Here is a 41,822-nt window from a genome sequence, read left to right on the forward strand (position 1 = left end):
TTTGCGTAATTCAATAAGGTAGAAAAATATAGTAAAGCAAATGTTTCGTAATATGATAAAGTATGGCATTAATTCAGATGTAACCATCTGATATAATAAAACCCAACCGTTATTTGGGTTCATAGGATAATACCTATCACACCGATGCGTTTATCCATGGAAAGATCCTTTCCGATTCAATCACAGAAAAAAGAAGTGAGAAATTTACGGACAGGCCCGCATCGGCAGGTGGCAGAAAAAGGAGGGGGGGGTGGGCTTCGCTTGGCCCCGTGATCCGGGGGCGTCGGGTCCGGCCTCTGATTCTGGCCGAACACTGTTCTGCATGAGAAGTCAGCCCTATGGTTCAGATTCCATCCTTCCCGCAGGCCGTACTTTCAGGAGCTATGCTCCCGGGTTAGACTTTCAGTTTCATACCTTTTGCCTTGAGCACCATTAACAATGGTGACCGGTCGGTATATTCCGTATGCAGAAGCTGATGCGCCATGTGAGAATTGGGTTCATGGAGATACTTCGCATAGAGTGCTTTGACCGACGGGTTGTCCTGGGACCTGCGGAATTTCATCTTCGTATCCTGGACGTATACCGATTCCTGCCGCTGCATAATATAGTCATTGGCAGCGGCAAAAGACATTTTTGTAAAATTCCATGTGTAAAGGGTGGCCCCGGCGGCCATACCGGCGATTTTGATAAACTGTCGCCGTGTTACATTCACGATGTTTTTCATGGCATTCCCTCCTTAAACCGCTTTTCTCATATTGAATCTTCGATTGATTCGGGCAACGATGTGCTTGAACAGTGATGCCTCCCGGACATCCGGCAATAACGGTTGTCCGCCGCCGTTCACGCATCCGCCCGGGCATGTCATGACTTCGATAAAGTGGTACCTGGATTTTCCTTTCTTGATCTCTTCCAGAATGGGGATGGTATTGAACAGCCCGCTGACAACGCAAACATTCAGATCGCCGAATTTTGGAACCGGTATGGTGGCCTCCTTTACCCCATTGCGGGAACGTACCGCCTTGATATCTACACTTTCCAGTGCCTGCCCGGAAACGGCCTCGTAAGCAAAACGCAGTGCGGCTTCCATAACCCCGCCGCTGCAACCGAAAATGGTAGCTGCGCCCGTGGATTCGCCCAGTTCTGTGTCTGGCTCAACATCGGGAAGACTGTTGAAATCAATGCCGGACTTTTTGATCATATAGGCCAACTCCCGCGTAGTGATTGTGGCATCGATGTCCCGATAGCCGCTGTCAGCTATTTCAGGTCTGAGCCCCTCAAATTTTTTGGCGATGCAGGGCATGATCGAAACCGTATAGATTTTTTTCGGCTCCGTATGGATAATTTCGGCTCCGTACGTTTTGCAAAGGGTACCGAGCATCCCGACCGGTGATTTGCATGTGGACAGGTTCGGAATCAATTCGGGATAAAAAGTTTCAACAAACTTGATCCAGCCGGGGCAGCATGACGTAAACTGCGGCAGGGGCTTTTTGACCTTTCCGGTCAGCCGTCCCAGCAACTCGCTTCCTTCCTCCATAATGGTAACGTCTGCTGTCCATTGGTTGTCCCATATATGATCAAAGCCGAGTTTTTTAAGCGCAGCAAACATTTTGCCGCCCGAATACGTGCCGGTGGGATGACCAAAGGCCTCCGCCAACCCATAGCGCACGGCGGGCGCCGGCATGGATACCACTACTTTGTCCGGATCTTTCAACGCTGAAAAAATTTCCTCTACAAAGGAAACGCCTTCATAAATCGCTCCGTAGGGGCAGTTGATCAGACATTGGCCGCAATTGACACAGGCGGCCGGATTTACAACCGTGCGGGGCCCGTCGTCGCCGTCTATGCATTGAATAGCACCGGTAGGACATTGGGATTCACATTCCCCGCAGCCCTCGCATTTGGTCTGATCAACCTGGACAAAAAACGCGTTTTCGTATTCTCCCCAGGATGGCGCATTCATCGACGTTTGCACATTTTCAATTTTTCTCATGGTTGACTCCTTTAAATTCAAAGTGGTTTCAGAATTTAACTCCAAACACGACGCTGATGCATCACCTCCTTTTTGACTGAAACAGTTTTTTCCGAACAGAGATTTTTCTCCGTTCGGCTTACTGTATTCTGCAAGAAATGGGTTGCCTGAATATATAACTTTACATGGATATTTTTCGAATTCAAAATGACGAGGATTGCAGCTGCTGGTATCGGCAAAGCACAACCTTAACAAGGTCTTTTTTCGGCACGGATATTTTCAACCGGGTACGGGATATTATCGGATTCTTTCGAGATTCAATTTTCTGACCTTTTTAAAATTGACGTCTTAAAATAGCAATGACGTTAAATGAAGTCAATATAAAAACATCTTATTTAAGTTTAATATAATGATGACAATAAATAACTTATAATAACTTATAATACGTATGGTAAATAAGAACGTTCTTGTCTCATCGTTCCATAGTGAAGCTTTCACCTGCCCGAGCCTGCTTTATTTTTGTAGCGTCTCCTGAAATTCATCTGCCTGACAGCGGAATGCCGGTGCCATGAAAGCAAAATCCATCGAGCGGGAGCGGTCGGTCTCTGGTTCATTCTGCCAAGGCAGAGCGCTGCGCTGTCCGGGGAAAAGAAACCGGGAATGGACGGGACGGAGCCTGCGACAATGTGTCCGAAATTATGATCAAGCCCCTCTTTTACTGCTTTGGGGATAACGGCCTGAACCGTTGAGGATAAAAATGCAATGAGGATGAACGGATGAAAAAATAGATCTTGTTTTTATTTGTTCATATGGTGTACTTCAGGTTAATTAAATTTTATAATAATTTTAAAAAAAGAAAATAAAAACCAATGGCAACCAAAAGCGACATATAAAATGGAAAGTTTTCTTGTCGGCACTGATATCGCGTTTTCTTATGATGGCAAGCCGTCGATTTTCAGCAAAATTTCCTTCGGCCTTCAGAAAGGCAATCTGTGTGCTCTGATGGGGGGAAACGGTTCCGGAAAAACCACGCTGTTGAATTGTATTTCCGGCACCCTTTCAGTGACATCCGGCAATATCCACCTCAACGGCACACCAATACAAAGCCTGTCAGGGCGTCAGCGCGCCCGGCTTCTGGGGACGGTGCCACAGGAGACTTCCGTCATATTTCCCTACAGGGTCAGGGATGTTGTCATGATGGGCCGGGCCCCCTATATCGGAACGTTTTCCATGCCCGGAAAGCAGGACAGGTATTATATCGAAAAAGCAATGGATGAGACCGGAATCCGCGCGCTCGAAGACGAGCTGTTTTCAGGTATCAGCGGGGGAGAAAGGCAGCTGGTTCTGATCGCACGTGCCCTGGCGCAGAACACGCCGGCCCTGCTCCTGGATGAACCCACCAGCCACCTGGACTTCAAAAATCAAATCAAAATTCTCTGCATTCTCAAACAACTCGTGAAGCAGAACCATCTTCTGGCGGTGATGGCCACCCATGACCCCAATCATGTTCTGCAGTTTGCCGATACCGTCATGATTCTGCACGACGGGGGATTTTACCGTCAGGGAAGTCCGCATGAGGTCATCAGCCGGGAAAGTATCAAGGCTGTTTATGAAGTGGATGTGGATGAGATTCGAAGCAACGATCGTATTCGCGGTGTGTTATTCCAGGCGGAGGCTGCCTGAGCATGAAGACGGTATTCAGAAACCTGCTGATAATATTGATCGTTTTGGCTGCCGTTGCGACCGGCGTGGGCTTTTTTCATTCCCGTTCTCCGGTTCGGCAGGGCAGCACTCATATCATCTATGATCAGACCGGTCGCAAAGTCCAGATACCCATGAGGGTGAATCGTGTGGTGACGTCCATGTATCCGATCGCCACACAGATCGTTTTCATGCTCGGGGCTCAGGATTGTCTGGCCGGCATATCGGATTATGATGTCAACGGGGTCATGAAACGGATTTATCCGGCCATTGAACGTATCCCGCGGCCAACCCGATCGGCCGGACAGGAAATCGGGGTTGAAGAAATTCTCAAACTCAAACCCGATCTCGTATTTACTCATTTCAGAAGTAACGTTGATGCACTTTCAGCGCTTGGTATCCCGTCGGTGTGCCTCAGACTGGAAAGCCCGGATGCGCTTATTGAAGGAATATTGCTGACCGGTAAGATCATGAACCGGGAAGACCGAGCCCGACAGATCGTTCAATATTACCGGCAGAAATTATCGGAAATCCGGAAACGGACCGAAACCATCCAGCAGAAAAAGACGGTTTATTTTGCCGGGCCTTCCATGCTTACCACGGCCTCCGGGGAACATTATCAGAATTTTTTGATTGAAAGCGCATCGGGAATCAACACGGCAGGGGAAAGTCGGGGCGGATGGGCCTCCATCTCCATTGAGCAATTGTTGAAATGGAATCCGGATCTCATTTTTATTGGAAATTATGGAACGGCCCGTGTCGGCAGCTTTACGGGCGATTCCCGGCTTAGCGATGTTGCGGCGGTTAGACGCGGAAACGTGTTCATGTCGCGGTTCTATATCGGCTCATGGGATGTGCCCACCCCGGAATCCATTCTCGGGATCATGTGGCTGGCGGGAAAGCTTTATCCCGAACACATCCGGTTCAACATGGCAGAAGAAATGACATATTTTTACTCGACGTTTTATGGCTATACGCCGTCTTCAGATGAAATTGAAGCTGTTCTGGCCGAATGATAATTAAAGAGTACACGCAATTTGTTCAGTAATGAAAACAACCAGAAATTACACGACGTACCTGATTTTATTCAATCTGTTCGTATTCACGGGTTCCGTGTTTATCGGACGCTACCCCATATCCGTTCCTGACATACTTTCCGTAATCGGTCATGTCTTCGACTCGGATGTCGCAGAATCCCATCAATTGATTCATACCGTCATATTCAAGGTCAGAATTCCGCGGATAATGATCGCCATGGTGATCGGTGCCGGGCTGGGTATTACGGGTGCCACGTTTCAGGGAGTTTTCAAAAATCCGCTGGTATCCCCCTATATTCTGGGCGTGTCTTCCGGCGGTGGCTTTGGTGCGGCCCTGGCCATTTTACTTTGCAACGATGTAATCTGGATACAGCTGTCTGCATTTGTATTCGGAATGATTGCCGTGGGACTGTCTTTGCTGACCGCACGCCTGGGATTCCGTATGTCGACCTATACCCTGGTGCTTTCAGGGATCGTGGTGGGATCATTTTTTTCGGCGATGATATCACTCCTCAAGTATGTGGCCGATACCTATACGAAATTGCCGGCGATTGTGTTCTGGCTCATGGGCAGTCTGGCAGCGGTAAACGTCCGGGACATGTTGATTACGGCTCCGGTAACGCTGATCTGCATCGGAGTGCTCATCATGTTGCGATGGCGTATCAATATCCTTTCGCTCGGTTCAGGTCAGGCCCGGGAGCTGGGGCTGAACACCACGGCACTGTATGTTACGATCATTACCTGTTCGACAATGATTGCCTCATCCATTGTGGCGGTCGCCGGAATCATCGGTTGGGTGGGGCTGGTCGTACCCCATTTATGCCGGATGATTGTGGGTGCGGATCATACCCGTCTGCTGCCGGCCTCGGCGCTGATGGGATCGGCCTATATGCTGATCGTCGATGATGTGGCACGCGCCTCCGTCGGTCAGGAAATTCCACTCGGTATTGTTACGGCGGTGATCGGCGCGCCGTTTTTTGCATATCTTTTAAGGCGAAATCAAGGAGGCAAAGGTTGAAATATCCGCTTACTACACTCTATCCGTCCTATATCGAAGGAATCCCGTTATTCCATTATCGCCCCGGCACCCGGGTGCTGGTTGTCGGGACCCATGGTTGCAATCTGGACTGCAAATATTGCATGAGTCAGCACCTGCTGAACGAGCCTGCGTATTATTTTGATTTAAGCCCGAAACAAATTATTAAAAAAGCCGTTACCGCAGGCTGTCGCCTGATCAGCTTTACGGCAAACGAGCCGGCGGTCAGCTTTGATTATTTCAAGGATATTGCCGAAGCTGCCGCCGATGCGGGTATTGCTGTGGGCTGTTCGTCCAACGGCCTGTTTTCCGATGCCCAGCTTAGCGAACTGGTTCAGTTCCTGTCCTTTGCCAACATCAGTATCAAGGGGCCCGACAAAAAATTTTATCAGGAAATTTGCGGTGGCGGCAGTCCGGAACGCGTATTTGACTGCATTCGACTGCTCCGGGAAAACGGGATTCACGTGGAGGCTACCACTCCGTATCTGCCGAGGATTGCTGAAGCGGGTATGGCCCACATTGCCCGAACCCTGGGCAGTATCGATGACAGCATTCCCTGGCTTGTATTCAGACTGATGCCTGAATACAAGCTGTCTGAAACCGCCAGACCCAAAGTTTCGGACCTGGTGCGTTTTAAAATCCGCTTACAGGAATACCTGAATCATATCTATCTGTTGAATTTTCCGGCAACACTCTGGATCGATACGTGCTGCCGCCAATGCGGACACAAATTGCTGACCCGGATGAGCAAGGGATTCGGGGCCGTTCTGGTGGATGTGGCACTGGCTGATGGACTATGCCCGGAATGCGGCGCATCTGCAGACATCATCGGAAACGCAGCGGTGGACACCGATCAAACCGTCGAGACCCCGGATCCGCGAACCGGGTACATTGAAGCAGACGGCTGGAAGGCTACTGTTGCCATGAGCAGCGGGTGTCTGGCCGGCAATGAGGACCGACGGCCCGGAATCGAGTCCCTGCAGCAGCGGCCTTATCCGGGTGATATGGATATGGCGGCCGATAACTGGGTGACGGACACGGCGCTATCCGTATTGGACATGTACCATCCGGATCTGATGGTAATGACCTATGCCCAGGCTGCATTGACCGGACGTCATCAATGCGAAGAAGAACAGTTTAAAAATATCGCCGTCAACCTGTTTGCGGAAATTGAACGATTCAAAAAGGCATCGGGTTATGAGGTCATGGTGGTGGGCATGGGGGATCTGGTCCGGACCCGGGGTGTCATCAACCTGGAAAAGCATATCGAAGGTGTTGCATCTGCTGAAGAAGGCATAGCCTGCCTGTATCATACCGGATCAGACGATGCCGATCAGGTAGCCCGCCTGACGGGAGTCCGTGAGGTGATTTCAAGTCATGATCTGGAAAAACGAATCGGCGTTCAATGGGATATAAAAGAATCCGGCCGGTATTTTGTGATTCCCGAAGCCGGGTACCGGTTTCTCGCCCTGAGTTCCGCCAGTCGCTACAGCTACCGAACTGACGGAATGCATTCGAATATTCCGATATGGGCCACGCTCGACATCCCGGACGCTATTACGGGTATCAGACAATGTATTTTCAATCATGTCATGAGCGGGAAAAAAATTGCACTGATGCTTTTAGACGGTATCGGTTTTAAGGATTTTGAACTCAAGGCCGCTTCCATCGCTAATACCGTTGGCGGCATTCCCTGTGCCTGCACGCCCCATCAGATGGCAATTATTTCCACCGGCAGGCCCGTATTTGAACCGTTTTTCGCTTACCCGAGATGGCGAATATCCCGACGGGTCAACCCGTTCTCACTGAGCACGTCCTACCTGCCGGATTGTCTGACCCGCGATATCACCCGCGCCGGGAAAATAGCCGTCAGCGTCGGGAATAAGAGCATTCTTACCCATTCAATGTTTCCCGGTGACCTGAGTATAGAATGCCACTGCATGGCCCTGCACAACTTTGGCTCACTGGCGGTGGTATGATGTATCAACGGCTCCGAATACTGCTGCCGGCAATTTTTTCTGCCGTCATTATTGCATGTCCGGTTGATGCCAGAACCGTCTGCGACATGATCGGCCGTCAGGTTCATGTGCCAAAGACCATGGAGCGGATTGCATGCCCCTATCGGGTGGCCGATGACATGATATTTGCACTGGGAGCTGCGGATAAGCTGATTGCCATATCGACCCGTCATCCCAATTCGATTAAAAAAAGTTTTTGTGAGGGAATCGATCACACCGGTTATGCGCAACCGGAATCCAGCATTGAAGAATTTTTGAGGCTTCGGCCGGATGGCGTGTTCATGCGTCCGGGGCCCCTGGTCTCGCGGCTCGAGGAAGTCGGCATTCCGGTATTTTGTCTCAAAGTGGAGGACCCGGACTCTATGATCCGGGGATTGATGATGATGGCTGATATCCTGGGCCGAAAGGATCATGCCAATCGAATTGCTGCCTATTACCGCGAGAAACTGATCTATATCAAGGAGTGCACTGCGTCGATTGTTCAAAAAAAGACCGTATATATGGCCGGATACCAATCCGTCTTTGCCACTATCGGCGGGGATTTTTACCAGGATCATCTGATACGGGCCGGCGGCGGCGTCAACGTGGCCCATGAACTTACGGGCGGATGGGTTTCGGTATCCCGGGAACATCTGGTGGCCTGGAATCCGGATTTCATTCTTCTGGCGCCTTACAGTCATATCAATGCCCGGGATGTCATGGATGAGGCCATAGAATGCGTCAACGCCGTTCGCAAGGAGCAGATCCATACTTTTCCAAGCTACCTGGACGCATGGGATCTGCCGACTCCCGAGTCTATTCTGGGAATCATGTGGCTGGCCAATATCCTGTATCCCGATAACATTCGGTTTGACATGGAACGGGAAGCTGAATATTTTTATAGTCAATTTTACGGTCGTTATCCAAAACCGGTTGAATGGAAGACCGGTCATCCCGGGATTGATTCACGAAAAGATTTTCCTTGATTGAGATCGAATGCCTGTAATCTTTTTAAGGCGAATTCGTGGCCTTTTTGGGTTCCCATCAACACCCCATTGATGCATCTGAAATCAGGAAGATTGTATTTGTAAATTTCTCCTGAAAACGTGGTCATTCTTCCCCCGGCTTCGTGAATAATAACATCCGCGGCCGCTATGTCCCAGAACTTTGGGACCGATTTCATTTTGTCTGATTTTGGAAGTATCGGGTATATTTCTCCTTGATTATTCAGAATAAACAAAGCTTTTACTACGGCTGACTCTATTGGCTTTCTTTTAAACCGGTGATGAGGATCGATCGCATCCAGAGCCCTTTGATAATCCGGACGGTGGATTGAGTTACGACTGCAAAGAATCGTGTGAATAGAATCTTTTTTCCCTGAATCAACCTTTAGTCCATTCAGATAAGTTCCTTCCCCTTTGACCGCCCATGCAATCAAATTTTGAGCGGGTGCATAAAGCACCCCTACTACCGGACGTCCATTTTCAACCAGGGCGATTGAAATGCCGAAGCATCCTGTTTTCTTTTTATATCCCATTGTTCCGTCAATCGGGTCAATTATCCATATTCGTTCTGCGTCGTACCAGAATTTGTCCGGTTCGGTTTCCTCGGTTAGCAGCTGATCTTCGGGCCATACCTGCCGAAAGTAATTGCTGACCATAAGATCGATTTTGGTATCGACTTCCGTGAAAATGCCAGCTTCAGGCGGCAAATTATTGCCTTTTTCGAATACCTCGTAATCAAGGTCGTAATAATGGAGCATCACAGATCCTGCCATATGAGCCACGGATACCGCACCATTTAATTCTTTCCTGTATCTTTTTGAAATCAGTTCATACATGGTTGAGATACCATTCCGGGTTTTAATTAAATAGAATAGAAATTTTCGGGCATGCTCATAACTGCGGCCATAACGTCGTGTATGGCTTCAGTTATTGATCAAGCCCGAATTTTGCTTCGTCATGCGGCGCTGCACGGCTCTCGTCCATGCTCATAAAAATGTGAACAAACCGAGCTTGTGGATTCACCGCGCGTCTTTCCGCGTGACCGGATTCCTGCCATACCAGTTTTTTATAGCATTATCCGATCATCAAGGGAAGCGGTGGATGAAACGTATCCAGTCATTTATTCTCAACATCAGCGAGAGAACATTCATATTGAACAAAATTTATCGGTCCATGTGCATTTAGGACTTGCCAAGCCTGAATATATAATATATTGAACGTCATAATGTGAGAGATGTGAAACATTCCCCGTTTTAAGCGATATTCATCATCTGATTTATTTCCCTTTTAGAGTACTATTTATCATTTATGTATATTTCTGTACTATTCAGGCGGACTATAAAAATGTGAAGGTCCGATAAAGGGGGGTCACATATAACCTTATGAGACTCTTTCTGGCTTTGTGTTTGAAATCAGAGGCCAGTGGGGTTTTAGGCAAGCAACCCATAACTAATACAGAAGAAGATTAATGGAAGAAACAAAAAGAAAACAGATTGAAGCCAAATTGTACCAGATGATTGCACAGGCCGATCAGGCAAAAAACGAAAAATCATCCGTCAACAGAAAATCCTTCGGTGTAACCGTCATACGCCGCCGCAAGGGAAATCCGGATTTACATATCGCCAGAGAAAACGTCTGAAATCCATCGGACCTCAGACCGACAGCGAATGCTGTAAACGCCTTCTCGACTGAAATATAAAATTCAAGGCCGCAGGCGGTAGCCATCTTATATCCCTTTTTTTGAATCCCATTTATTATTTATGTATACCCCTGTACAAAACAGACGGGCTATTAAAATATGAAGGTCTGATAAAGGGATCACCTATAACCTTATGAGACTCTTTCTGGCTTTATGTTTAAAATCGGAGGCCAGTGGGGTTTTAGGCAGGCAACCCATAACTAATACAGAAGAAGATTAATGGAAGAAGCAAAAAGAAAACAGATTGAAGCCAAATTGTACCAGATGATTGTACAGGCCGATCAGGCAAAAAACGAAAAATCACCCGTCAACAGAAAATCCTTCGGTGTAACCGTCATACGCCGCCGCAAGGGAAATCCGGATTTACATATCGCCAGAGAAAACGTCTGAAATCCATCGGACCTCAGACCGGCAGGGAATGTTGAAATCGGCTTCTTGACAGAAATATCCTACCGGAAATACTCATCGGTGTATCCGGAAATGGTTGTTTTTTGAATGTCAGGCTGAGATGTTGATTTTCAACAACTTAATGTATTACCTGAAGGTAAAAAACTCATCTCATTTCCGGATGGACGATTATTCATCAGATTTTATACAATCATCCGCAACGGTTATATAAGTATTATTTACGCTTTCATAGACCCTTACAATTTTTGACATCCGACAGAACCTCAGGATATCATGGATAAATTGCAGCCAGGACATGCGCATGATAAATGCAAGATGCGTAACGATGATTGCGGAATGCCGCAGGGGAAGCGCCCCATGCCTGCCCCGTTTTATCGAATTATTCTGATATGGCTGACCACCTTCCGATAGAGCAGGTAATACCTGACATACGCCGGGCGCTTGAAACCGGGCGTTGTGCGGTGGTTCAGGCACCACCCGGCGCCGGGAAAACGACTCTCGTGCCCCTGGCGCTTCTTGAGGCGCCCTGGCTGAACGGACAGAACATCGTAATGCTCGAACCCCGTCGGCTGGCCGTAAGGGCTTCGGCAAACCGTATGGCAGATTTGCTGAAAGAATCCGTAGGGCACACCGTGGGGTATCATATCCGGATGGAACGAAGGGCCGGGCCCCAGACACGGATCGAGGTGGTCACCGAGGGAATATTGACCCGCCGCATTCAGGCAGACCCGTCTCTGAAGGGAACGGGCCTTGTCATCTTTGACGAGTTTCATGAGCGAAATTTGAACAGTGATCTGGGGCTGGCCCTGTGCCTGGAGATCCGGGAGGCGCTGCGCGATGACCTGAGGATTCTGGTGATGTCCGCCACCCTGGATGCCGCTCCGGTGTCCGAACTCATGGGAAATGCGCCGATGATCGAATCCGTTGGCAAAAGCTGGCCGGTTGACACCCGATATCTTCCAATGAGAAGGGACAGCCGGGATGCCGGTGCGGTTGAACGGGCGTGTGCCGGTGCGATCAGGCAGGCGCTTTCCGAAGCAGCGGGCGATATGCTCGTGTTTCTTCCGGGAGCAGGGGAAATCCGGCGAGTGAGATCGCTCTTGTGCAATGCCGTACCCATGGACCATGTCTCTGTTCTGCCGCTTTACGGAAATCTTTCAGCAAAGGAGCAGGATGCGGCCATTGCCCCGTCTGTTCCGGGCCACCGCAAGGTGGTTCTGGCCACCTCCATTGCCGAGACGTCTCTGACCATCGACGGTATCCGGATCGTAATCGATTCCGGGCTCATGAGGATTCCACGGTTTTTTCCGGGTACGGGCATGAGCCGTCTTGAGACGGTACCCGTATCAAGGGCCTCGGCAGATCAGCGAAAGGGCAGGGCGGGACGAACGGCTCCCGGCATCTGCTACCGGCTCTGGCCGCAGGAAAGCCACCCCATGCTCAGGGCATTCAACTCTCCGGAAATATTGAGCACTGATCTGGCACGGCTTGCCCTTGAGCTTACCGTGTGGGGCGTATCAAATCCGGCAGATCTCAAGTGGCTGGACCCGCCGCCGGAAGGGGCCTTTGCTCAGGCCCGGGCCCTGTTAAAGAGCTTGGGTGCGCTCTCCCCTGACGGGGCCATCACCTCCCACGGAAAAAAACTGGCAGCGCTCGGAATTCACCCGCGATTCGGCCACATGATCCTGAAGGCAAAACAGACGGGGGCCGGTGCACTGGCCTGCCGCATTGCAGCGCTGATGGGTGAGCGTGATGTCCTGTCCTTTGCAGACGGTTTGCGCAATGCCGATATTCGGCTTCGCCTCGAGATGATAGACGCCGTGATCCATAAAAAGGCGCCTGACATGCAGGGCGTTTCAGTCAACCGTGCGGGCATCTTGGCAATCATAAAAAACGAGCGAAAACTGGAAAACGATCTTGGCATACGGCCGGAAAAAATCGATATCGGCCAGGCAGGTGAACTTCTTGCCCTTGCCTTTCCGGAACGGATCGCCATGGCAAGGCCCGGACAAAACGGCGAGTACCGAATGGCATCGGGTTCCGGTGCATTTTTCGACGAAACCGGGTCCTTTTCTTCAGAAAAATTTATAGTGGCTGCCGATCTGGACGGTAACCGGAAAAATGCCAGGATCTATCTTGCCGCTGCATACACGGAAAAAGCGCTTGAGAGGGATTTTGGCCATCTGCTTGAAACTCGGGAAACGGTGGCATGGGACAAAGCGGCGGGGGCTGTTGTGGCAATAAAAGAGCGGATATACGGGCAGCTGGTATTAAAAGAAGCGCCCCTGGCAGATCCCGATCCGGAGGCGATCGCCGCTGAGATGATGCGCGGCATCCGGCAGCGGGGCATCAATTGCCTTCCCTGGAACAAAAAGCTTCGACACTGGCAGGCAAGGGTGGTATTTTTAAAGAAAAACGGCGGTTTTCTGGATCTACCCGACCTGACGGATACCGCGCTTTGCCTTTCTCTGGAATCCTGGCTGCGGCCCTTTCTTTCCGGTATTTCATCAGCCAGCCATCTTAAACAGATAGACCTGAAATACGCGCTCCAGTCCATGCTCACCTGGGAGCAGCAGCAGCTGATCGAACAGCAGGCCCCGACGCATCTGACAGTTCCCAGCGGATCGAGGATTCCCCTGGATTACGGAGAACTCTCAGCCGGGCCTGTCGGGTCTCCGATTCTTGCTGTCCGCCTGCAGGAAATGTTCGGATTGGAGCAGACGCCCCGAATCGCAGGGGGAAGGATTCCGGTCACGCTTCACCTCCTGTCACCGGCCGGCCGGCCCGTACAGGTGACCTGCGATCTGAAAAGTTTCTGGAAAAATACATACCCGGATGTAAAAAAGGACCTGAAAGGGCGTTATCCCAAACACTACTGGCCCGATGATCCTTATACTGCCGAACCGACAAACAGAACCCGGCCCGGAGGGCGATAAAACAAATACTGGATCTGATGAACAAAGACCTCATGAACTGGAACGTTTATTTGTTACGATGCGCGGACAATTCCCTGTACTGCGGAATTACAAAGGATCTGGATGTCCGTATTGCAACGCATAATGCCGGTAAAGGCGCAAAATATACAAAATCGCGACTGCCGGTTGAACTGGTATGTGCCTGCAGTGATCTGTCCAGAAGCGAAGCACTCAAACTGGAGCATTCCATCAAACAACTGCCGGCCAATCAGAAGATTGAAGCACTGGCTCATGGCAAAAAACACCCCCCTCGGTAACCCTCAACTGATAAGGACTCACTCAGAAACAACAAAGGAGGCATGCATGTTCAACTTTATACTGACCATCGTTTCTGTTTTATGTTTTGCGGTCCCGGGTGCGGCTCAAAACCGGTTTGAGACCGATGTCTTTGATACATCCACCGGTGAACTTCGCATCACGTTTGTCGGACACGGCACGCTGCTTCTGACCGTGAATGGAAAGGTCATCCATGTGGATCCATATGGCAGCCTTGCGGATTATTCCGGATTTCCGAAGGCGGATATCATCCTGATCACTCACGAACACCGCGATCATCTGGACCCGCAGGCCATCAAAACGGTGCGGACCGAACGTACCGACATTGTCCTGACGCAAACCTGTTCCCGGCAGATTTCGGGCGGCATTATCATGAAAAACGGCGATGTTCGGACGGTTCAGGGCATACGGATCGAAGCCGTACCGGCGTACAATTTGATCCACCGGCGCGATAACGGACAGCTCTTTCATCCTGAGGGAGAGGGAAACGGCTACATCCTCAGCTTCGGGGACAAACGGGTATATATCGCCGGTGATACCGAAAATATTCCGGAAATGAGGGCGCTTCGCGGGATTGACGTGGCCTTTCTGCCGATGAACCTTCCATATACCATGACCCCTGAGATGGTGGCCGATGCCGCAAGGGCTTTCAAACCGGCCATCCTGTACCCGTATCATTATGGTGACACGGACCCGTCAACGCTCGTGAAACTTCTGAAGGATTCCAGAGAGATCGAAGTCCGCATCCGCCAGATGCAATAAACAGACTGGAATCAGTCGTGAGTCGTGAGTCGTGAGTCGTGGGTTGTGAGTCATCAGTCGTGGGTCGTGAGTCATCTGACCTTCGACTTCTGATTTCTGCCCTCTGACTTCTGACTTCTGACTTCTGATTTCTGATTTCTGACCTCTGACCTCTGACCCTTAACCCTTAACTATTTTTTTATCGCTTCAAGGAACGCCGCCCCGTACTGTTCGGCTTTGCGCTCGCCAATGCCGGTAATTTCAAGGAGTTGATCCCGGCTCTCCGGGCGGCGGACCGCCATTTCTTTCAGGGTTTTGTCGTGGAAAATAACATAGGGCGGCACACTGAGCTGCTTTGAAATTTCGAGTCTAAGACTTCGCAGTTTTTCGAACAGGTTACGATCCCTCTGGTTTTCCAGATCAGACACCGGGCGTACGGATGATTTTCCGGCTTTTTTCTCCCCGACCGGTTTGATCGGCCGGGGATCCCTTCTAAACTCAACGGTCTGTCCGCCCTTTAAAACGCCCCAGCTTTTTTCGGTGAGACGGAAACCGGAAATATCCGTCATGTTGACGGACAGCATTCCGGCTGCCAGAAGCTGACGAAATACCGATCGCCATTGGCTGATTGAAAGCTCTTTGCCGACACCAAATGTTTTGAGGGCGTCATGGTTCAGAACCTGAACCCGTTGCGTAAAATTTCCTGTCAGAACATCGGTCAGATGCGCGGCTCCAAAAAGCTGTCCAGTCCGATACACGCAGGAGAGCGCTTTTTGTGCCGCCACGGTTCCATCCCAGGTGTCCGCCGGTTGAATGCAGTTGTCGCAGTTGTTACAGCCTGCCGGATAGTTTTCTCCAAAATAGCCCAGCAGCATGCGCCGTCTGCACTCAACGGATTCACAGTAGCCGAGCAATGCCTCGAGTTTTCTGCCCTGGATGCGTTTGAATGCTTCATCTCCGTCGGAACTGTCCAGCAGCTTTCTCATGGACACCACATCGGACAGGGCGTAAACCATCCATGCATCGGCAGGCTGGCCATCCCTGCCGGCCCGTCCGGTTTCCTGATAATAGGCTTCCATGCTTGACGGCAGATCCAGATGGGCGACAAATCTCACATCCGGTTTGTCGATTCCCATGCCAAACGCAATCGTGGCGACAATGACAACGGCATCATCCCGGAGAAACCGGCGCTGATTCTCACTGCGTATCCGCGGATCCAGACCGGCGTGATAGGGCAGAGCGTCAATGCCCTTCTGCCGGAGCCATTCGGCTGTCCCGTCGGTGCGGTTACGTGTCCGGACGTATACGATACCCGACTGGTCCGGATGCTCATGGTGAATGAAATCATACAGCTGTTTTTTCCCGTTGGTTTTCAGTTGAATCCGGTAGCAGATGTTAGGCCGGTCAAAACTGGAAATAAACGATCGCGCTTCAACCAGATCGAGCCGTTGAACAATGTCGTTGCGTGTGATGGGATCGGCGGTTGCGGTAAGGGCGATTCGCGGTACCCCCGGAAATTTTCGGGTCATCTCTGCGATCCGGAGGTATTCGGGTCTGAAATCGTGACCCCACTGAGATACACAGTGCGCTTCGTCGATTGCAAACAGCGCGATCGGAATTTTTTCCAGAAACCGCTGAAATCGTTCGGTATGAAGGCGTTCGGGCGCAACATACAGGATATCGGTCCGGCCGGCCATCACCATGGCCTCGACCTGCCTGACGGCATCTGCATCCAGGCTTGAATTCAGAACTGCCGCCCGGATGCCGTTTTGCAGCAGAGATTCCACCTGGTTCTGCATCAGCGCGATCAGAGGGGAAATAACCAGTCCGACGCCTTTGCTGATGATGGACGGAATCTGATAACAGATGGACTTTCCGCTGCCGGTCGGCATCAGCACAAACGCGTCCTGCCCGTTGATGACATGGTTTATGATATCAAGCTGGTGATCGCGGAAGGTTTCATAGCCGAAATATTTTCGCAGAATGGTAAACGGTGTCGGTGGGTCTGCTGACAAAGAAAATAACCTCTTATTTACGATAAAGGGTAAATGTGATATTCATCTGCTATATTTAAAGTTATGCCTTAGACATATCGCTGTAACACTAAGATTTTAAAATACTTTCAGCATCCGGTTATAACCGCCTTCAGTCGTCTGACCCCCTCTTCTAACGCCTCTGCATCATAATATGAAAAACTCAGGCGAAGGTGGTTTTTCAAGCTTTCGGTTGCGGAAAAGCGGTGTCCTGGCTGAAAATGAACCTGATGCTTCAGGGCCTGTTGTCGAATATGTTCGGTATCGATTTTTCCCTGCAGATGTCCCCAGATGAAAAAGCCTCCCTCGGGTTCACGAAATTGAAAAATATCCGAAAGATACTCATGAAGGGCATTGCTCAAAGCCCTGGCGCGTTCCGTATAGGTGTTTTTCAAAAAATCCAGATGCTTTCCGAGAAGGCCCAGTTCGATGACACTTCGGACCATGGCCGAGGTAAACGGATTCAATCCGCCGCTGCTGGCGAGCAGTCCGCTTTGAGTCAGCCGGCTGATCAATTTCGGTGAGGCCTGAATCCATCCCAGACGAAGTCCCGGAGCCAGAATTTTGGTAAACGAACTGACCGACAGAACGGTTCCCTGCCGGTCAAATGCCATCATGGGCGGCGGAGGGCTCGATGTATAGGCAAGCAGCTGATAGACTTCGTCGGCCACGATAAAAAACTGGTGCTTTTCACCCAAACGGACCAGTTTTTCCCGCCGGTCGGCAGGCAGGGTAGCTCCGGACGGATTATGGAAGGTGGGGATAGAATAAACAAACGCCGGCGAGTGATGCGTCAGCTGTTCCTCCAGCGCCTCGATAATCAGGCCGTTTTCATCCGCGGGGATACTGACCACATTCAAAAGCCGCGCCTGAAAAATGCGAAGCGCCAGAAAATAGGTCGGTTCTTCAACAAAGATGGTATCCCCCGGTCTGGCAAAAAACGTACAGATCAGATCCAGGCTGTTTGTTGCGCCACAGGTGATAAATAGATCGTCGGCATCTACCGGAATCTGATAGCCGTCGGTCAGGAATTCAGCCAGCACCGCCCTGAAGCAGCCACATCCCGATTCTTTTCCATAGGCCAGAAAAGAGGGGTCTGCCTGTTTTAATCGATGGTCTGCTGCCTGTTTTATGATCTCCAGGGGCAGAAGGGACACAGACGGCTGCCCGACTCCCAGATCGATCATTCCCTCCGGGATACTCAACTGCATGGTTTGACGGGTTTGAAGGGTCATATTTTTGTACCTCCTCGGGATACGTGGACACGGATAAGGTTAACAGCGATCAGTTTCGGCAGACTGACAGCTGCTTGCCAATTGTGCAGCTTTTATGGCATTGTGCCCATTTCATGTCAATTGGAAATTGTTGTATATAAATCTGAATCGGGCGTGTGGTGAAAACGGCGGCCTCTGAACATAAATGGATTGACCGTTATGGCTGCCGCAAGGTAAGGCAGCGGCCGATGGCTGGCGGAAAGGGTAAGATGATCGCATCCGGCATGGAGTTAAAATGAAACAACAGATTGAATCAGGAATCGAAAAAAGGCGGATCCTGGATTTTTTTCACAGGCTGGCAGAGGTCAATTCAGACGATCGGGTGTTTACAGGAAAAAATTGGAGTGTCACGTTGTCGGATGCTCCGGTACGAATGGTGGGCCGGCTGTGTATCCCCGGGACAATCATTGTTTTCGAGGGCCCTGAAGACATTGTTAAAGTACTGGTTGAAAGTTTTAGAATGACACACCTATCTGCTGGCGGTTGAATCGTTAGAAGGCAGTTTCGCCGGCCCGTTTTTTTTCTTCAAGCGTTTGTCTGATCTGTTTTTCTTCAATTTCGATGAGCGGCTCGATGTTTCGGACAAAGTATATTGATATACTGGTAACCGGCTTTCCGATTCGGGTTACGTTGTCGGAGACGATGAAGATATCGGAGTGTTTTTCCCAGGCATATGAGGTGCCGGAGCGCCCGGTCCACTGGATGATTTCCGGTTGGCCGTATTTGGTTATCAGGGTATCGATCATATCCGCCGGCTTGTCTTTCATGATAATCTGGATCAGCAGCGGCCGCTGGCTGTAATTGGAAAACTGCGCCGTGATTAAATCAAAGGGTTTGCCCGTATTACGGGAATACCGGTAGGTCAGTTTCGTGATATTATGCTCGATGCGTTCCTGAGGTCGATAATTCAGCCGTTTGTTCAGCTGATACAGCTTTGGAAAATATTCTTGCAAAAAATCCGGGTAATTGACCGATAAATCAATCGTGGTTCGTTTTTCGATGCCTTCAGCCCCCAGCTGCTCTCTCAGATTGCCCCGGAGTTCATGATTGAAAACGGAATTTACTTCCAGATCCAGAAACGAAAAGCTTTCCGGAACCGGCTTCGAACCGGTATCTTCGGTTTTATTGCTACAGGAGCATGCGAAAATCAACAGAGACATTACCACGAGACTGATACCAAATGAATAAGACCGATGTGCGCTTTGCCTGTTAAATATCATCATCTGCGATTCCTTAATGATTTGCCCGAAATTTTCGAACTGAACGTTATTCACCTGCATATCGAAAAAAATTCACCATCTTTTCTTGCAAGCCGTGCAGGGATTGTTTTATAAGATGAACAAATTTAATTCTTCCCTTACATAAACCCAAAAAAACGGTCGGGTCAATAAAAACTCCGGCCGCATGAATGTCTCAGGAGATCATCCGACCCATGAAAATAGCGGTAATCATTCCTTCACGATATGGAAGTACGCGGTTTGAAGCCAAACCGCTCGCGTTGATTGCAGGAAAATCCATGATCCAACGGGTATATGAACAATCGAAACAGGCCGAACGCATTACGGATGTCGTGGTAGCCACCGATGACAAACGGATTTTTCAGGCCGTAAGGAATTTTGGCGGTGAGGTCGTACTGACGTCGAAAGCGAATCGTTCCGGTACGGACAGAGTAGGTGAAGCTGCAGAAAAAATCGGACTGGACCCGGACGATATCGTAATCAATGTTCAGGGAGATCAGCCGCTTCTGAATCCAAAATGCCTTGATGATGTGGTTAAGCCGTTTTTAACGATACCGGATCTTGAGATGAGTACACTGGCTGTAAAAATCTTAAATAAAAGAGAAATCACCGACCCGAAGGATGTCAAGGTTACCTTTGATATGAACGGATACGCCCTGTATTTTTCCCGATCAACCATTCCATTTGGACGGGATGGCGCTACCGGATTTGACGTCTATAAACACCTTGGCATATATGCCTATACACGGCGGTTTCTCGACCGGTTCCGGACCCTTCCCGAGGGCCGGCTGGAACAGATTGAAAAGCTTGAACAGCTTCGCGCACTGGAATACGGGCATCGGATTATGGTGGTGACCACGGTGTATGATTCTCCCGAAGTGGACCTGCCGGAGGATATCATCAGGATAGAAAACCTGCTGATATCCTGCGGGAAACATTGTCACTGAAAAAGGAAACCCCGTTTTTTCTGCTATCCGCTATTCGATATTCTGCTCGACAATGACGCCGGGTTGCGGCAGAACTTTTCTGACCGCATCGGCTTTTTTGTCCGAACCAGCGGGGGATACGTCCGGTGCCGGTGCCCGGGGTGTTGATTGAGGCCCGGATAAAACGCCGGCCCGGGCGTTCGACGCTTTTTTATTGGCATCGGCAAGTTTCTGGAGCTCATCAAGCCTGCCCTTCATCTCCTTGAGTGCGCTGTTAAACTTTCCGGATATATTCTGAAGTTGTTTCTGAACAGCTTCCTGCTGTTTTTCAATCTCCGAGGAGAGTTGCTGCCTGCTGATTTTGCCGGATGACAGGGTGTTGATATCCGTCTTCAAATCGGAAATCGCCTGAGTTGCACTGTCCACGGTTTTGCCAAAATCCGTCATATCGGTTGCTACCTGACGTTCCAGTGCTTTTATTGTAGCCGGCAGCGCGGCAAGTTGCTGCTGAGAATCTTTTATCGATTGATTAATATCTGAGACAGCCTGTTTTAATTCAGTGCGGTCGCTTTTGGATGAGGCCAGTGCGTCAATATCTTTCCGGACCGCGGTCAGGGTTTTTTTCAATGCTTCAGAATTTTTTTCAATCCCGGGGAGTTTTGTCGTAATTGATTCCTCGAGTGTCGCCAGTTTGACCGACAGGGATGAAAAACGGGATTCCAGATTCTGATTGAGATTCTGAACTCCAGATTCCCCCTTGTCCTGAAGACTGATAAATTTGCGGTGTAAATCCACATATGCCGCTGCGAGGATACCGATGATTATGCACGGAATCAGAACCGCTGCCAGGACAAACCGACCCCTCAGTTTTTTCAGCTGAACTTCCGCCGTATCCGTTTTAAACAGGGAAGCAGGCGTATCATCATCAAGATCAAGATCGATGTTGAAACCGGACGATTTGTTTTCTTTCATATAATTTTATTCCCATTCGATTGTGCTGGGCGGTTTTGAGCTGATATCGTACACCACCCGGTTGACGCCGCGGACTTCATTGATGATTCGATTTGAAATGGTTCCCAGCAGTTCATACGGCAGCCTGGCCCAGTCAGCAGTCATGGCATCCCTGCTGGTCACGGCGCGGATGGCTGCAATATTTTCATATGTGCGCTGGTCACCCATAATGCCGACACTTTTAAGCGGCAATAACACGGCAAACGACTGCCATAATTTTTTATAATACCCGCTTTTCCGAATTTCCTCGAGCAGGACCGCATCCACTTTCCGGAGCAGAGCCAGACGTTCTTCGGTTACCTCACCGATAATTCGAATGGAAAGGCCCGGACCCGGAAACGGCTGACGCCATACGAGATCTTTCTGAAGTCCGAGTTCCTCTCCGAGTTCACGAACCTCATCTTTAAAAAGAAATTTAAGGGGTTCGACAAGTTTCAGATTCATTTTCTCGGGCAGGCCACCGACATTGTGATGCGATTTGATCACGGCAGACGGTCCCCCGAAAACAGAGACCGATTCGATAACATCCGGATACAGGGTTCCCTGTGCCAGAAATTTAACATTCTTAATTTTGAGGGCTTCTGCTTCAAAAACATCGATGAACAGCCTGCCGATAATTTTTCGTTTTTCTTCCGGATCCGAAACTCCGTCAAGCGCTTTGAGAAACAGCTGCGCCGCATCGACAAAGCGTATGTTCAAATCAAGGTGCCGGCCAAACACAGTTTTGAGTTTGACGGCTTCATCCATCCTCAGCAGGCCGTTGTCGACAAAGATACAGGTCAGTTGATTTCCGACTGCCTTGTGGATGAGCAGGGCGGCAACGGAAGAATCCACACCGCCGCTCAATCCGAGAATGACATGATTATCCCCGACCTGATCCCTGATCTGAGCGATGGCTTCTTCGGCAAACGATTTCATGTTCCAGGATGTTTCGCATCCGCATACATCAAGCAGGAAGTTGCGGATCATGAGCCTTCCCTGTACGGTATGTTCGACTTCCGGATGAAACTGAAAGCCGTAGAGATTTCGTTTTTCATTGACCGTCGCCGCTACCTTTGTATTTTCTGTGGACGCGGTAATCGTAAAGCCTTCGGGCAGCGCGTCGATGGAATCACCATGGCTCATCCATGTGGTTGTTTTTTGATCAATGCCTTTGAATAAAACACCCGGTTCTTTTATGACAAGCTCTGCAAAACCATATTCCCGTTTCTGCGCTTTTTTAACGATTCCTCCGAGCGAATCGACCATAAATTGCATTCCATAACAGATGCCCAGTACGGGGATGCCCAGATCGAAAACAGCCGGATTCATTTTCGGACTGTTTGGTTCATATATACTCGATGGACCGCCAGACAGGATAATTCCATCCGGCCTGAGCGATTTGATGGTGTCTATGTCGACAGAAGGTGGCTCTATCTGACAATATACATGATTTTCTCTTACTCTGCGGCCGATCAGTTGGTTGAACTGTGAGCCAAAATCAATAATCAGTATCATTCAAAATCCTTTTTTTTCGATCAGAATCGGTAGAGAAAAATAACCGGTTATACGAATACAATGCCTGGTGTCTGACGTTGATTCCGGGCCGTATGATTGTCAATTCATATAAAATATCTTGCTATATTTATAACAGAAATGAACTCAGTGGTCATCAATTTTAGCGATGTTACGACCGTGAGGTTAAACGGTTTGATAAATTCGGATAAATATGGTAAACACCGCGAAAAATGTCAACCGTAAACTGTTCGGACTTCTTTTTTTCCGGAATTTTATGCGTCAATGGATGTAAAGGCAGTTTACACCCTTGAATATTCCGGGCTTTCGCAACGCAGCCAGGCAGGATGCATCTGCGCATATAACAAGTGAAGTTATTTTTGAGCGAACCCTTGACTGCAGGTCCTTTGAACTTTTTCCCCCAGCTGTCCGCTGTATAGATGCGGCGCTGAAAATATGTCAATAAAAAAGCATGGTTTGAATATGCCCCATACCCGTATACAGATTTACGAAATTCAGACGCCTGAAGAAGCGAATCAGATGATCGATCTTGGCGTTGATCATATCGGAAGCGTCATTGTATCGGAAAAAGGCTGGAAATCACCAGAACTGAGGGCAACCATCGATCAGGTCCGGTCATCCTCATCGAAAAGCAGTTTGATACCGCTTTTCAGTCATCCCGATTCCATTTTCCGCACACTGGATTATTATCAACCCGACATCGTGCATTTCTGCGAATCCCTGTACGATCCGACCGGTAATGAAAATATCTGCCGGCCGCTGATCCGTTTACAGGAACAAATCAAAAAAAAATTCCCTGAAATAAGCATCATGCGGTCGGTTCCCATCACACCACGGCAAATGTCATCCCTCGTTCCGACGCTTCGGATTGCACAACTGTTTGAAGCGGTCAGTGACTTTTTTTTGACCGATACGATCATGATCGACAAACAGGTGCCACCTGCAGACAACCGGCAACCGGTCAACGGTTTTGTAGGACTGACCGGTCAGACCGGCGACTGGGATCTGGCTGCACAACTTGTCGCTTCAAGCAAAATTCCCGTTATTTTAGCCGGAGGCATTTCCCCGGATAATGTCTATGATGGCATCCGCCGGATTCGCCCTTTCGGGGTGGACAGCTGCACGAGAACCAATGCAGTGAATCCGGGTGGCAAGGCAATACGATTTAAAAAAGATCCTGATAAAGTCAGCCGGCTTATCGGGGAAGTTCGAAGGGCAGATCAGGATATGGATGGAAATATCTGTTAACATTTCTTGCGATCTAAGATAACATTATATTTATTTTAAACCAGTCGCAGACGTCGATGCCAAATGGCAACGCGAATGCCTCTGTTACCTTTCAATCAATCATAAACAGCTGAGCATAACTTCGGGAGGTTTATATCAATCATGTATGAAAGCAGTGATCTCAGAAAAGGTCTTAAAATTGAAATCGACGGGGACCCTTACATTGTTGCACAGTTTGAATTTGTCAAACCGGGCAAAGGCCAGTCGCTATACAAATGCCGGCTGAAGAATATGGTAACCGGCTCACAGTTTGACAAAACATTTCGATCCGGCGACAAGTTCAATGAGGCCCAGATAGAAGAGCATGAAATGGAATACCTGTATTATGACGGCAGCCAATATTGTTTTATGAATACGTCGACCTATGAGCAGGAACTGTTGACACCCGAACAGGTTGGCGATGCCAGAAATTTTTTAAAAGATAATACAGTATGCAATATTCTGTTCTTTGAAGGAAGGGCCATTGGGGTGTCTTTGCCGAATTTTATCGATTTGCGAATTGAAAAATCCGAACCCTGGGCAAAAGGGGATACGGCTGCCGGGAGCACCAAGCCGGCAACACTGGAAACCGGATATGTGCTGCAGGTCCCGCCGTTTGTTGAAGAAAACGAATTGATCCGGATTGACACAAGAACCGGCCAGTATGTGGAGCGCGTAAAAGGGTAAAAGCCGGAAAGCAGATGTACTTTCGGCTGCCTTTCCGATATATGACACACTTGTTTCCACCGGTTTGCTTTGCCTGAGCCATCGCATTGCCTGAAAGAAATATCAGTTCATCGACGGATGACGGGGCCTGCTTCAAAGATGCGATTTCCATCCTCACAGCGACCGGTACAGTCTTGAAATTCAGCTCAAAGCGCTGTTGTTCAACGAACTGTCTGAATTTTTCACATGCAATTCCGGCCTCCTGAATGCCGGTGTCGGGAAAATGACCGCAATTTTTTCCCCGGCATAACGGCACAGGAGGTCATTTTTTCTGAAACACGCGTTGAGCGAGTCAATTCCGGACAACACATCCTGCCCGTTGAGATATGTTTGCAGTGAACGCGCCTGCATTTTTTCGGACATAGCCGCATACCAGCCCCCATGTTTCTCCTTTACTAAAAATTTGCATTTTGATATCCCCTGATACCAGTTGCTTCAATAACAGAAGCAAGAATATTTAAAATTCATTATTGACCGGCCATACAAAAGACAATTTCCGCAGGGAATGAAACGATCGTGGCCTCCAGACGCAAACCCTTTGAGCAGGCGCACACGGCGCGGACAGTAGAGCGCAGGAATATAAACGGATAAATATAAGCACGAGATGTATAGACATTTACCCCGTAAATCCAGCATCAAGAAGGAAGTATTTCGAAGCAGTGCTGCTTTTTCTTTAATTGTTGTAACCGTTTTTGCTCTATTTTTTTCCATCGTTCTTTATCGTTCCGAAATTTCCAATGCGCGGGCCATCATCAAACGAACGAATCACGCCGTTGTTTTCTTCGTTGAAGGGTACTTTACCGAAATCATCAACACCATCGCTTTTCTGAAAGACAACCCGGAGCTTCGGAATGCAGCATCGCTCAATGAAGAGGCTCGTCAACGCGTAATGGATGGGTACCGGTCTTCTGCCAAAGCCAATAAAAATATCAATTATATTTATTCTGCTTACACAAACGGTCTGATGCTGATAAACGACTGGAAGCCTCCCGAAGGATTTGATCCGACAACCCGCCCCTGGTATCGGGCAGCCATGGCAACAAAACCCGCGCTGTCGATCGGCGTGCCATATCAGGATATTAAAACCAGGGATTGGCTGATTTCAACAGGCAATGCGATGCAGCGCTCCGATGGCGAATATGGGGGGGTGATAGTCATCGACTGTTCAATCGATCAGATCGTCGATCTGATGGCTCAGCATGACGAATACAAAACGGCCTATAGCTTTGTTATAAACAGGGATAAAAAAATTATTCTGAATCGCGATAAGACATTGCTGAATGAGTCACTTCCTGAAATGACGGAAGCCATCCAGCGGGCCAGGGAAAACGGCTTTACATTGCATCTGGGCAAGGTGGAATATCTCGCATATTTCCGCCGTTTGCCCTCAACCGGTTGGACGATCGTGACGGTGGTCGAAAAAAAAGAAATTCTCCAGCCGATTCTAACGCAAGTGATGATTATAGTCGGCCTGACCGGTCTGATCGCCTTGTTGGCGGGCTTTTTACAGAGTATGCTGCTGAGCAGACGTTTTAGCAGACCGTTGCTTGAACTTAGCAAAAAAGTCAAGATGGTCATTGCCGGAGATGAACATCGGGTTGATGATTATGTCTATCCTGACAATGAAATCGGAGTCATGGCAAGAGAAATCGGCCGGCTGACGGAAAAAGAACTCTACGCCAGAGCTTGTGAACTGCGGGAAAGCGAAGCACGCCTGGCGGCCACATTGCGCTCAATCGGCGACGGCGTCATTTCCTGCGATGTCGGGGGCAAAATCACCAGCCTCAATGCAGTGGCCGAGACACTCACCGGATGGAGCGCTGACGAGGCCGTGGGACGTTCCATTGACGAGGTTTTTTGCATCGTCCACGCCGAGCCCCGGCAGGAGGCTGAAAACCCGGTCGAACGCGCTCTGTGCGAGGGCATCGTCGTGGGCCTGGCCAGCCATACGGTGCTCATCGCCCGGGATGGCGCGGAACACCAGATTGCCGACAGCTGCGCGCCCATCCATGATGCAGCCGGCGGCCTCATCGGAGCCGTACTGGTCTTTCGCGATGTGAGCGAGGCGTACCGCCGGCGCGAGCAGGAGCAGTTTGAACTCCGCTTTCAGCAGACCGTCACGGAGGTATCCGCGTGTTTTGTTAATTTGAAAGACAGCGAATTTGACGAAACGGTCGTTCAGGTTCTGTCCTGCCTGGGGACGCTGTTCGATGTGGACCGCAGCTATCTTTTCCGGTTTTCAGAAGATCTGGGCGCCATGGACAACACCCATGAATGGTGCGCTTCGGGTATCGCTCCGAAAAAAGACCGGATGCAGAACTTTTCCGTGGACGCGATGCCCTGGTTCAAGGGTTCGGTGCTCGGGTTGCAACCGATCCATATTCCTGATGTCAATGCGTTGCCTCCGGAAGCCGAAGTCGAAAAGAAAGAATTTGAGCAACAGGACATCCGGTCACTGATTTGTCTGCCGATGCGTGATGATTGCGGTGCGCTGATGGGATTTCTGGGGTTTGATGCCGTGCGTGCAGCACACTCCTGGCCGGAAAATCAGATTCGTATGCTGCAGGTTATCGCTGAAATCATTGCCGGGGCGATCATCCGGAATGAGGCGCACCGAAAACTGAGCGAAAGCGAAGAAAAAAATCGGCTGCTCTTCGATAATTCCGTTTCGGCAATTGCCGTCCACGAGATCGTGCTGGATGCCGGGGGCAGGCCGGCAGACTATGTCTTTCTGAGCGCGAACCCGGCCTTTGAGACCCATACCGGATTACAGGTGACCGATATCCTCGGCCGCCGCGTTACAGACGTCCTGCCGGGAACCCAAAAAACGCATTTGATCGAGCGCTTCGGCAACGTGGTCCTGACCGGCAGGCCGGTCAGTTTCGAGCACTATTTCGAATCACTGGAACGGCACTACTTCATCAATGCCTACCGGTTGGGCAAAGGACGCTTTGCCACGGTGTTCACCGATATCACCAAACGCAAGCGGGCCGAGGATGAGTTGCAGCTGCAATCCCGTTTGCGGCAATTGCTCCTTGATGTTTCCTCGATCTACATCAACCTGCCTCTGGAGACCGTCGAATCGGCAATTCGGATTTCATTGCGTGATATCGCTGTCTTTGTTGGGGCGGATCGGGGGTATATTTTCGAGTATGACTTCTCCAGGCAAATCTGCACCAACACTCACGAATGGTGCGACGAGGGCATATCGCCGCAAATCGACGAATTGCAGGCGGTTCCGCTGGAAATTATGCCGGACTGGGTGGCAACGCATCGCCGTGGTGAAGCCATGTATGTGCCGGATACTTACGCGTTGCCGCCAGGCGGCACGCGGGATGTGCTTGAGCCGCAGGGCATCAAGAGCCTGCTGGCTGTTCCGCTCATGAACGGAGACGAGTGCATCGGCTTTATCGGCTTTGATTCGGTGCGCCGGCATCATGCCTACTCAGACAGCGAACGCTATCTTCTGACCGTTTTCGGCCAGATGTTTGTAAACGTTCATCTGCGCATGCGGGCCGAGAAAGCCTTGCGAAAGAGCGAAGCAAAGTACCGCCTGTTGATCGAGAACAGTCACGACATCATCTATATGCTCACACCGGATGGCGTGTTTACATTTGTTTCCCCCGCCTGGACCGTGTTCCTCGGTCACCCGGCAACCCGGGTAATTGGGCAACCATTCCAGGCATTCGTTCATCCGGCTGATTTTCCGGTGTGCAGGACGTTCTTACAGCGGGTGATCGAGACAGGACAACGACAAAAAGGGGCCGAGTACCGCGTGCAGCACGTTGACGGGTCCTGGCGCTGGCACGCCTCAAACGGTGTGCCGCTACGGAACGAGGCCGGAACAATCATTGGGTTTGAAGGCACCGCCAGAGACATCACCGAGCGCAAGCGGGCCGAGGAAAAACTCCTGGAGACCAACCGGCAGCTTGAAGCGGCCACTGTCCGGGCCAACGAGATGGCCGTGAAGGCTGAAATGGCCAGCATTGCCAAGAGCGAATTTCTGGCCAACATGAGCCATGAGATCCGCACGCCCATGAACGGGGTGATCGGCATGACCGGGCTGCTGCTGGATACGGAACTGACCGACGAGCAGCGGCGGTACGCCGAGATCGTGCGCGCAAGCGGCGAATCGCTGCTCGGGCTGATCAACGACATTCTTGACTTTTCCAAAATCGAGGCCGGGAAGTTCGACCTGGAGATGCTCAACTTTGATCTGTCGAGCCTGCTGGATGATTTTGCCGCCATGCTGGCCGTTCGAGCGCATGAAAAGGGCCTTGAGCTGATCTGCGCCGCCGATCCGGATGTGCCGGTGCTGCTGCACGGCGATCCGGGCCGTCTGCGCCAGATTCTCACCAACCTGGCGGGCAACGCCGTCAAGTTCACGGATACCGGCGAGGTGGCAATCCGCGTTTCGCTGGTGGAAGAAAAACCACAAAACGCGCAAGAGAATGAAAACGAGGTTCACCTGCGCTTTTCGGTACGCGACACGGGTATTGGCATCCCGGAAGACAAGATCAGCCTGCTCTTTGACAAGTTCAGCCAGGTGGATGCCTCGACCACGAGGCAATACGGCGGTACCGGGCTGGGTCTGGCCATCTCCAGGCAACTGGCCGGGCTGATGGGCGGTGAAATCGGCGTGGAGAGCAAAGCGGGCAAAGGCTCTGAATTCTGGTTCACCGTACGCCTGGGCCGGCAGGCGGCGCAGGCGCAAAGTTGTCCGCCTGCTGACCTGCGCGATGTCCGCGTGCTGATCGTGGACGACAACGCCACAGGTCGGGAAATTCTGACCGCGCACCTGTCCTCATGGGGCATGCGCCCATCGGAGGCGCAGGACGGCCCCGCGGCGCTTCAGGCCCTGAATCGGGCAATGGATGAGCATGAGCCCTTCCGAATTGCCGTCATCGACATGAAGATACCGGGCATGGACGGCATGGACCTGGGCCGGGCCATCAGGGCGGACGAACGTCTGGCCGGTACCCGGATGGTGATGCTGGCCTCACTGGGGACGAACGGCGACGTCGGATGCTTCTCGGAGATCGGCTTCGCCGCCTATCTGAACAAACCGGTCCGGTGTATGGAATTGAAAGCGGCTTTTTCTCAGATTCTGGCGGAACAGGATGAGGCTGCGCCCATATTGCGTCCAATCGCTGCGCGTCACGCCGGCCGCGAGTTACTGAACCGGTTCGCTGTCCGCAAGTCTCGCGTTCTGCTGGCCGAGGACAACATCACCAACCAGCAGGTGGCCCTGGGAATTCTCAGAAAACTGGGGTTACGCGCTGACGCGGTGGCCAACGGTGCAGAGGCGCTCAAAGCCTTCGAAAACCTTCCCTATGACCTGGTGCTGATGGATGTGCAGATGCCCGAGATGGACGGTCTCGAAGCCACGAGAAAAATCCGGGGGATAGAAAAAATATCAAAGCATATTCCCATCATCGCCATGACCGCCCGTGCCCGGCAGGAGGACCGGAAACGCTTTCTGGAGGCGGGGATGAACGACTATGTGTCCAAACCGGTCACACCGCAGGCCCTCGCCGGGGTTCTGAAAAAATGGCTTCCCGGGGAGAAGGATGAGGACAGAAAAGAACATGCCCATGACAGCAGCGATGCGTCATCACTCATCGGTCATCACTCCTCGTTGGTATTTGACAAGGCGGGCATGCTGGCCCGACTGATGGATGACAAGGAACTGGCTGAAACAGTGATCAACGTTTTCCTGACGGATATCCCGCGACAGATCGAGTCGCTTCGGGGCTATTTGGAGACCGGAGACGTTCCGCACGTCAGACGCCAGGTTCACGCCATCAAAGGCGCGTCGGCCAACGTCGGCGGTGAGCGACTGAGAAAAGTGGCTTTCGAGATGGAAAAGTCGGCCAGAATCAGAGATCTTGACACGGTCAAGGCCCTCATGACCGAACTGGAAGCGGAGTTTGATCGGTTGAAACACGCCATGATAAATGAACTGCAAACACAATCATCAAAGAAGAGAATACCATGAAAATACTGATAGCCGACGACGATTTCACCAGCCGCATGCTGCTTCAGGGACTGCTGCAGAGCCACGGTACGGTCCACCTCGCTGTTAATGGCAGGGAAGCCGTCGAGGCCGTGCGCCTGGCTCTGGAGGCCGATGAGCTCTACGACCTGATCTGTCTGGATATTATGATGCCCGAAATGGACGGACAGGAAGCGCTCCGTCAAATCCGACTGATGGAAGAGACAAAAGGCATCGCAGTTCCAGACCGGGTGAAAATTATCATGGCAACCGCCCTTGCCGACAAGGCCAACGTCATAAAGGCCCTTAATCACCAATGCGACTACTTCCTGGTCAAGCCGATCCAGAAGGCGAGGCTGATGGAAAAACTGCGCAACCTGAAGCTGATCTTATAACACGGAGGATTTTCCCATGCGCATCCTGATAGCCGAAGACGATTTCACATCCCGCACCGTACTGGCGGGTGTGTTGAAAAAAAGTGGGCATGAAGTGGTGGTAACCGTCAGTGGCGCTGTGGCGTGGGATGTGATGCAGCAGTCCGACGCGCCCCGGCTGCTGATTCTCGACTGGCTGATGCCGGAAATGGACGGATTGGATGTCATACGCCGGGTCCGCGCGCTGCAAACCGACCGGCCGCCTTACATCATCATGCTGACCATCCGGGATGAAAAAGCCGACATCATCGCCGGGTTAGATGCCGGCGCCAACGACTACCTGGCCAAGCCCTTTGATCCCGGCGAGCTGATCGCCCGCGTTGAGGTCGGCCGGCGCATGGTCGAGATGCAGGACGCGCTCATCGAAAGTAAAAAGGCCCTGGAACACCAGGCCACCCACGATCCGTTGACGGGTATGCTCAATCGCCGGGCGATTTGCGATCAACTGCAAAAAGAGCTGGCACACGCTGAACGCCATGGGGATAGACTGGTTGTCGGGATGTGCGACATAGACCATTTCAAACAGGTCAACGACAGATATGGCCACCAAACCGGCGATGAGGTGCTCTGCGGGCTTGCGCAGATTCTGAGTGAAAATCTCAGAAAATACGATTCTGTGGGGCGTGTGGGAGGGGAGGAGTTTTTGCTTATCATGCCGATGAAGGCAAAAACGGACCCACTTCCCCTGGTTGACAGATTGTGCATGCGGATTTCCGAAAGCAGAATTGCGACCCGATCGGGCGAGATTTCCATTACCGTGAGCATCGGCGTGTCCTGCCAGAAAGCCGGAACCACGGTGGATGAGATATTGATGGCCGCCGACACGGCGCTGTATCAGGCCAAAAACAATGGCCGAAATCGCGTAGTCCTGAGCAATACATTTTCAAATACGGCCCCCCCCGTGCGGATACTGAACGCCGATGACAGAGAAAAACAGGGTCAACCCTGACCGTAAAATCACTTGTTCAAAACGGGAAGATAAAGGATCCCTTTACGAAAAAGGTTCCGGGCTGTGTGCGATGTATCCGGCGGATTTTCATGAAACATGCCGAATCCGTTTGTCTATTTTGATGCCAGATATTTTTGGTGGGCCAGCACCAGTTTGATTTCGCTATAGGAGTACTCGGCTCCCAGCTCGTTTTTTACGGTTTTGATAGAATGGCTGGAAACTGCAGCCAGTTTCTTTTCAATGGCGCGTTGTCTTTCAGGTGAAAGCACTTTGCTGATATCCAATTGGCCATTTTCCACAAAAAAGCACAGATGCCCCTGGATGGTGGATTCCACCAAACCTCTTTTTTCTGCAATCCGGGGAATCGCTACTCCCTTATTGAACATATCGAAACTGATCTGCCGGGTGTCCGAAGGGGATGCCTTTTGGGGGTCAGGTTTGCTTTTTTCCGGCACTTCTCCGGGCGGTGGCAGTATCCGCTTGTCTATTCCGTGTTTTTTGCGATAGCCCAAAACCATTTTCACAAGTTCCTCGCCATATTTTTCAATGGTTTTCCTGCCGATGCCGTTAATTTTTTTAAGATCAGCCGTATTGTCGGGCAGACATACCACAACCTGGATTAATACCCGTTGATGTAAAACCTGAAACGGGGCAATGCCTTCCTCCACGGCTTTGCGGGAACGCCAGTCTTTAAGCGCCCGGAATAGTTCCGGGTGTTCAATGTCTGATTCGCTGCAGACCGGAGCCGGGCGTTTTTTTGCTTTCTCAGGGGCAGACTCGATCTCGGAACTGGATACGGCGCGCAGATAACTTGACGGTGAAAATCCTTTTTCACAAGAGTGAATGCCGGCCAGCTTCACGGCAATTTCTTTTTTAAGGTTATCTATGGCATTGCCAATTTTTTTGCCCAGCTCTTTATTGTCGGTTTCCACGTGAAGTTTCTGGACGAGGTCATTGAAAACCAGGGTGAACTTATCCTGGAACCATGCCGAGGCTTTGCAGATCCGTTCCAGAATATGGGCATTGGATTCAGGCAGGCTGGCGTCCGTAAAAATGGCGCGCAATTGACGCTTGAAATTTTCACCGACTACAAAAATATTTTCGGCAGCCATCTTTTCCAATTGGCTGATATCGGCCAGGCCTGATATCTGAACCCGTGTGGCGCTGCCCCGCAAGAGCCGGGCAAGATGGTTGAGACGGTTGTTCAGCAGTTGAAAATCAAAACAATCCAGCAGCAGTTCCTGCTGATAGCTTATTTTAGCAGCCTCAAGAAGGGTTTCGGAGGGCGGATTCCGCCTTGCCATTTCGTCAAAGGAGAGGACAGCTTCATCCGTTCCAATGCCCCTTGAAGGGATGGCCGATGTCAGCACCATTCCCTCAAAAGTTTTACAGCGGCTTAAGGCGACATAAACCTGACCATGGGCAAAAGCGGATTTTGCATCGATGATGGCCTTGTCAAAGGTCAAGCCCTGACTTTTATGGATGGTGATGGCCCAGGCCAGTTTCAGGGGGTATTGCTTGAATTTTCCGATGATCTCCTCCCGGATGTCCCTGGTTTCCGGGTCAACTGTGTATTTTATATTTTCCCAGTCCACGGGTTCAACCACAATTTCCTCTGACTCTCCGGGGCAGACGACGCGGATGGTTTGATTGAAAATTTTTTTTATTTTGCCGATTTTTCCGTTGTAATAGCGCTTTTCAACAGAGGCATCATTGCGAAGGAACATCACCTGGGCCCCTTTTTTAAACGCAAGCGTGGCCTGGGTCGGATAGACGTACTCGGGAAAATCCCCGGAAATCTCCGCTTTGAAAAAATGTGCTGCTTCAGACAAGGCCTGAAGCCGGGTTTGATTGATGGATTCGGCGCTGCGATTGTGGGTGGTCAGGGTGATATAGCCCTGGCCGTCCTCGGGTGTAAAATCCTGAATATGACGCCGGTTCAGTTCCAAAATGGCGGACGCATCAAGCCGGTTGTCACGCACCTGGTTAAGAAGCCTGATAAAACGGGGCTCTGACTGCCGATAAACATGTTTTAATTCAATGGTAACAAGTCGGGTCTGTTCAAGGGCATGACTGCTGAAAAAATAAACCGATTCATAATATGGCTGTAAAAGTTGCCATTCCTCCTGCTTTGCCACAGGCGAGAGCTGGTGCAGGTCTCCGATCATCAGCAGCTGCACGCCGCCAAAGGGCAGGTCATTGCGGCGATAGCGGCGCAGCACCGCATCCACCGCATCGAGTAAATCGGCCCGCACCATACTGATTTCGTCAATTACCAGCAAATCAAGGCTTTGTATAATCCGTATTTTTTCCTTGCTGAACCGGAACAGGCCTTGCCGATTGCGCTCAAATGACTCGCTGCCCGGTATAAACGGGCCAAAGGGCAGCTGGAAAAACGAATGGAGTGTGACACCGCCGGCATTAATGGCGGCCACGCCGGTAGGGGCGGTGACAATCATTCGTTTTGCCGTATTTTTTTTCAGATGATGCAGAAAGGTGGTTTTGCCGGTACCGGCCTTACCCGTCAGAAATATATTGCAGCCCGTGTGCTGAACAAAGTCGCGGGCCAGTTCCAGTTCATGGTTTGAGGAAGTTGTGGAAGACATATTTTTTTGCTTATTCCGAAACAGGGTTTTAACGACTCTCCCGGGCAATCCCATCCGGCCTTTGCCGGTTCAACTGCCAAAGTCTGTTTGTAAAAATTAGAATATCAGCAAAAAGACGGGAAAAATCAAGGGTAAAATAAGGAATGTAAAGATGTGTAACGCTCCTGGCCGATAATTTTTATGCTCATTTTTGGTATCCGAAAACAGGGTGGATTCTATTTTTCCATGACCGGATATGACTTGCAATCAAACAAATATCGGAAATGATTGACACCATCGGTAATTTCTACTAAGCAGTCGATGAGGAATCGAAATGGCGTTTTTATGATGGCAATATCATTCAGACATAGACCGCTGATTAAGATCAGGGGGTACAAATTGATAAAAGCAAAAACGCATAATTTCATGGGCATGTCAAATGCTCACAATGGATGTGAAAAAAATATTTTTGAAAATCAGAAATTTAGAGGTCGCTTTTTGGCATCCAAAAGTCTGCTCTAAGCCCTATTCAAGGGGGCTTTTTAAGTTAGTTATTTTAATTTCAATATGTTATATTGGTCGATCTGGTGCAAGATACCGCAACACTTCCCGCACCTGATCCATGAGCTTAAGTCTGGAATTGGGATAAAATTTCGGCTTTTTCCCCTTTTGACTTTTCATATGTTGTCACATACATACCGTGATATGCGGAATGCTTCCAGATGAAATGTAATAAGCGGACAAAAAACCGGGAATTTTTCCCTATTTCAAGATTAATATAGGAATAAGCGGAAATACTGTCCGCCCATAGGGTGATATGACGGACAAAATTCCGCTTATTGCACTGATAGGTCGGATGAGCTTCGCTCCATTGTGCTTGCCAGCCGAAGCGCTCCGCGCTCCGCCTATCAAGCCCAATGGAGCCGACTGCGATTCTCAGCGCAGGCCGGAAATTAAAAACCAATTTCCGTCCCGCACCTGCGAGTCTCGCGGCTCATCCGGCGGGCGTTGTGTGGTAAAAAATGGAAATTGAAGTGTCAATCGATTTAACAGAATTTAAAGACGTGTCTTTGCCATTGATATCGGGAATATGGGGTCGGGCCGTAGCAACTGTCTGAAATAATTAAGTAAGGGCCTAATATAAGGCCGTTTTTTAGGCTTAAACGTACCATTTGGGGTATGAAATTGGCCGTTTAAGGAATATTGTTCCTTGAATTTTTATCTTAAACAGCTCATTTTGGTACCAAAAATAGCTGTTTAAAACCGAATTGGGGCCTTATTATGATGCGTAATGGAATGATATCAGTTGGTTACTGTGGTCCGACCCCATTGGCCCTTCTGTGAACATTTGTTCACATAAATAGAATATTTAATTACGAATTATCAAATAATTAGACGACGATTTCGTCGTCTAATACCTGTATATCCCGGATTAGACGACGAATCAGTCGTCTAATCCGATTTCGTATAAAAACTCGTCGCCTTATAAGGCGACACTTCGGCAGTCTAATACATGTTAGGTGCTTAAAAAAGGAGAGAAAAATGAAGCCTGTCGTAATTATTGCAACAGTTCTCTTGTTCCTGGCGGGCTGTGTTACGCCAATGCAGGTGGCACAAACGCAGACTTTCGCATTGTCAAAAGATACACCAATAACTGTTTCAGTCCAAAATGACTATGCTGGAGTGCAAGGTAGAGTGGAAGCCAGGCTTATTCAGCTCGGGCTTAACGTGGTGCCTGTAGATGTAGCCAGAAAGGCCATTGAATTAAAACAGGCTACGGCAACAAGAGACGGGATGACTTTGTCAAAATCTGCATTGGAGTCCAATATTTATTACCCAACGGCGGTTGTTGTCTCTGTGGCATACCAGACACGAAGCGACGCAATAATGCAGGGATTCACATTTTTCAATGCTCGATTCTTGGATCTTAGTACTCAGCGCGTTCTTGGGGTAGCTTCTTTTTCTCAAGGGGCTAATTGGGTCACTATGGATTATACCCTTGATAGCTTCGCAAAAGAAATCGCTGGTTATGTCAGATGAAAGAGGGCCCAATGGGCAATCGCTGGTCTATTTACATAGATATTGAAGGCTTCGGTGCTCTTTATGAAAAAGACAACCAAATTCTTCTATCGCTCGGAGACCTAATGGAGGGGATTTACCTCATCGGGTCGCATTGCTACACGGAAACACCAAATCGGATATTTGCCCATCAAACTGGCGATGGTTTTGCAATTGTAAGCGAATTTGGGACAACCTCGCTAGAAATCCCCGTTGCCATTGCAATAGCCCTCATGCGGCATATTTCAGCCGGAGGCCGTTTTGCTAAAGCTACTATTGGCGAAGGTGGTTTTGGTGACATATCTGGATGTTATCCTGCATCCGTGCGAGATGCACGTGATGAATATGGTCGTGTACGGTTAGGGAGAGGAATAATGACACTGTTCTCAACAATGGGAACAGCCTTGATTCATGCAGTGGCTTTGACAAAGAAATCGCCGAGCGGAACCTTGTTAACGCTCTCGCATGAAGCATTGTCCCGCCTGCCAAACGGCTGCGTAGTTCAAGTTATAGCCGAGCGAAAACTTATCAGCATAGATTGGGTGCATAGTTCCTTCCCACTTGTGTCCGATATCCAGGGTAAATCCGGCCTGCAAGCACCATCTCCCGCTGAATTGAAAGAAAACCTCATAAATTATTTTCAAATGCCCGGTGTTAAAGAAGAGTGGAAAGCTAACTCGAATTGGTACTTGTCATTGGGGATAGTACCAAATGGCACCTAACCAACCGCATCAACTCGGACTGGCAATTCCGCTGCGCTCCATTGCCAGCCGGTTATGCGGACCGTTGGCAACAAGGAGACATCGAATATGAACAAAATCGTGATACCGAGCACATCTATAGAAGAGAAATGCGTTAATGAGGTGCTTGGATTAACTCGCAACAGATACAATGAACTTCAATATGAAGAAATCCTCGAACACAATGTGGATGTGTGCCGAATGGGAATTGAGGACGGAATCACGAGTAGCGATTATTCACAAATGCTTACAGAGCCAAGAATTGAGAAGGGGGACATCGTTATTGGTTTTACTGAAGGGCTCAATCAATACTGTAACAATGCGTGTCTCGAAAAGGAATATTATGGCACTGACTATCCTGAAGAAATAGCCAAGTACATAGACTGGGGTTATCAGTGTTGCTACGGCGATCCCAATAGAGATGAATCTGAGGACGTTTCTGACGTTGGGGCATCTGAAGAGAGTTTTAAGCGTTTTTTGGAAGAATTCGTGGAAAACCTTGGAGAACAGGTCGTTAAATTACAAGCTGAATATGTAAAACAGCATCCTGACGAATTCATTGGGAATGGCTAAGAACTGCCAACCAGAAGCTGAAGAGGGACCGGGAAAGGCCGCGGCGTTTTTGGTCGAATTCAGTTTACATAAATTTCCGGGCCGTGAAATAAGACTTTGGTTCTTCTTTCCCGGCCCCTTAGCAGCGGCGTTAGGCAAATGAATGAATAACCTCGATCGCTACAAAATGCTCGTTGATGGTGTGCCGAAGGACATTGCCTCGGTACCGTCCGAGTTTGTCCTTCATAAAAATGGTACTCTCAGTGTGGTGTGGGCACCTGTCGACTACATCAATAAAGGAGCCCGGATTGCTATCGTCGGTATCACCCCAGGATGGCAACAGGCTCAGGTCGCTTACAAGGTAGCCCAACAGGCCCTGAAAGGCGGCCTCAGCTACATAGATGCTTGTGCGTGTGCGAAAGGCCAAGCTGCTTTTGCCGGAGCCATGCGTAAGAACCTCGTTGCGATGCTTGATGAAATTGGTGTTGCTTCGGTCTTGGGCATTGCCTCGACTGTTGACCTCTTTAGCGGATTGCACCCCGACCTCCACACGACGTCAGTATTACGCTATCCGGTTTTTCACAACAATAAAAACTACACGGGCCATACTCCAAATTTACTGAAGAATGATTACCTTCGCTCAATGGTAGAGTCTTTGCTCTTGGAGGAGCTAATGGCGGTCTCACCTGTTTTGGTTGTTCCGCTTGGGAAGGCCGCCAATGAGTGTGTTCGACACGCGTTAACCATTTGTCAGGCAAACGTTTCTCTTTTGAACAAGTTTCCGCACCCCTCTGGAGCAAATGCTCACAGAGTGCGTCAGTTTAATGAGCAGAAGAAAGTTCTTGCGAACACTGTGGATAATTGGGGAAGGTCTGCCTAACATTTCGTTCACATAGGAGCGGAAAAAGCCGCATCCAAAGAGCTTTTCGTTAGGAATAACGAGAGAAAGGACATGATATGCCGCGGTACTGGGTAATGGCTCCCGTTCAGTCGAAGCCGTCAGGTCTATTCGACGCAGTATGGCAATTCGATCGTGACCAGAACGTGATATCCATCGGCTGGAGCCAGCTTGGCGATGTCACGGGCATAACCAGAGAAGAACTGGCCGAGTCTGTTTCCGCAGCCTACCCGGGCAAGCCTTCGCAAACCAAAGGGCTATACACAAACATGTTGTGGGCGTTCTACCACGAGATGCTTCCCGGTGACTACGTGATCGCACGGCGGGGGAGGAAGACGCTTGCTGGCGTGGGCAGGATCACCGGACCCGCCGCATACGCGCCGGCTCGGAATTCACACGTCGAGCATCCGGGATTCATAGACGTTGCTTGGCAAGACCAACCCCGCGACAAGCCTTTCTCTACGATTGTCTTTCCCATGCACACATTGGCGGAGTTTTCGGAGGACCAATTTCGAAGCGTTGTTGAAGGCTCTGGCCCTCCAATCTGCACGCCGGATGACGAACCCGAAGTCGATGACCCGAGTGAGTTCGTTCTGGAAAAGTACTTGGAGGATTTCATCGTCAGTAACTTCGTGACGATCTTCAAAGGACACCTGGGGCTTTTCGAGGATTCGGAAGGGAACGACGGTCAACAATACGCAACCGACATCGGCTCCATCGACATACTGGCAGTCGATGCACAGTCCAACGCATTCGTTGTGATTGAGTTGAAGAAGGGGCGACCCTCCGACAGAGTCGTCGGGCAGATCCTACGGTACATGGGATGGGTGAAGATGAATCTGTGTTCGGATGGACAGATGGTGAAAGGATTAATCATCTGTCGAGATCACGATCCGAAATTGACCTATGCCTTGGAAATGACGAACAACATCGACGTGCGATACTACAATGTGTCGTTCAAATTGAGAGAGAATCCCTAACCAATCAATAGACTCTGACCAAAAAAGCTGACGCTTTTTCGGCAGGTCATTTCAGGCGTTATGGCGGCATGGAGATCCAACTAATGGACATATCAGAAAAAGTCTGGCTTGAATATCATTCAAATCTTCGTACGTTTATTAAAAGAAGAATATCGAATGACGCAGCGACTGATGACATTCTTCAGAACGTATTTTTGAAAATGCATTTCGGTTTGGCTTCCTTGAAAGACGAGACAAAACTGAAAAGCTGGCTCTACCAAATTGCAAGAAACGCTATCATCGATTATTTCCGGTCGCAGAAGCCAACCGTAGATATTCCTGAGTGGCTTTCGCAACCTGAAACCGATCCCTCAGAAAAGGTGACTCAAGAGTTGTCGGAATGCCTGCAACCAATGATTCAACTTCTGCCCAAGAACTATCGCGAGGCAGTCACTTTGGCAGAATTGAAAGGATTGAGGCAGAAGGAAGTCGCCCAGGTTCAGAGCATTTCGGCTTCGGGCGCCAAATCCCGAGTCCAACGGGGCCGAGCCCTCTTGAAAGAAATGCTGGCTGAGTGTTGCCGGCTTGATTTCGACCATCGTGGTCGAATTAGTGGGTACGAACGAAAAGACGGAATTTGTGATGGTTGTTGCTGATATTTTGCGTCCTTTTTGATGTTTCCTCGTCTATAAGTGTGAGCATTAATCATTAACCCTATAGAGGAGGTGCAAATGGACAAAAGTAAGAATGACGAAATTCGCAGTGCTGTTCGAGAAAACTACGGAAAGGTAGCTGCATCGGGAAGCGCCGGTTGCGGTTGCTCACCCTCATCCTGTTGTGGAACACTCAATGGCCTGACGGCAGCGGATATTTCGCTTGGCTTGGGTTACTCCGGCGAGGACGTGACTGCCGTGCCGGAAGGGGCGAACATGGGCCTTGGGTGCGGCAATCCGCAGGCCATCGCTTCCTTACAAACCGGCGAAGTTGTGCTGGACTTGGGCAGCGGAGGAGGATTCGATTGTTTCCTGGCGGCGCGGGTTGTTGGGGACAAGGGAGTTGTTATCGGTGTTGATATGACAGCGGAGATGATCACCAAATCCCGCCGTAACGCTGAACAAGCCGGTTTCGAGAACGTCGATTTTCGCCTGGGAGAGTTGGAAAACCTGCCAGTTGCCGATGGAATTATCGATGTCATCATTTCCAACTGTGTGATCAACCTTTCTCCAGAGAAAGAAAGGGTATTCCGTGAGGCATTCCGCGTATTAAAACAAGGTGGGCGGCTGGCGATTTCCGATGTTGTTGCCACCGCTGAGATTCCGGACGACGTAAAGAAAGATATGGCAATGTATACTGGTTGTATCACGGGCGCATCTTATATTTCGGAACTCGAATCTATGTTGCAGCAAGCTGGCTTTGAGAACATCCGGATCAGGCCAAAAGATGAAAGTAAAGCCTTTATCCGTGATTGGGCACCCGGAAGTAAGGTTGAGGATTATGTTGTTTCGGCAACTGTTGAGGCAGTAAAGCCATAGCCATAACAAGGCAAATTAACGCGGACTGCCAAAAGCTGCGCCGCTTCGCTCTGCATCTTTTGGCATCCGGTTATTTGCAACGTGATAGTAAAAAAGCATACAAATCATAGAAAAATTGGGTAACACTTTCTTCTCCCCCCAAAAAAGGAGAAAGTGTTATAAGTTTGAAACAATTCAGCCAAAATCAAAAACTGACAATCCTTAACAGCGCCAAACAAATCGGGATGAAGAAGGCAGCAGAGATTGCCGACGTTCATTACACCACGGTCTATGACTGGCGGCGCCAGC

General features: G+C 49.9%; 34 protein-coding genes. 24 read left to right on the top strand and 10 right to left on the bottom strand.

What is annotated here, in order from left to right:
* Positions 1-394: 394 nt before the first annotated feature.
* Together PHQ97_12700 and PHQ97_12705 are read right to left on the bottom strand one after the other, a co-directional pair.
* Positions 395-724 (bottom strand): iron hydrogenase small subunit, encoded by a 330-nt coding sequence (locus PHQ97_12700; GenBank protein MDD4393593.1) that lies wholly within the window; start codon positions 722-724, stop codon positions 395-397.
* Between the two features lie 12 nt (positions 725-736).
* Positions 737-1,990, bottom strand: a complete 1,254-nt coding sequence (locus tag PHQ97_12705; GenBank protein ID MDD4393594.1) for a [FeFe] hydrogenase, group A — start codon at positions 1,988-1,990, stop codon at positions 737-739.
* A gap of 873 nt (positions 1,991-2,863) precedes the next feature.
* Between PHQ97_12705 and PHQ97_12710 the strand changes: the two genes are divergently transcribed.
* From PHQ97_12710 to PHQ97_12730, 5 genes are read left to right on the top strand one after another with little or no spacing between them, the layout of a single operon-like run.
* Complete coding sequence (locus PHQ97_12710) at positions 2,864-3,652, top strand: ABC transporter ATP-binding protein (GenBank protein MDD4393595.1); 789 nt, start codon at positions 2,864-2,866, stop codon at positions 3,650-3,652.
* Positions 3,653-3,654: 2 nt separating this feature from the next.
* Positions 3,655-4,686: an ABC transporter substrate-binding protein gene (locus PHQ97_12715; GenBank protein ID MDD4393596.1), complete on the top strand. Its 1,032-nt coding sequence runs from the start codon at positions 3,655-3,657 to the stop codon at positions 4,684-4,686.
* A 31-nt stretch (positions 4,687-4,717) separates the two neighbouring features.
* Positions 4,718-5,725 carry an iron ABC transporter permease gene (locus PHQ97_12720; GenBank protein ID MDD4393597.1) on the top strand — a complete coding sequence of 336 codons (1,008 nt, stop codon included), beginning with the start codon at positions 4,718-4,720 and terminating at the stop codon, positions 5,723-5,725.
* Positions 5,722-7,722: a radical SAM protein gene (locus PHQ97_12725; protein ID MDD4393598.1), complete on the top strand. Its 2,001-nt coding sequence runs from the start codon at positions 5,722-5,724 to the stop codon at positions 7,720-7,722. The genes PHQ97_12720 and PHQ97_12725 overlap by 4 nt, the downstream gene beginning before the upstream one ends.
* Positions 7,719-8,726 (top strand): ABC transporter substrate-binding protein, encoded by a 1,008-nt coding sequence (locus PHQ97_12730; GenBank protein ID MDD4393599.1) that lies wholly within the window; start codon positions 7,719-7,721, stop codon positions 8,724-8,726. Before PHQ97_12725 ends, PHQ97_12730 begins: the two co-directional genes overlap by 4 nt.
* Here PHQ97_12730 and PHQ97_12735 read toward each other — a convergent pair.
* Entirely contained in the window at positions 8,690-9,580 is an 891-nt protein-coding gene (locus PHQ97_12735) for a hypothetical protein (protein MDD4393600.1), read from the bottom strand. The two genes, PHQ97_12730 and PHQ97_12735, sit on opposite strands and share 37 nt — an antisense overlap.
* 632 nt (positions 9,581-10,212) lie before the next feature.
* Between PHQ97_12735 and PHQ97_12740 the strand changes: the two genes are divergently transcribed.
* From PHQ97_12740 to PHQ97_12760, 5 genes are all read left to right on the top strand, one after another.
* Positions 10,213-10,383: a hypothetical protein gene (locus PHQ97_12740; GenBank protein MDD4393601.1), complete on the top strand. Its 171-nt coding sequence runs from the start codon at positions 10,213-10,215 to the stop codon at positions 10,381-10,383.
* A 279-nt stretch (positions 10,384-10,662) separates the two neighbouring features.
* The gene (locus PHQ97_12745) at positions 10,663-10,833 is read left to right on the top strand and encodes a hypothetical protein (GenBank protein ID MDD4393602.1); all 171 of its coding nucleotides are present in this window, start codon (positions 10,663-10,665) and stop codon (positions 10,831-10,833) included.
* A gap of 407 nt (positions 10,834-11,240) precedes the next feature.
* On the top strand, positions 11,241-13,787 hold the full coding sequence (gene hrpB, locus PHQ97_12750) for an ATP-dependent helicase HrpB (GenBank protein MDD4393603.1): 2,547 nt from the start codon (positions 11,241-11,243) through the stop codon (positions 13,785-13,787).
* Positions 13,788-13,819: 32 nt separating this feature from the next.
* Complete coding sequence (locus PHQ97_12755; GenBank protein ID MDD4393604.1) at positions 13,820-14,083, top strand: GIY-YIG nuclease family protein; 264 nt, start codon at positions 13,820-13,822, stop codon at positions 14,081-14,083.
* 46 nt (positions 14,084-14,129) lie between these two features.
* Positions 14,130-14,864: an MBL fold metallo-hydrolase gene (locus PHQ97_12760; protein ID MDD4393605.1), complete on the top strand. Its 735-nt coding sequence runs from the start codon at positions 14,130-14,132 to the stop codon at positions 14,862-14,864.
* Positions 14,865-15,034: 170 nt separating this feature from the next.
* On the opposite strand, the gene recQ is transcribed toward PHQ97_12760, so the two are convergent.
* Positions 15,035-16,858, bottom strand: a complete 1,824-nt coding sequence (gene recQ, locus PHQ97_12765) for a DNA helicase RecQ (protein ID MDD4393606.1) — start codon at positions 16,856-16,858, stop codon at positions 15,035-15,037.
* A 107-nt stretch (positions 16,859-16,965) separates the two neighbouring features.
* Positions 16,966-18,111: a PLP-dependent aminotransferase family protein gene (locus tag PHQ97_12770; protein ID MDD4393607.1), complete on the bottom strand. Its 1,146-nt coding sequence runs from the start codon at positions 18,109-18,111 to the stop codon at positions 16,966-16,968.
* A 274-nt stretch (positions 18,112-18,385) separates the two neighbouring features.
* Between PHQ97_12770 and PHQ97_12775 the strand changes: the two genes are divergently transcribed.
* Positions 18,386-18,637, top strand: coding sequence for a hypothetical protein (locus PHQ97_12775; GenBank protein MDD4393608.1), 252 nt, complete (start codon positions 18,386-18,388; stop codon positions 18,635-18,637).
* A 4-nt stretch (positions 18,638-18,641) separates the two neighbouring features.
* Here PHQ97_12775 and PHQ97_12780 read toward each other — a convergent pair whose 3' ends face one another.
* Entirely contained in the window at positions 18,642-19,373 is a 732-nt protein-coding gene (locus PHQ97_12780; GenBank protein ID MDD4393609.1) for a hypothetical protein, read from the bottom strand.
* Positions 19,374-19,582: 209 nt separating this feature from the next.
* Between PHQ97_12780 and kdsB the strand changes: the two genes are divergently transcribed.
* Positions 19,583-20,335: a 3-deoxy-manno-octulosonate cytidylyltransferase gene (gene kdsB, locus PHQ97_12785; protein ID MDD4393610.1), complete on the top strand. Its 753-nt coding sequence runs from the start codon at positions 19,583-19,585 to the stop codon at positions 20,333-20,335.
* Positions 20,336-20,365: 30 nt separating this feature from the next.
* Here the strand turns inward: kdsB and PHQ97_12790 are convergent, their stop codons facing one another.
* Entirely contained in the window at positions 20,366-21,286 is a 921-nt protein-coding gene (locus PHQ97_12790) for a hypothetical protein (GenBank protein MDD4393611.1), read from the bottom strand.
* A gap of 6 nt (positions 21,287-21,292) precedes the next feature.
* Positions 21,293-22,822, bottom strand: coding sequence for a glutamine-hydrolyzing GMP synthase (guaA, locus tag PHQ97_12795; protein ID MDD4393612.1), 1,530 nt, complete (start codon positions 22,820-22,822; stop codon positions 21,293-21,295).
* Between the two features lie 453 nt (positions 22,823-23,275).
* Between guaA and PHQ97_12800 the strand changes: the two genes are divergently transcribed.
* Both PHQ97_12800 and efp read left to right on the top strand, forming a co-directional pair.
* The gene (locus tag PHQ97_12800; GenBank protein MDD4393613.1) at positions 23,276-24,088 is read left to right on the top strand and encodes a hypothetical protein; all 813 of its coding nucleotides are present in this window, start codon (positions 23,276-23,278) and stop codon (positions 24,086-24,088) included.
* 141 nt (positions 24,089-24,229) lie between these two features.
* The gene (gene efp, locus PHQ97_12805) at positions 24,230-24,793 is read left to right on the top strand and encodes an elongation factor P (GenBank protein ID MDD4393614.1); all 564 of its coding nucleotides are present in this window, start codon (positions 24,230-24,232) and stop codon (positions 24,791-24,793) included.
* A gap of 180 nt (positions 24,794-24,973) precedes the next feature.
* On the opposite strand, the gene PHQ97_12810 is transcribed toward efp, so the two are convergent.
* Positions 24,974-25,195, bottom strand: a complete 222-nt coding sequence (locus PHQ97_12810; GenBank protein MDD4393615.1) for a hypothetical protein — start codon at positions 25,193-25,195, stop codon at positions 24,974-24,976.
* 241 nt (positions 25,196-25,436) lie between these two features.
* Between PHQ97_12810 and PHQ97_12815 the strand changes: the two genes are divergently transcribed.
* Genes PHQ97_12815 through PHQ97_12825 form a run of 3 tightly spaced genes read left to right on the top strand, consistent with a single transcriptional unit; the run spans position 25,437 to position 32,210 of the window.
* Complete coding sequence (locus tag PHQ97_12815) at positions 25,437-30,830, top strand: PAS domain S-box protein (protein MDD4393616.1); 5,394 nt, start codon at positions 25,437-25,439, stop codon at positions 30,828-30,830.
* Entirely contained in the window at positions 30,827-31,222 is a 396-nt protein-coding gene (locus PHQ97_12820) for a response regulator (GenBank protein ID MDD4393617.1), read from the top strand. The genes PHQ97_12815 and PHQ97_12820 overlap by 4 nt, the downstream gene beginning before the upstream one ends.
* Before the next feature lie 16 nt (positions 31,223-31,238).
* Positions 31,239-32,210, top strand: a complete 972-nt coding sequence (locus PHQ97_12825; GenBank protein ID MDD4393618.1) for a diguanylate cyclase — start codon at positions 31,239-31,241, stop codon at positions 32,208-32,210.
* Between the two features lie 113 nt (positions 32,211-32,323).
* Here PHQ97_12825 and PHQ97_12830 read toward each other — a convergent pair whose 3' ends face one another.
* Positions 32,324-34,816, bottom strand: a complete 2,493-nt coding sequence (locus PHQ97_12830; protein MDD4393619.1) for a helix-turn-helix domain-containing protein — start codon at positions 34,814-34,816, stop codon at positions 32,324-32,326.
* Between the two features lie 1,521 nt (positions 34,817-36,337).
* Here PHQ97_12830 and PHQ97_12835 point away from each other — a divergent pair.
* The 7 genes from PHQ97_12835 to PHQ97_12865 all read left to right on the top strand — a co-directional run bounded on the left by PHQ97_12835 (position 36,338) and on the right by PHQ97_12865 (position 41,534).
* Positions 36,338-36,835 (top strand): hypothetical protein, encoded by a 498-nt coding sequence (locus PHQ97_12835; protein ID MDD4393620.1) that lies wholly within the window; start codon positions 36,338-36,340, stop codon positions 36,833-36,835.
* Between the two features lie 11 nt (positions 36,836-36,846).
* Entirely contained in the window at positions 36,847-37,575 is a 729-nt protein-coding gene (locus tag PHQ97_12840) for a hypothetical protein (GenBank protein ID MDD4393621.1), read from the top strand.
* An 87-nt stretch (positions 37,576-37,662) separates the two neighbouring features.
* The gene (locus PHQ97_12845; GenBank protein ID MDD4393622.1) at positions 37,663-38,166 is read left to right on the top strand and encodes a hypothetical protein; all 504 of its coding nucleotides are present in this window, start codon (positions 37,663-37,665) and stop codon (positions 38,164-38,166) included.
* A gap of 142 nt (positions 38,167-38,308) precedes the next feature.
* A complete protein-coding gene (locus tag PHQ97_12850) occupies positions 38,309-39,025 on the top strand; it encodes a hypothetical protein (protein ID MDD4393623.1) in 717 nt (238 codons plus the stop codon).
* Between the two features lie 77 nt (positions 39,026-39,102).
* Positions 39,103-40,023, top strand: coding sequence for an endonuclease NucS (locus tag PHQ97_12855; GenBank protein MDD4393624.1), 921 nt, complete (start codon positions 39,103-39,105; stop codon positions 40,021-40,023).
* 83 nt (positions 40,024-40,106) lie between these two features.
* Positions 40,107-40,658: an RNA polymerase sigma factor SigZ gene (sigZ, locus tag PHQ97_12860; protein ID MDD4393625.1), complete on the top strand. Its 552-nt coding sequence runs from the start codon at positions 40,107-40,109 to the stop codon at positions 40,656-40,658.
* Between the two features lie 75 nt (positions 40,659-40,733).
* Positions 40,734-41,534 carry an arsenite methyltransferase gene (locus tag PHQ97_12865; GenBank protein MDD4393626.1) on the top strand — a complete coding sequence of 267 codons (801 nt, stop codon included), beginning with the start codon at positions 40,734-40,736 and terminating at the stop codon, positions 41,532-41,534.
* The last annotated feature ends 288 nt before the right edge of the window (positions 41,535-41,822 follow it).

The sequence above is a fragment of the Desulfobacterales bacterium genome, assembly GCA_028704555.1.
Taxonomy (GTDB): Bacteria; Desulfobacterota; Desulfobacteria; order Desulfobacterales; family JAQWFD01; genus JAQWFD01.

What these genes read in the sequence shown, in the direction of transcription:
- PHQ97_12700 (MDD4393593.1), bottom strand. Translation starts at nt 724, where the DNA reads ATGAAAAACATCGTGAATGTAACACGGCGACAGTTTATCAAAATCGCC.
- PHQ97_12790 (MDD4393611.1), bottom strand. Translation starts at nt 21,286, where the DNA reads ATGAAAGAAAACAAATCGTCCGGTTTCAACATCGATCTTGATCTTGAT.
- PHQ97_12840 (MDD4393621.1), top strand. Translation starts at nt 36,847, where the DNA reads ATGGGCAATCGCTGGTCTATTTACATAGATATTGAAGGCTTCGGTGCT.
- PHQ97_12800 (MDD4393613.1), top strand. Translation starts at nt 23,276, where the DNA reads ATGTCAATAAAAAAGCATGGTTTGAATATGCCCCATACCCGTATACAG.
- PHQ97_12810 (MDD4393615.1), bottom strand. Translation starts at nt 25,195, where the DNA reads ATGTCCGAAAAAATGCAGGCGCGTTCACTGCAAACATATCTCAACGGG.
- PHQ97_12775 (MDD4393608.1), top strand. Translation starts at nt 18,386, where the DNA reads ATGAAACAACAGATTGAATCAGGAATCGAAAAAAGGCGGATCCTGGAT.
- kdsB (MDD4393610.1), top strand. Translation starts at nt 19,583, where the DNA reads ATGAAAATAGCGGTAATCATTCCTTCACGATATGGAAGTACGCGGTTT.
- PHQ97_12780 (MDD4393609.1), bottom strand. Translation starts at nt 19,373, where the DNA reads ATGATGATATTTAACAGGCAAAGCGCACATCGGTCTTATTCATTTGGT.
- PHQ97_12705 (MDD4393594.1), bottom strand. Translation starts at nt 1,990, where the DNA reads ATGAGAAAAATTGAAAATGTGCAAACGTCGATGAATGCGCCATCCTGG.
- PHQ97_12735 (MDD4393600.1), bottom strand. Translation starts at nt 9,580, where the DNA reads ATGTATGAACTGATTTCAAAAAGATACAGGAAAGAATTAAATGGTGCG.
- PHQ97_12715 (MDD4393596.1), top strand. Translation starts at nt 3,655, where the DNA reads ATGAAGACGGTATTCAGAAACCTGCTGATAATATTGATCGTTTTGGCT.
- PHQ97_12845 (MDD4393622.1), top strand. Translation starts at nt 37,663, where the DNA reads ATGAACAAAATCGTGATACCGAGCACATCTATAGAAGAGAAATGCGTT.
- sigZ (MDD4393625.1), top strand. Translation starts at nt 40,107, where the DNA reads ATGGACATATCAGAAAAAGTCTGGCTTGAATATCATTCAAATCTTCGT.
- PHQ97_12830 (MDD4393619.1), bottom strand. Translation starts at nt 34,816, where the DNA reads ATGTCTTCCACAACTTCCTCAAACCATGAACTGGAACTGGCCCGCGAC.
- PHQ97_12850 (MDD4393623.1), top strand. Translation starts at nt 38,309, where the DNA reads ATGAATAACCTCGATCGCTACAAAATGCTCGTTGATGGTGTGCCGAAG.
- PHQ97_12730 (MDD4393599.1), top strand. Translation starts at nt 7,719, where the DNA reads ATGATGTATCAACGGCTCCGAATACTGCTGCCGGCAATTTTTTCTGCC.
- hrpB (MDD4393603.1), top strand. Translation starts at nt 11,241, where the DNA reads ATGGCTGACCACCTTCCGATAGAGCAGGTAATACCTGACATACGCCGG.
- PHQ97_12740 (MDD4393601.1), top strand. Translation starts at nt 10,213, where the DNA reads ATGGAAGAAACAAAAAGAAAACAGATTGAAGCCAAATTGTACCAGATG.
- PHQ97_12760 (MDD4393605.1), top strand. Translation starts at nt 14,130, where the DNA reads ATGTTCAACTTTATACTGACCATCGTTTCTGTTTTATGTTTTGCGGTC.
- PHQ97_12855 (MDD4393624.1), top strand. Translation starts at nt 39,103, where the DNA reads ATGCCGCGGTACTGGGTAATGGCTCCCGTTCAGTCGAAGCCGTCAGGT.
- PHQ97_12815 (MDD4393616.1), top strand. Translation starts at nt 25,437, where the DNA reads ATGTATAGACATTTACCCCGTAAATCCAGCATCAAGAAGGAAGTATTT.
- guaA (MDD4393612.1), bottom strand. Translation starts at nt 22,822, where the DNA reads ATGATACTGATTATTGATTTTGGCTCACAGTTCAACCAACTGATCGGC.
- PHQ97_12825 (MDD4393618.1), top strand. Translation starts at nt 31,239, where the DNA reads ATGCGCATCCTGATAGCCGAAGACGATTTCACATCCCGCACCGTACTG.
- PHQ97_12745 (MDD4393602.1), top strand. Translation starts at nt 10,663, where the DNA reads ATGGAAGAAGCAAAAAGAAAACAGATTGAAGCCAAATTGTACCAGATG.
- efp (MDD4393614.1), top strand. Translation starts at nt 24,230, where the DNA reads ATGTATGAAAGCAGTGATCTCAGAAAAGGTCTTAAAATTGAAATCGAC.
- PHQ97_12820 (MDD4393617.1), top strand. Translation starts at nt 30,827, where the DNA reads ATGAAAATACTGATAGCCGACGACGATTTCACCAGCCGCATGCTGCTT.
- PHQ97_12835 (MDD4393620.1), top strand. Translation starts at nt 36,338, where the DNA reads ATGAAGCCTGTCGTAATTATTGCAACAGTTCTCTTGTTCCTGGCGGGC.
- PHQ97_12755 (MDD4393604.1), top strand. Translation starts at nt 13,820, where the DNA reads ATGAACTGGAACGTTTATTTGTTACGATGCGCGGACAATTCCCTGTAC.
- PHQ97_12720 (MDD4393597.1), top strand. Translation starts at nt 4,718, where the DNA reads ATGAAAACAACCAGAAATTACACGACGTACCTGATTTTATTCAATCTG.
- PHQ97_12770 (MDD4393607.1), bottom strand. Translation starts at nt 18,111, where the DNA reads ATGACCCTTCAAACCCGTCAAACCATGCAGTTGAGTATCCCGGAGGGA.
- PHQ97_12710 (MDD4393595.1), top strand. Translation starts at nt 2,864, where the DNA reads ATGGAAAGTTTTCTTGTCGGCACTGATATCGCGTTTTCTTATGATGGC.
- PHQ97_12865 (MDD4393626.1), top strand. Translation starts at nt 40,734, where the DNA reads ATGGACAAAAGTAAGAATGACGAAATTCGCAGTGCTGTTCGAGAAAAC.